This is a genomic window from Halolactibacillus sp. JCM 19043, from assembly GCF_001310395.1.
Classification (GTDB): Bacteria; Bacillota; Bacilli; order Bacillales; family Amphibacillaceae; genus Halolactibacillus; species Halolactibacillus miurensis.
The window spans coordinates 1-43,043 of the sequence record NZ_BAXD01000027.1; the positions used below are offsets into that span (position 1 = coordinate 1).

33 protein-coding genes and 10 pseudogenes are annotated in these 43,043 nt (G+C 38.6%); 28 read left to right on the top strand and 15 right to left on the bottom strand.

All coding sequences use genetic code 11. The features are described from left to right. Nucleotides 1-119 precede the first annotated feature (119 nt). The 9 genes and pseudogenes from JCM19043_RS11915 to dnaA all read right to left on the bottom strand — a co-directional run bounded on the left by JCM19043_RS11915 (nt 120) and on the right by dnaA (nt 10,509). Nucleotides 120-1,193 (bottom strand): HD-GYP domain-containing protein, encoded by a 1,074-nt coding sequence (locus JCM19043_RS11915; RefSeq protein WP_062322778.1) that lies wholly within the window; start codon nt 1,191-1,193, stop codon nt 120-122. 74 nt (nt 1,194-1,267) lie between these two features. Further along, nucleotides 1,268-3,823, bottom strand: coding sequence for a DNA gyrase subunit A (gene gyrA, locus JCM19043_RS11920; RefSeq protein WP_062322780.1), 2,556 nt, complete (start codon nt 3,821-3,823; stop codon nt 1,268-1,270). 70 nt (nt 3,824-3,893) lie between these two features. After that, nucleotides 3,894-4,075: pseudogene (locus JCM19043_RS18960) on the bottom strand (hypothetical protein). A 21-nt stretch (nt 4,076-4,096) separates the two neighbouring features. Then, a pseudogene (gene gyrB / locus JCM19043_RS11925) lies at nt 4,097-5,815 on the bottom strand (DNA topoisomerase (ATP-hydrolyzing) subunit B); the annotation flags it as partial. A 76-nt stretch (nt 5,816-5,891) separates the two neighbouring features. Continuing rightward, the gene (gene remB / locus JCM19043_RS11930) at nt 5,892-6,152 is read right to left on the bottom strand and encodes an extracellular matrix regulator RemB (RefSeq protein ID WP_231631533.1); all 261 of its coding nucleotides are present in this window, start codon (nt 6,150-6,152) and stop codon (nt 5,892-5,894) included. 5 nt (nt 6,153-6,157) lie between these two features. Further along, the gene (recF, locus tag JCM19043_RS11935) at nt 6,158-7,288 is read right to left on the bottom strand and encodes a DNA replication/repair protein RecF (protein ID WP_062322784.1); all 1,131 of its coding nucleotides are present in this window, start codon (nt 7,286-7,288) and stop codon (nt 6,158-6,160) included. A 28-nt stretch (nt 7,289-7,316) separates the two neighbouring features. Further along, nucleotides 7,317-7,544 carry a S4 domain-containing protein YaaA gene (gene yaaA, locus JCM19043_RS11940; protein WP_062322787.1) on the bottom strand — a complete coding sequence of 76 codons (228 nt, stop codon included), beginning with the start codon at nt 7,542-7,544 and terminating at the stop codon, nt 7,317-7,319. Nucleotides 7,545-7,834: 290 nt separating this feature from the next. Further along, the gene (dnaN, locus tag JCM19043_RS11945; protein ID WP_062322789.1) at nt 7,835-8,974 is read right to left on the bottom strand and encodes a DNA polymerase III subunit beta; all 1,140 of its coding nucleotides are present in this window, start codon (nt 8,972-8,974) and stop codon (nt 7,835-7,837) included. Nucleotides 8,975-9,160: 186 nt separating this feature from the next. Beyond that, a pseudogene (dnaA, locus tag JCM19043_RS11950) lies at nt 9,161-10,509 on the bottom strand (chromosomal replication initiator protein DnaA). 962 nt (nt 10,510-11,471) lie between these two features. Here dnaA and rpmH point away from each other — a divergent pair. The 4 genes and pseudogenes from rpmH to jag all read left to right on the top strand — a co-directional run bounded on the left by rpmH (nt 11,472) and on the right by jag (nt 13,760). Beyond that, the gene (gene rpmH / locus JCM19043_RS11955; RefSeq protein ID WP_062322791.1) at nt 11,472-11,606 is read left to right on the top strand and encodes a 50S ribosomal protein L34; all 135 of its coding nucleotides are present in this window, start codon (nt 11,472-11,474) and stop codon (nt 11,604-11,606) included. 213 nt (nt 11,607-11,819) lie between these two features. Further along, nucleotides 11,820-12,187: pseudogene (gene rnpA / locus JCM19043_RS11960) on the top strand (ribonuclease P protein component). 174 nt (nt 12,188-12,361) lie between these two features. Further along, the gene (gene spoIIIJ / locus JCM19043_RS11965; RefSeq protein WP_062322793.1) at nt 12,362-13,138 is read left to right on the top strand and encodes a YidC family membrane integrase SpoIIIJ; all 777 of its coding nucleotides are present in this window, start codon (nt 12,362-12,364) and stop codon (nt 13,136-13,138) included. Continuing rightward, a pseudogene (jag, locus tag JCM19043_RS11970) lies at nt 13,138-13,760 on the top strand (RNA-binding cell elongation regulator Jag/EloR). Before spoIIIJ ends, jag begins: the two are co-directional and overlap by 1 nt. Nucleotides 13,761-13,873: 113 nt before the next feature. On the opposite strand, the gene JCM19043_RS11975 reads toward jag, so the two are convergent. The 3 genes from JCM19043_RS11975 to JCM19043_RS11985 all read right to left on the bottom strand — a co-directional run bounded on the left by JCM19043_RS11975 (nt 13,874) and on the right by JCM19043_RS11985 (nt 16,270). Next, on the bottom strand, nt 13,874-14,542 hold the full coding sequence (locus JCM19043_RS11975; protein ID WP_062322795.1) for a DUF3159 domain-containing protein: 669 nt from the start codon (nt 14,540-14,542) through the stop codon (nt 13,874-13,876). Next, nucleotides 14,539-14,874 (bottom strand): DUF1475 family protein, encoded by a 336-nt coding sequence (locus JCM19043_RS11980; RefSeq protein ID WP_062322797.1) that lies wholly within the window; start codon nt 14,872-14,874, stop codon nt 14,539-14,541. Before JCM19043_RS11980 ends, JCM19043_RS11975 begins: the two co-directional genes overlap by 4 nt. A gap of 115 nt (nt 14,875-14,989) precedes the next feature. Further along, a complete protein-coding gene (locus JCM19043_RS11985; protein WP_062322799.1) occupies nt 14,990-16,270 on the bottom strand; it encodes a methyl-accepting chemotaxis protein in 1,281 nt (426 codons plus the stop codon). A gap of 288 nt (nt 16,271-16,558) precedes the next feature. Between JCM19043_RS11985 and JCM19043_RS11990 the strand changes: the two genes are divergently transcribed. The 14 genes and pseudogenes from JCM19043_RS11990 to rpsR all read left to right on the top strand — a co-directional run bounded on the left by JCM19043_RS11990 (nt 16,559) and on the right by rpsR (nt 30,310). Next, the gene (locus JCM19043_RS11990) at nt 16,559-16,939 is read left to right on the top strand and encodes a hypothetical protein (protein WP_062322802.1); all 381 of its coding nucleotides are present in this window, start codon (nt 16,559-16,561) and stop codon (nt 16,937-16,939) included. 179 nt (nt 16,940-17,118) lie between these two features. Further along, nucleotides 17,119-18,987, top strand: a complete 1,869-nt coding sequence (locus JCM19043_RS11995) for a diguanylate cyclase domain-containing protein (protein ID WP_062322804.1) — start codon at nt 17,119-17,121, stop codon at nt 18,985-18,987. A 219-nt stretch (nt 18,988-19,206) separates the two neighbouring features. Further along, nucleotides 19,207-20,582: pseudogene (mnmE, locus tag JCM19043_RS12000) on the top strand (tRNA uridine-5-carboxymethylaminomethyl(34) synthesis GTPase MnmE). A gap of 25 nt (nt 20,583-20,607) precedes the next feature. Next, nucleotides 20,608-22,499 (top strand): annotated as a pseudogene (mnmG, locus tag JCM19043_RS12005) (tRNA uridine-5-carboxymethylaminomethyl(34) synthesis enzyme MnmG). A 41-nt stretch (nt 22,500-22,540) separates the two neighbouring features. Further along, a pseudogene (rsmG, locus tag JCM19043_RS12010) lies at nt 22,541-23,256 on the top strand (16S rRNA (guanine(527)-N(7))-methyltransferase RsmG). Between the two features lie 198 nt (nt 23,257-23,454). Then, entirely contained in the window at nt 23,455-24,339 is an 885-nt protein-coding gene (noc, locus tag JCM19043_RS12015; protein ID WP_062322806.1) for a nucleoid occlusion protein, read from the top strand. 677 nt (nt 24,340-25,016) lie between these two features. After that, nucleotides 25,017-25,778 carry a ParA family protein gene (locus tag JCM19043_RS12020; RefSeq protein WP_062322809.1) on the top strand — a complete coding sequence of 254 codons (762 nt, stop codon included), beginning with the start codon at nt 25,017-25,019 and terminating at the stop codon, nt 25,776-25,778. Then, nucleotides 25,771-26,619 (top strand): ParB/RepB/Spo0J family partition protein, encoded by an 849-nt coding sequence (locus JCM19043_RS12025; protein WP_062322810.1) that lies wholly within the window; start codon nt 25,771-25,773, stop codon nt 26,617-26,619. The genes JCM19043_RS12020 and JCM19043_RS12025 overlap by 8 nt, the downstream gene beginning before the upstream one ends. A gap of 146 nt (nt 26,620-26,765) precedes the next feature. Continuing rightward, complete coding sequence (locus tag JCM19043_RS12030; RefSeq protein ID WP_062322812.1) at nt 26,766-27,473, top strand: DUF554 domain-containing protein; 708 nt, start codon at nt 26,766-26,768, stop codon at nt 27,471-27,473. Between the two features lie 71 nt (nt 27,474-27,544). Next, the gene (locus tag JCM19043_RS12035; RefSeq protein ID WP_062322814.1) at nt 27,545-27,757 is read left to right on the top strand and encodes a DUF951 domain-containing protein; all 213 of its coding nucleotides are present in this window, start codon (nt 27,545-27,547) and stop codon (nt 27,755-27,757) included. Between the two features lie 256 nt (nt 27,758-28,013). Continuing rightward, nucleotides 28,014-29,114: a redox-regulated ATPase YchF gene (gene ychF, locus JCM19043_RS12040; RefSeq protein ID WP_062322816.1), complete on the top strand. Its 1,101-nt coding sequence runs from the start codon at nt 28,014-28,016 to the stop codon at nt 29,112-29,114. 146 nt (nt 29,115-29,260) lie between these two features. Next, nucleotides 29,261-29,548, top strand: coding sequence for a 30S ribosomal protein S6 (gene rpsF, locus JCM19043_RS12045; RefSeq protein WP_062322818.1), 288 nt, complete (start codon nt 29,261-29,263; stop codon nt 29,546-29,548). Nucleotides 29,549-29,563: 15 nt separating this feature from the next. Beyond that, nucleotides 29,564-30,055 carry a single-stranded DNA-binding protein gene (gene ssb, locus JCM19043_RS12050; protein WP_062322821.1) on the top strand — a complete coding sequence of 164 codons (492 nt, stop codon included), beginning with the start codon at nt 29,564-29,566 and terminating at the stop codon, nt 30,053-30,055. Nucleotides 30,056-30,076: 21 nt separating this feature from the next. Continuing rightward, nucleotides 30,077-30,310 (top strand): 30S ribosomal protein S18, encoded by a 234-nt coding sequence (gene rpsR / locus JCM19043_RS12055; RefSeq protein WP_062322823.1) that lies wholly within the window; start codon nt 30,077-30,079, stop codon nt 30,308-30,310. A 647-nt stretch (nt 30,311-30,957) separates the two neighbouring features. On the opposite strand, the gene JCM19043_RS18965 is transcribed toward rpsR, so the two are convergent. The 3 genes from JCM19043_RS18965 to JCM19043_RS12065 form a co-directional block, all read right to left on the bottom strand. Continuing rightward, nucleotides 30,958-31,767: an MATE family efflux transporter gene (locus JCM19043_RS18965; RefSeq protein ID WP_369813860.1), complete on the bottom strand. Its 810-nt coding sequence runs from the start codon at nt 31,765-31,767 to the stop codon at nt 30,958-30,960. Continuing rightward, complete coding sequence (locus tag JCM19043_RS18970) at nt 31,716-32,321, bottom strand: MATE family efflux transporter (protein ID WP_369813859.1); 606 nt, start codon at nt 32,319-32,321, stop codon at nt 31,716-31,718. Before JCM19043_RS18970 ends, JCM19043_RS18965 begins: the two co-directional genes overlap by 52 nt. 166 nt (nt 32,322-32,487) lie before the next feature. After that, on the bottom strand, nt 32,488-33,261 hold the full coding sequence (locus JCM19043_RS12065; RefSeq protein WP_062322825.1) for an HAD family hydrolase: 774 nt from the start codon (nt 33,259-33,261) through the stop codon (nt 32,488-32,490). 305 nt (nt 33,262-33,566) lie between these two features. Between JCM19043_RS12065 and JCM19043_RS12070 the strand changes: the two genes are divergently transcribed. The 10 genes and pseudogenes from JCM19043_RS12070 to JCM19043_RS12105 form a co-directional block, all read left to right on the top strand. After that, on the top strand, nt 33,567-34,514 hold the full coding sequence (locus JCM19043_RS12070) for a YybS family protein (protein ID WP_062322827.1): 948 nt from the start codon (nt 33,567-33,569) through the stop codon (nt 34,512-34,514). A 35-nt stretch (nt 34,515-34,549) separates the two neighbouring features. Then, nucleotides 34,550-36,523, top strand: a complete 1,974-nt coding sequence (locus JCM19043_RS12075; RefSeq protein WP_062322829.1) for a DHH family phosphoesterase — start codon at nt 34,550-34,552, stop codon at nt 36,521-36,523. Continuing rightward, nucleotides 36,520-36,966, top strand: coding sequence for a 50S ribosomal protein L9 (gene rplI / locus JCM19043_RS12080; protein WP_062322831.1), 447 nt, complete (start codon nt 36,520-36,522; stop codon nt 36,964-36,966). Before JCM19043_RS12075 ends, rplI begins: the two co-directional genes overlap by 4 nt. An 87-nt stretch (nt 36,967-37,053) precedes the next feature. Continuing rightward, nucleotides 37,054-38,421 carry a replicative DNA helicase gene (gene dnaB, locus JCM19043_RS12085; RefSeq protein ID WP_062322833.1) on the top strand — a complete coding sequence of 456 codons (1,368 nt, stop codon included), beginning with the start codon at nt 37,054-37,056 and terminating at the stop codon, nt 38,419-38,421. Between the two features lie 418 nt (nt 38,422-38,839). Next, nucleotides 38,840-40,127 (top strand): annotated as a pseudogene (locus tag JCM19043_RS12090) (adenylosuccinate synthase). Between the two features lie 323 nt (nt 40,128-40,450). Beyond that, nucleotides 40,451-41,704 (top strand): G5 domain-containing protein, encoded by a 1,254-nt coding sequence (locus JCM19043_RS12095; RefSeq protein ID WP_156321408.1) that lies wholly within the window; start codon nt 40,451-40,453, stop codon nt 41,702-41,704. Beyond that, nucleotides 41,638-41,898, top strand: a complete 261-nt coding sequence (locus JCM19043_RS16920) for a M23 family metallopeptidase (RefSeq protein ID WP_231631534.1) — start codon at nt 41,638-41,640, stop codon at nt 41,896-41,898. The genes JCM19043_RS12095 and JCM19043_RS16920 overlap by 67 nt, the downstream gene beginning before the upstream one ends. Nucleotides 41,899-42,132: 234 nt before the next feature. Beyond that, nucleotides 42,133-42,348: a type II toxin-antitoxin system RelB family antitoxin gene (gene relB, locus JCM19043_RS12100; RefSeq protein ID WP_062322835.1), complete on the top strand. Its 216-nt coding sequence runs from the start codon at nt 42,133-42,135 to the stop codon at nt 42,346-42,348. Between the two features lie 94 nt (nt 42,349-42,442). Beyond that, nucleotides 42,443-42,643: a type II toxin-antitoxin system RelE/ParE family toxin gene (locus tag JCM19043_RS18975; RefSeq protein WP_369676079.1), complete on the top strand. Its 201-nt coding sequence runs from the start codon at nt 42,443-42,445 to the stop codon at nt 42,641-42,643. 118 nt (nt 42,644-42,761) lie between these two features. After that, nucleotides 42,762-43,043: pseudogene (locus JCM19043_RS12105) on the top strand (hypothetical protein); the annotation flags it as partial.

The window sequence follows — 43,043 nt, forward strand, 5'->3', positions numbered from 1 at the left end:
CAACCTTTAAAAATAGGGTCATTCAATTTTTCATACAGGCCATTTTTACTTTTCTCATAAAAACGCTCACCACTAGTCGTCTATGATGACTGACAGTGATGAGCGTTATGTGCTTATAATTAAATAAAGGCGGTTATTGTTGGTGAGGCATCCTGTGTAAGGGTATAAATATTGTTGGTACCATACACCCTCACAATAGCTTCTGGATCCTTATTTAAGTGTAATTCAATAATCTCTGCTTTTTCACCTGTTGATAGGGTCACTTGTTGATTTTTTAATGTTTCTTCCAACAGATAAAAGAATTGGTATAAGTATTGATCATCAAATTGATGATTGATCCGTTGACGCATCTCAATGATTGTGTCAAATAACGGTTTCTCTTTTTGATAATATCGTTCAGACATCATCGCATGGTAACTATCACTGATTCCAATCATTTTCGCGTACGAATGAATTTTAGCACGCTTCACGCCCATTGGATAACCAGAACCATCAAGCTTTTCATGGTGCTGAATAATCCCAAGTTTAGCTTGTCTTGATAACGAGGCACACTTTTCCACAAAGCGATAAGAATAGATCGGGTGTTTTTTTATTTGATCATATTCCGGTGGAACAAGTGGTTGTGGTTTCCTTAAAAGACGTTGGCTAATCTTGGACATCCCACTATCTGCTAAAAATCCAGCCAAACAGACTTGAATCCAGTCCGTATCATGACCTGACTGTTTCGCAAGCAGAGACGCAATCAGAGCCATTGCCACACTATGATGCGCTAAGTAGCGATCTTTTGTCACTTCTTTAAATAACAGTAAGACGTCGCGTTTATGTTCATCAATACGCTTGGCTAGTGGTATAATCGTTTCTCTAACTTTATGGATATCTAAGGGTACACCACTTTGCCAAAGTTGATACAGATTTTCGTATTGTTCAACAACGGTATGATAATGTTCCATAAATGGCGTAGATAATACCTTTTCATGTGTATCTTCCTCCGCTTCAAACGGTAGGGGAAAGTACGTCATGCCGTCTTCTAAATAGTCATCTACGTCAACTTCTTGAATCATAAACCGGTCTAGTACTTCTTGAATCAGCGGAGTTACCACTGTATTTTTTGGAATAATAGGCTGCAGGCCTTTACTATAGATGTCCTCAGTAATCACACAGTTTGTCACCAATTGTTTTGGATGGACACGCATATCGTCACCCCTTTTGTATAGAATAAGCGAAAGACCTTAGTCTTTCGCTTATTCATCATTGATTGATTGTTAGATTATTGTTCGTCATCTGATGCTTGTTCAGTTGATTCATCTGTTGAAGTGTCTTCAGAATCTGTTACTTCAGGATCTGTTGGGTCATTTTGAACACCAGTCATTTCTTCTAAAGCTTCATCTTCTTCTGTTTTTTCTACAACCGCAACGGTCGCAACGGTCTCATCATCACCTAAACGAATCAGTTTGACCCCTTGGGTGTTACGTCCCGTTTGTGAAATAGACTCAACCGGCATCCGGATTAAAATACCACTTTCAGTAATGATCATTAAGTCTTCATCGCCACGAACAGCTTTCACAGCGACGACATTACCTGTTTTATCCGTAATATTACAAGTAGACACACCTTTACCCCCACGGTTAATCATGCGGTATTCTGATTGTGGTGTTTGTTTACCGTAACCATTTTCCGTGACGTTTAAGACGTATTGGTCTTCGTCTAAAATCTCCATTGAAACGACATAATCCCCTTTGCGTAAGCTAATACCTTTTACGCCAGCTGCCGTACGTCCCATCGAACGAACCGCATCTTCTTTAAAGTGAATCAATGACCCGTTACGTGTCGCAATCACAATATTCTTTTCACCATCGGTTAAGCGAACAGAAATAAGCTCGTCTTCCTCACGTAAGTTTAAAGCAATCAGTCCACTGCGTCGAATATTCGCAAATTGCGATAACTCAGTACGTTTTGAAATCCCTTGTTTTGTCGTAAAGAATAAGTAATGGTCATCTGCGAATGCTTTGACTGAAATCACCGCATTGATCCACTCACCTGTTTCAATTTCTAATAGGTTAATGATTGGTAACCCTTTAGCCGTCCGACCGAACTCAGGAATTTCATACCCTTTCAGACGATAGACTTTCCCTTTATTACTGAAGAAGAGAATCGTATCATGCGTCGAGGTTGAAATTAAGTGTTCAACAAAGTCATCTTCGCTTGTCTCCATCCCTTGTACCCCGCGACCACCACGACGCTGAGTCCGGTAAGTTGAAGCAGGCAGGCGTTTAATATAACCTTTATGTGTCAAGGTAATTACGACGTCTTCCTCAGGGATTAAATCTTCATCTTCAAAGAAGTCAAATCCGCCAGAAGCAATCTCTGTCATACGTGTATCGTTATATTTAGCTTTAATTTCAAGTAGCTCTTCACGGATAATCTCCATCAATTTTGATTCATCGCTTAAAATAGCTTTCAGTTCTTTAATCAATGTTTGAAGTTCTTCGTATTCGCCTTCAATCTTGTCACGCTCTAATCCAGTTAAACGCTGGAGACGCATATCAAGAATCGCTTGCGCTTGTTTTTCAGACAGACTGAATTTTTCAATGAGGTTAGTACGTGCCTCGTCTGCTGTTTTCGACCCACGAATCAGCGCAATAATTTCATCAATGTGGTCAAGTGCAATCCGTAACCCTTCTAAGATGTGCGCTCTTGCTTCTGCTTTTTCTAATTCATATTCTGTCCGGCGACGAATAATAACTTTTTGGTGCTCTAAATAATATTCAAGCGCTTGTTTTAGTGTCAGCACTTTTGGTTGTCCGTCTACGAGTGCCAACATATTGATACCAAACGACGTCTGTAAGGATGTTTGTTTATATAAATTATTGAGCAACACGTTTGGGTTCGCATCGCGACGAAGTTCAATCACAACCCGCATACCGTTACGGTCAGACTCATCACGTAAATCGGTGATTCCTTCAATTTTTTTATCACGTGCCAGTTCAGCAATTTTCTCAACGAGTTTCGCTTTATTCACTTGATAAGGAAGCTCTGACACGAGTATTCGTGACTTGCCATTTGCTTGTTCCTCAATTTCAGCTTTAGCGCGAATCGTAATCGAGCCTTTTCCTGTTTCGTACGCTTTACGAATACCCGAGCGACCGAGAATCGTCGCACCGGTAGGAAAATCTGGTCCGTGAATGTAATCTTCCATCAACTCTTCAATCGAAATATCTGGATTATCGCTGACCGCTAAAATCGCATCAATCGTTTCACCTAACTGGTGCGGAGGAATATTTGTTGCCATCCCGACCGCAATACCAGAGGCACCATTGACAAGTAAGTTTGGAAAACGTGACGGTAACACAACTGGTTCACGTTCTGAACCGTCATAGTTATCGGCATAATCAATCGTATTTTTATTAATATCTCGCAGTAATTCCATTGAGATTTTTGACATCTTTGCTTCGGTATAACGCATCGCTGCCGCTGGGTCACCATCGACAGAACCGAAGTTACCATGACCATCTACAAGTGGGTAACGGTAGCTAAAATCTTGCGCCATTCTGACCATGGCTTCGTATACAGCTGAATCACCGTGTGGGTGATACTTACCGATGACATCACCGACAATACGCGCGGATTTTTTATAGGCTTTATCTGCGTGCATACCTAAATCATTCATCGCATAGAGAATACGGCGGTGTACCGGTTTTAATCCATCACGTACATCGGGTAAGGCACGTGAGACAATGACACTCATCGCGTAGTCTAAAAATGACGTACGCATTTCTTTACCAATATTTATTTCTTGAACCTGGGGACGCTTTTGATCCACCATTTAATTACCTCCTATCCAACTGAGGACACATTTTTATTGCTTTTTTTCGTCAAACTTTTTAAAACAAGTCTTATACGTCTAGGTTTTTCACGTAGACCGCATTTTCTTGAATAAAGTTACGACGCGGTTCGACTTTATCACCCATCAACATATCAAAGATTTGATCTGCCTCGATCGCATCATCAAGATTGACTTGAAGTAACGTACGATTATCAGGTCCATCGTTGTCTCCCACAGTTGTGTTGCATTCATTTCACCAAGACCTTTGTAGCGTTGTAAACCTGGACGTGGCGCTTTAGGGATTTCTGCTAAAATGCGGTCAAGTTCTTTTTCGTTATACGCATAGTAGACCGCTTTTCCTTGTTGTATTTTATATAATGGTGGCTGAGCGATATAAATATAGCCATAGTCAATCAGTGGACGCATGTAGCGGTAGAAGAACGTCAGTAATAACGTTCTAATATGAGCCCCATCGACATCGGCATCGGTCATAATGACCACTTTATGGTACCGAGCTTTTGAAATATCAAAGTCTTCACCAATACCTGTCCCCATAGCTGTCACCATTGAACGAATTTCATTGTTTGATAGAATCCGGTCAAGACGTGCTTTTTCAACGTTTAGAATCTTCCCGCGAAGCGGTAAAATCGCTTGGAAGTGACGATCACGCCCTTGTTTAGCTGAACCACCGGCAGAGTCACCCTCTACGATGTACAGTTCACTTTTAGACGCATCACGACTTGAACAGTCCGCTAACTTACCAGGTAAGTTAGAGATTTCTAACGCGCCTTTACGACGGGTTAGTTCTCGGGCTTTTTTCGCAGCCATCCGGGCACGAGAAGCCATCAGTCCTTTATCAACAATGATTCTAGCTGTATTAGGATTTTCAAATAAGAAGCTTGAGAATAAGTCACTAAAAGTTGCGTCCGTGATGGTTCTCACTTCACTGTTACCTAATTTCGTTTTTGTTTGGCCTTCAAATTGTGGATCAGGGTGCTTAATCGATACAATCGCCGTTAACCCTTCACGCACATCATCCCCCGTTAAGTTCGGGTCACTATCTTTAAACATATTATTTTTCCGGGCATAATCATTGATGACCCGTGTCAAACCGGTTTTAAAGCCTGACTCATGCATCCCGCCTTCATATGTGTGGATGTTGTTGGCGAAGGAATAGATATTACTGGCGAAGCCATCGTTATACTGAATCGCGACTTCAACCGCAATACCTTGTTCTTCTTTTTCTGCATAGAATGGTTCGTGTAACACTTCTTTTGAACCATTTAAATATTCAACGTAGGATTTAATCCCACCTTCATAGTAAAATTCTTCATAGACAGACGTATCGCCTTCGACACGTTTATCTTCGATGGAGATCTTAAGTCCTTTATTTAAGAAGGCTAATTCCCGGAGACGTGTTTGTAGCGTTTCATAGCTATAAATCGTTGTTTCTTCAAATACTTCTTTATCGGGCATAAAGTGAATCTTTGTCCCGGTGATCTCGGTTTCACCAATCACTTCAAGTTCAGTCGTTAATTTCCCACGACTAAAGTCAAGGTAATAAATCTTACCATCACGGTGGACGAATACTTCAAGTGACGTTGATAAGGCGTTAACAACCGATGCCCCAACACCATGTAGGCCACCAGACACTTTATAACCGCCGCCACCAAATTTACCCCCAGCATGAAGGACCGTCATAATGACTTCTACCGCTGGACGATTAGATTTTTCGTGAATCCCAACTGGAATACCACGACCGTTATCAATGACGGTAATACTATTATCCTTTTCAATAATGACTTGAATATGATCACAGTGTCCCGCGAGGGCCTCATCGATACTGTTGTCGACAATTTCCCATACGAGGTGATGTAAGCCTTTTTCACCGGTTGAACCGATATACATACCTGGACGTTTTCTTACCGCTTCAAGACCTTCTAAAACCTGTATCTGACTTTCATCATAAGCTTGTTCGAAATTTTCTTCCATTGCCACTACGTTCACCTACATTTCTTTAATTTCATAGCACTTATCTGACGTTGACACGTCGTGTGTATTTCAAGGATTAGTACGATTCTTGTTGCGAGAGAATCGCTTTAATGCTGGTCCGCTTCTTGAGTGTTGGAATGGCGAGCGGACTATAATAGACTCCATCATTGGTAAAGATAATTGTCTTCACGACATCTTCATCATAGTCGAGTTCATCATCTTCTTGTTCAGCATAATCAATCATCTCTTCGTTAATCGAGGAGACTTCAATATCTTGTTGATTAATCATCACGATAATATCACTCGTTTGAATGACTTGATCATTCCCAATATGCATAAACATTACTCATCCCCTCTTTCTTCACGCACAATATCTCCATTCTCCACGTGGAAGATGGTTGCTGACTGCACTGTTTCATGTTCAATATCGTTTACACTGGTTGTCGTCACAAAGGTTTGAACTTTATCTTTAATCGTATTAAGCAAATGACTCTGTCTGTATCGGTCGAGCTCACTTAACACATCATCCAGTAGTAAGACGGGATACTCGCCGACTTCATTTTTAATCAACTCTATTTCTGCTAACTTTAAAGACAAGGCCGTCGTTCGTTGCTGGCCTTGTGAACCGTAAGTTTGTACGTTACGGTCGTTCACATAGAAAATGAGGTCATCACGATGTGGACCGTAGAGTGTCGTCCCTCGGTCAATCTCTTGTTGTCTATGTCGTTTAAAGGTTGCCTCATATTGCACTCTGATTTCATCAAGTGACGCTTGTTTATCGATATCAATCGAGGCATCATAATCAATCGTTAATATCTCTTTCTCTTGAGTGATGCCAGAATGAATCGGGCGTGCCCACGTTAATAATATCTCCAAAAACGACAAGCGCCGGAGTAAGATCTCACTCGCATGTGTGATCAGTTGCTCCGTTAGTACTTCAAGCATGGTTATATCAGTCGTCTTACGACGTTGAAGATCTTTTAATAAATAATTGCGTTGTTTTAATATCTTTTGGTATTGCCCAAGGTGATGCATATAAACGGGCTTAACTTGGCCTATCTCCATATCAATAAACCGACGACGTACTTGTGGACTACCTTTGACTAAATTTAAGTCTTCAGGTGCAAACATCACCACGTTTAAAGCACCGACATAATGACTCAGACGCTTTTGTTCTAGATGATTGAGTTTCGCTTTTTTACCTTTTGCTTGGAACTGCATTTCCATCGGAACATGATAATTCCGTTTAAAAACCGTACCCTCTATTTTAGCATAAGATTCATCCCACATCATAAGTTCTTTATCTTTTGATGTTCGATAAGATTTCGTGAACGCTAATACATAAATAGCCTCCATGAGATTCGTTTTACCTTGTGCATTCTGACCGATAATCACATTGACTTTAGGGTCAAAGCTCAATGTAAGGCTGGGATAGTTGCGATAATTGGTAAGTGTTATATTTTCAATATACATCCGAATTCCTAACTTTCATCATGTCATTTTACACGTTCTTTTTTATTACGGTATATGTACCGACCTCTGGTATCGAGATTGAATCTCCTGGGTAGAGTTTTTTTCCGCGACGTTGATCTTGTGTCTCATTCACAAAAACGGGGGACTCACTTAAAAAGAGTTTGACCATACCTCCTGATTCAACCACATTAGCCAATTTTAAAAACTGACCGAGTGTAATATAGTCTGTTCGAATTTCGATTTCTTCTGACGCCATTAAATGTTACCTCCCTTAACGTATTTAAGCCATAAACCGCTCACTATTTATTCTTCTTTCTATTTTACTAAAAAGTACGCTTGATGCAAATCCGTCTCTATTCGCTTTTATTTTGCTTATTATCTATTTTACCTTAAATCGGACCGAAAAGGGGGAAAAACACTTAAAAACATGAAAAAGAAGCGTGGAATCTTATTGTCACGCTTCTTTTTTGCTGATATTAAAATTATTATCCAATAAAGGATAGGTTATACATCGAATGTATTTTACGTACTGTCTTTATCCACATGTTAATAAGTGCGGACAGGGAGAATAAGTTGTAAAATATCGTGATTGTTTTCAGGATAGAGGACAAATGGACGCATCGCACCAGTAAAGTGCACCATCACATATTCTTCTTCTACAATCCGTAAAGCATCAATCATATATTTCGCACTAAAGGAAATTTTTAAGCTTTCCCCATTAATTTCTTCTGTTACGACTTCTTCTGTTACTTGACCAACTTCAGGTGTATTTGAGCTGATCTGCAAGAAGTTATCTTTTGTTTCTAATTTTACGACATTGTTTCTGTTTTCTTTCGCGAGTAACGATGCACGGTCAATCGCTTGTAGTAAAGTCTTAGTCTTTACTTTAACTGATGTTTTACTTTCTGCTGGAATTAACCGATTCGTTTCAGGATATTTACCATCGAGTAAGCGTGATAGGAAGTAAAGGTTTTTTGTCTGGAATAAAATTTGATTATCAGCCACGCTAATTGTGACGGCGTCGTCTGTATCATCAATGATTTTATTTAACTCCGCTAAACTCTTACCTGGAATAACAATATTATCAAATTGAATATGAACAAAGTCTGAATCGAGTTTGATTGAGCGAGAAGCGAGTCGGTGTGAGTCTGTCGCAACAAACGCCATCTCACCGTTATCAATCTTCATGTTGACGCCTGTTAAAATCGGACGTGTTTCTACAGTTGAGACCGCAAAGACGGTTTGTTTAATCATTTCTTTAAAAATATCATGTTTAACCTCAAAACTATTATCCGTATGTAGGACCGGGAGCTGAGGGTATTCCATCGCATCTTGACCGTTTAAGTGAAACTCAGATCCACCTGAGACAATCGTCATTTGATATTGATCATCAGTTGAAATTTCAACGGTTTTTAGTGGTAATTTACGAATGATTTCAGGAAAATATTTAGCTTGAACAACGATGCTGCCTGTTTCAATGTTTTCGACATGGACTAAACCATCTTCTTCTTTAGGTATAAATGATTCAATGGAAATATCTGAATCACTACCTGTTAATTTAATGCCTGTTGGTAGAGCTTCGATTTTAATCCCAGTTAAAATCGGGACAGCGACACGCGGTGAAACAGCTTTCATGACATGTTGTAAACTCTCTAATAGTAAGTCACGTTGTATAACGAATTTCATAACGAAAAATTCCTCCTAGTGGAAGTCTATATATTAATTATTATTATAAAAAAATAGTAGTAATAGTAATAGGGACTGTAGATATGTGGATAACTCAGTTAAACCCCTATTCTATTATAGTTATCCACGTGTGGACAGTTTGTTTATAACTTTGTTTTGTTATACACACTGTTCACAACGCTTTTCTTAAAAACTCTTTAACTTTTCTTTTAAGTCTTCAATATCTCGTTGAAGTAATTGATCAGCATCAATCATCTTAGAAATTTTCTCATGAGCATGAATGACGGTTGTGTGGTCACGACCACCAAATTCTTCACCGATTTTAGGTAATGAGAAATCAGTCAACTCTCGTGATAAATACATCGCAATTTGACGAGGAAAAGCAATCGATTTTGTTCGCTTTTTAGCAGCGAATTCAGCTAATTTTATTTGATAACGTTCACCAACAAGTTCTTTAATCTGTTGAATGGTGACGACTTTTGGTCGTGTATTTGGAATAATATCTTTAAGTGCTTCAGCTGCGAGTGACGGGTCAATGTCTTGATTCGTCAGTGATGAATAAGCGACCACACGGATTAAAGCCCCTTCAAGTTCACGAATGTTTGTATCGATTTGATTGGCAATATAAAGCATCACATCGTTAGAAATTTCTAAGCCTTCTGCTTTGGCTTTTTTACGCAAAATCGCAATGCGCGTTTCCAAGTCAGGTGGGGTGATATCAGTAATGAGTCCCCATTCAAAGCGTGAACGTAACCGATCTTCAAGTGTTGGAATTTCTTTTGGTGGTCGGTCACTTGAGATAATGATTTGTTTACTTTCTTCATGTAGCGTATTAAATGTATGGAAAAATTCCTCTTGCGTCTGTTCTTTACCTGCTAAAAATTGAATATCATCAATCAGTAATACGTCGACATTTCGGTACTTACTTCTAAAGTTTTCGGCTTTGTTGTCACGAATAGAATTAATAAATTCATTCGTGAACTTTTCAGATGAAAGATAAACGACTTTGGCATCTGGATTATGATCGAGGACGTAATGTCCAATCGCATGCATTAAGTGGGTTTTACCAAGACCAACCCCTCCGTAAATAAATAATGGGTTGTAAGCTTTTGCTGGTGCTTCAGCGACGGCAAGGGAGGCCGCATGCGCAAATCGGTTACCAGAACCAATAACGAATGTATCAAATGTATATTTATCATTCAACATCGTTTTTGGATGCTCCTGATTATCAGACGCGGTTTTTGGCTTTTTAATAGGTGCTTCATTTGCTCCTCAATAGCTGCCTCATGTTCTGGAATCACAAACTTTGTGTTTAGTTTAGCGCCTGTTACTTCAAAAATAGCTTCTGATACAAGACTTGTATAACGGTTTTCAAGCCAGTCTCGTGCAAATTCATTAGGAGCTGACACAATTAATGTATCATCTGTTAGTTGATCAGCTTTTGTGTTTTTTAGCCACGTATCATAACTGGGCTTGCTGACTTTTTCTTTAATCGCCTCTAAGGTGTTATCCCAGAGCTCTTCAATATTCTCCATTTAAACGCTCCTTTCTTTCAGTAGTTTCCGCCAACCCTTATAAGTTAGCGGTTTTTAAGATTTAAAAATGTGGCTTTCAGTATAAAAAACCTCTCGCCATCTCATAAAAAGATCGAAAGGTTTTAGAAACAGGCCTGTGGATAATGAAAGACTTGTATCATGGTATATCAGACCAGTTGTTCGTTTTATACACATTTTTGTTGATAAGTTTATACAGGTGATGTGAATAAATGTCCACAGGTTATCCACTGACTGTGGATAATTATTTAGATAGTGATATATTTTTTTCAGTTAAACACAGTTATAATATCAAAAAACGAGCGATTTTGCAAGGTATTTCGATGGTTATCCACATAACGACAGACATGTGGGGATTTTTCATCCACAAGGTGTGAAAGTGTGCTTAACCTGTCGATAATTGTTGTGGATAATAAAAAAAGGAAAAAGCATGCTGGGGAAAGCATGTGGATAATGTTGAAAATAAGAGAAAGGAGTCCTTGTGGATAAATATGTGTCAATGACGTCTAGTAAGTAGAAAACGATAAGACAGTAGGTAATGAAAGCGTGCTAATAGAAGGTAATCAGTATCATGTTTGAGTGGATCAAAAACATTGGGGGGAAATATCATCATTGAAAATGTGGCCTACTGATCAAAGTAATTATCGAGTTTCAGTAAAGATTGACAGTGATGAAATGAAAAATATTATCCTTAGTATGGGACAAAAAAACCTCAATGCATCATATTATTTTGGATTTTTACTATGTTAGAGTCGCCTCTTAATTAAGAGGATTTTTTATTTTTTTTTAAAAATACGTGACAACCAGAAAAATTTAAGCTATTATAGTACATTGTAGAGTAAACACTAGGAATAATAATTGACAGGCATGTCTCGTATTATTTATAATATATAAGGCTGTCTAATAGATGAAAGTTAGAAATTCCTCAGGGAGGTGTAGTATAAATGAAACGCACATTTCAACCAAACAATCGTAAGCGTAAAAAAGTTCACGGCTTCCGTAAGCGTATGAGCACGAAAAATGGACGTCTTGTACTTAAGCGTCGTCGTAGCAAAGGTAGAAAAGTATTATCAGCATAGGCCACTGACTAACGACAGTGGTCTTTTTTTCACGTTAAGTGGAGAAAAGATATTGGGATGAGCGCTCTCGTGACTCTGTTAAACAGAAACATGAGTGAATCATCCCATTTTTAATAGATAGAAAATAAAGCGGTTAAATTCGATTTTTAGAATAAAGCACGTGCGTATGACTTAATAGATACACAAATGGTAAGTAGGTAGGGGGAGAAACAGATGAAGAAAGCATATCGACTGAAATCAAATGATGATTTTCAACAAGTATTTAAACGAGGGACGTCGTTTGCCAATCGTCAGCTCGTTCTCTATTACTTACCGAAACAAAATCAAACCCATTTCCGTATTGGGTTATCTGTCTCAAAAAAAGTCGGCAATGCGTTGTGAGAAATCGCATCAAACGTTATCTAAGACAAGCGTTTCATGAGCTTGATCCTGAGATAAAACAAGCTTATGATTTTGTGATTATTGCGCGAGTGCCAACGAAAGATTTAGATTTTCATGAGATAAAGAAAAGTCTGACGCATGTGTTGTTTAAATCAAAACTTTTAAAACAAGGACAGAAAAATAAAGTTCAAGACTCATGATGGTTGATGAATTAAAATCAATAAAGATGATTAATGCCATAAGTAGATACTTTTCTATGTTTATGAGGAAGTTTGTTAAAAGGTAAGGCTTTTTCTAGTATTCCCGTAAAGATAATGATAAAATAACTTATGAGTTTCACATATATGGATAAATATATGTTAAGGAGGAAGATCATGCGTAAAAAGGTCTTATTGTTAGCGGCCTTAATTGGTTTAGTTTTATTATTGTCAGGGTGTGGAGATATTAACGCACCAATTACCGCAGAAAGTAATGGCATTTGGGATGAATACTTTGTGTATCCATTATCTTGGCTCATCACGTCAGCGGCAGATTTATTTGGAGGTAGTTTTGGTTGGGCCATCGTTGTTGTGACCCTTGTGATTCGTTCGGTTCTTGTTCCACTTAACGTGAAACAATTAAAGAGTTCAAAAGCGATGCAAGAGGTACAACCTGAGTTAAATAAAATAAAAGAAAAATACAGCTCAAAAGATGCACAGACACAACAAAAATTACAAGAAGAAACAATGAAGTTATTCAAAGAATACAATGTGAATCCAATGGCAGGGTGTTTACCGATGATTGTTCAAATGCCAATTTTAATTGGGTTATATCACGCAATTATGCGGACACCAGGATTACAAGATGGTAATTTCTTATGGTTTGAGTTATCAAACCCTGATCCATTTTATATTTTGCCGATTGTTGCAGCCGGTGCCACGTTCTTACAACAGAAGTTAACAATGGCCGGCACAAACATGACACAAAATGCAGGGAATCCACAAATGACGATGATGCTTTATATGATGCCGATCATGATTGGTGTCATGTCGATGTTCTTCCCAGCTGCCCTTGCGTTATACTGGGTTGTAGGTAACGTCTTTATGGTACTGCAAACGATCTTTATTCGTAAGCCATTCAAATTCCAGCAAACTTCGGGAGGAAATAACTAGTGAAACAGGTAACTGCTTCTGGACAAACAGTCAAAGATGCGGTCCAATCAGCGTTAGTGCAACTTAACACCACAGAGGACCACGTTGATATTGAAGTTATTGAAGAAGGTAAAAAAGGGATGTTAGGCTTGTTTGGATCAAAACGGGCGATTGTTAAAGTCACCGTTAAAGAAGATCCAGTTGAACAAGCGGCGATGTATTTAAAAGTGATGGCAGAAGCTTTCTCTAGTGATGTTGTCGTTTCAACGAAAGTCGATAATCATTCTGTCACATTTGAGTTATCAGGCGAGAAAATTGCGATGATTATTGGTAAACGCGGTCAAACGTTAAATGCTTTGCAGCATATTGTGCAAGTTATGTTAAATCGTCAATCAGAGACACGCTTCCGTGTGGTTGTTGATGCGGAAGATTATCGCTCACGACGTGCGGCAACCCTTGAACAATTAGCCCATCGTTTAGCTGATAAAGCATTAAAAACGAAAAAGCTCGTGACATTAGAACCGATGCATCATATGAACGTAAAGTCATTCATAGTGCACTGCAACACCAATCAGGTGTTGAAACATTCTCAGATGGACAAGAACCTAACCGTCACGTTGTGATTAAACCATTGAAAAAGTAAGCGAAATAAAGTTAGAGATATAAAGATATAAAAAAGAAGCCGAAGTGGCTTCTTTTTTTGTTATTTTTGATTGATAGGCCTTTGACTTCTTGCATAGCTTTTGTATTATTGACCTAAAAACCGTGTTGTTGTCCCTTAAAAGGCGGCGCGTCTCCACGATTAAACTCGTCGACACTCGGTCCTTCTAATTTTTTTAATGTCTTTACTCCAACGACATAACTACCAATCAACATCACAATCGTCATTGGTAGGCCGAGTAATGTATTAAAGAAGAAGTAGTTTGAAAATTGATCCATAAAGTAGAAATAGCTTTGAACGACAAGCCGAAATAAGAAATAACTTCCCCAGATGATGGTTGCATAACGATAAGCTGGGGTGACATCTGAACGTTTATACCAATCAAGTGGCCAACCGCGGGTTAAATGACTGAGTAGTGCGGCAATCGGTCGATGAATCAACAGTGACCCGAAACAGATCAGCACAATCCCGCCGGTTGTAATTAAGTCAGGTAAATAAAAATTAATCGCTTCTCCTGATAATAAGCTAAGGCCAATAGATAGTATGACGCCAACAACGCCAACATACGCATACTTGCCTGGGTCTTGTTTCACTTTCCGGTAGATAATTAAACCAATTAAATAAATAAAGGTGACGAGACTAGCGATTTCTAATGATAACCATTGGTTAACAAGGAAGAATAAGACCGGTGGAATAAGAGCATCACTTGTTTTCTTTTCAAATACAAGCTGGAGTTGTTCCTGCCATTCTTTTAGCCGTATCATACGATTTTATCCTTGTGGCCGTGAAAGACTATATCCCAGTCCCCATTAGACTCATAAAGTGCCTTTAAGATATAAATACAGCCGGTGAAAAAGCCGAGAATCATCATCGCAACAACCCACAGGACGATGCTAATTTTTGATGATTCACGGTATACGATCCATAACGAAAAGAGTACAAATCCCACATATAAATCAATGAGTGACATGACCCCCCACGGGTTTTCAAATAAAGCTCCTCCATCAACAAAAAAGTCACCATGAATAAAGCCATTCAATAAACCAGCCGTCATGGCTAGTAGGCTTAACCACGTAATTATTTTTGCATAGCGCATATCAGAATCCTCCTCTAGTCAAATCTATACCTTCTGTATACCCCAAAAGCATATGACTTGCACGTCATTTTAAAAAAAAGTCTCTCAACCATAGTAATAGTTGAGAGATAGTTGCTTACTTTGCGATTTCTTTTAGTGTGTCGGTCTGAAAGAGAGCTTTTAATTCAACGATATCTTCTCGTAAACCTTTCAGTGAAGCTATCTCTTGATCAAGAGATGTTTTCGTTGAGACTATATGAGTCGTTGCTTCTTCTGACTTATACGTCGCGTCATTCATTGCAGAGGTAATCTCTTCACTGGATGCTTGTACATTTGTTGCTTTATCAGCCACATTATTTATCGTTGTGACGGTTTTTTTAATGTGGTCGGTAAAGAAAGCAAAGTCTTCATTGATGCGTAATATCTTTTCAGACTCATCATCAATGGTACTCGCTTGTTGATCGGTTTGTTCAGTGAAGGCGGTCACGTTCGTTAAGATTTGTTGAACGGTATCATTGACACTTGATGTTGCGTCAACTGAACGTTCAGCCAGCTTTCTCACTTCATCTGCTACAATCGTAAAGCCTTTTCCATGTTCACCAGCACGTGCTGCTTCAATCGATGCGTTTAAGGCAAGTAAATTCGTTTGTTCGGCAATATCATTAATTAAGGTGACGATATCTTGAATACGTTCAATCTCTGTCGTTAAGCTATGAACGAGTGTCTTTGTTTCACTGGCTTCTGTCGCAATCTTTCGCATCGCTTTTGAAGAAGCCGTTACTTGTTTGGTCCCTGTTGTTGTTTTTGCTTCCATCGCATTAAAATCAGCCGTTAATTCAAGCAAAGTTTGAGTAATCTCGTTAAAATGTTGTTTCATTTCATCTGTTAAGGCGGTTGTTTCTTCAAATGTTGACAGTTGGTCTGTCGTTGTCTCAGATACTTGATCAAATGATTGTCCGAGTAATTCAATATCGGCTGTTAATGTATCAAGTTTACTGGCTAAATGTGTTGTCTTTGTTTCAATTTGTTCGATTTCCGTTTGTTTATTTTGTTCATTTTGATCGATTTCATGAAATAAATGATTTAAACGATCAGCTAGGCGACCAATCTCATTAAAGTTTTTCGAACGAATCCGAATATCACGTTCACCCTGTTCAAATTGATAAATTTTCTTCTCCATATGACGAATGGGGCGGATGATGTAATAGTTTAAAAAAACCGCAATAAGAATAGTGGCTAGAATGATGTTCATAAAGTTGGTTAAGAACGTTCCGACAATCCCTAAATTGATGCCAGTCATTTCAATTAAATAAAGCACGAAGCTCGATAGCGTCGCATTAATTAGTAAGACGGTAATGAGTATCAGTACCGCATGTGTTTTCACGCTTTTCCATAAGGCTATTTTTTTGTAAGACATAAGTGGTTCCTCCGGTATGTATAATTTTTGTACAAGCTTAATCCTGCCCGATTATAACACAAAAATCAAGTTATATAGCCTAAGGCATATAAAATCATTGATTGTTTAATCGTATAGTCATCGTAGAGGAAAGAATGAACTTTCTTTTAGCACTCTTTTTGATTTTTCACATCGAAATGTTGTGAACGTTACGATATAAGTCCCCTTAATCAAGTCAAGGTTTAGTATGATTAACATAAATGACTGTTACATTTTGTTTGGGCTGGGGTGAATGAAAGGAGTGAGTGGATGAAACATGCGCAGCAATTAACACATTTTTTTGTTTCTATTGGTGGTTTTCATGAAGGTTTTTTCGAATTAACGCTAGATTTTAATACAAGGGAATTATCATATAGTCATCAGCGAAAGATGGAAGAACCTTGTCTCAGTATACTAGAAGAAACGACAATCACAAAGCTGTTAGAGGACTTAGAACATCTTCGGATTAAGCTGTGGGACACTAACTATAATGCACCGAATGTATTAGATGGGACGAGTTGGGAAGTTATCTTAACGTTTGAGACATATAAACGTAAAAAAAATGGCCATCAAGAATTTCCTGAAGAGTGGACTGATTTTACTAAGTGCCTCATTGAATTAATCAATGATGACAGAATAACAACACTATAAAGATGCATCATTAGTCACCCGGCTAGTCGTATGTATCGGCAACCATTTAGCAAGATCAAGTGCATAATTTGGATGCGTGATGTATAATAATTCCGTAGTTAAATTTTCATTATATTTTGTGTTTTTCAGGTTATTAAGTGTCATAGGTCATAAATGATTTGTTAAATGGGGACTTTAGTATGATGCGTTTAAAAAACAAACATAACTATCTGTGGATAAGTATAGTGCTGACAGCACTGTATTTAGTGTGGAATCTGATGTTTAGTAATAGTGATAACATGAGAACGACTGGAGGAAATATTTTATCGCTTGTTAGTATGATGCTAGCGTTTATCTGGCTATGGCCGGCTGTTAAACTTCGCAGTGACGATCGAGGCTTATGGTGTTGGTTATTATTTGGAACCGGTAGCATATTACTTGCCGAAGTAATTTGGTTTACTTATGAAACAATCTTAGGACAAGCAGTGCCGTACCCCGGTTTACCAGATGTCTTTTACTTACTGCAACTGTTTGGGTATTTAATGGCAGTAGGCTATAAAGTCGTTCATCCGGAACGGAAGTATAGTTTTGTGAAGTTTATGTTGGATTTGTTAATTATTATGGTTGTGACCATCAGTCTTTCGTGGTATTACATCATTGAACCGCTCGTGATTGACGGGGACATGCGACTATTTGAAATTGTTGTCTCTGTCATCTATCCCGTTGGAGATTTGTTGCTTCTTTTTGGTTTAGTAATGATTTTTTATATGTCAGCTTATGTTTACGCCAATAAGGCGCTTCGTTTAATGTTGTTTGGTGTCGTGATTCAAATTATCGCTGACATCAGTTATCTAGTCATGACCATCCATTTTGACTATCAGTCTAACAATTGGATTGATCCTTTCTTTAGCTTGGCGGTGATGCTGATTGCGGCAAGTTTCTATTTTAGAGATGAGGAGGAAATGACGCGTGCTCATCATCCAGTTAAAAGACGCGCGCGTCACTATATCTTACCTTATGTTAATGTGTTTTTGCTTATTGTGTTGTTAGTGGTTGATGAACGACAAGATACCGTGTTATTAATTGGTGCGATCGTCACATTTATTCTTGTGATTGTTCGTCAAGTCTTTGTTATTTTAGAAAATCATTATCTCGTACAAGCATACGAGAAGAAAGCGTTGGACTTAGCTATTAGCGAACAACGGTATAAGTCTTTATTTGATTATCATCCTGATGCGGTATTCTCTATTGATTCAGACGGCTATTTTACGAGTGTTAATGACGTCACGTGCGAATGGTTTCAGCAACCTAAAGCCCGTTTAGTTGGACGATATAGTCTTGATGTTTTGTTGACGTCTGATCGGGAGCAGTTAATCACTGATCGCGATGCCTTTTATCAAGGTGAAACAAAGCAGTATCAAGTGACACTGGATGTAAGCGACAAACAAAGGGTGCTTCATCTAACCGTTATTCCTATTTTAGTTGAAGGTATTTTTACAGGGATGTTTGGTATTGGTAAAGACATTACCGCGGACGTATTAAAACAAAATCAAGTAAGGAAGCTCGCTTACTACGACAGCTTAACAGGTTTAAAAAATCGAACAGCTTTCCGTTATGATTTAACTAAACGAATCAAGGAAGACACGTATCCGTGTTATATTGGGTTTCTTGATTTAGATAATTTTAAAGCTATCAATGATTCACTCGGTCATCAGGTTGGTGATGCATTATTAATAGAAATTGCCACGCGTATAAAGACAACCATTAGAGCATGTGATAGTGACGCAGTCATTGCCAGACTTGGTGGCGATGAGTTTACCTTTATCATATCAGGACAGTCAGATCAGCTGATCGAGCACTTGCTTAAACAGATTGTGGCGCTTGTTGAAACGCCAGTCACATTTGGAGATACGACGATTTTCACATCACCTTCTATCGGTGTCAGTCATTATCCAAGTGATGCCACTTCACTTGAATTATTGATGAAACAGGCGGACGAAGCGATGTATCTAGTAAAAACAAACGGCAAATGTGGTTATCGGTTTTTCAATGATAAGCGTTGTGGATAACATCTCTAATATTTTTAAACTATCCCCTTGTGCACAACTTTAAAAGATACTTAATTCATATAGCCATATACTTATCCACAGTGGATAATATATGGCTATTCTTTTTTGTTTATTTATGATATTCTAATTAGTTAGTAATACGTGTTGACTAAGACATAATATAAGAGGTTTAAATAGATATAAGGGTAAGATAAAGAAAAAGTGAGGTGTTGTGAAATGATGGAATTAGATACAATTGCGGCGATTTCGACGCCACTCGGTGAGGGAGCGATTGCGATTGTGCGCTTAAGTGGGGATGAAGCTCTTACGATTGCGAATAAAATGTACCGCGGAAAAGATTTAACAACAGTCGATTCCCATACGATTCACTATGGCCGGATCGTCGAACCAGATACCGAGGAAATGATTGAAGAGGTTATGGTGAGTGTCATGCGAGAGCCAAAAACGTTCACCAGAGAAGATGTGGTTGAAATCAACTGTCACGGTGGCTTAGCCTCAGTGAACCGGTTATTAGAATTAGCGCTCTACCACGGAGCCAGACTCGCAGAGCCGGGTGAATTCACCAAGCGTGCCTTTCTTAATGGTCGGATTGATTTATCACAAGCAGAAGCGGTGATGGATTTAATTCGTGCCAAAACAGATAAAGCGATGCATGTGGCCGTTAGACAGCTTGATGGTAAGTTATCAAAATTAATTACCCGATTGCGCCAACAATTAATTGAAACAGTTGCCCATGTGGAAGTTAATATTGATTACCCAGAGTATGATGATGTAGAAGAAATGACGTTAAATTTATTAAAAGAACGAATTGCGCTCGTTTCTGACGAGATTATAAAATTGTTGGCAATGGCCAAACAAGGAAAGATTTTACGAGAAGGTATTTCCACGGCGATTATCGGTCGTCCAAACGTCGGAAAATCATCGCTAATGAATGCACTCGTGCAAGAAAATAAAGCCATTGTCACCGATATTCCGGGGACAACACGTGACATTATTGAAGAGTACGTCAATGTGCGCGGGGTACCACTTAAATTAGTTGATACGGCTGGTATTCGTGAAACAGAAGATTTAGTTGAAAAAATTGGTGTAGAGCGTTCACGCCAAGTATTAAATGAAGCGGATCTTATTTTGCTCGTTTTAAACAATAATGATGTCTTAACCGATGAGGACCGACAGTTATTAGAAATCGTGCGGGATATGGAAGTGATCGTTCTCATTAATAAAACCGATTTAGAGGCAACGCTTGACCATGATGAAGTGAAACGCCTTATTGATGGGAAACCAGTGGTGACGACATCACTTATTGAAGAAGCCGGTATTGATCAGTTAGAACAAGCGATTGCAGATACGTTCTTTACGGGTGGCATTGAATCAAGTGATTTGAGTTATGTGTCAAATGCTCGTCATATTCAGTTGTTGAATCAGGCAAAACAGAGTTTAAGCGAAGCCGATATGGCAATTGATAGCGAGATGCCACTTGATTTAATCCAAATTGATGTCACACGCGCATGGGAATTACTTGGTGAGATTATTGGGGATACGTTCAAGATAGTTTAATTGATCAGTTGTTCTCACAATTCTGTTTAGGAAAGTAACAAAACAAAGGAGATAAAGATAAACATGTATAATGCAGGTCATTATGACGTTATTGTAGTTGGTGCTGGGCATGCGGGGGTTGAGGCCGCTCATGCGGCTGTTAAGCGCGGAGCCAAAACATTAATGTTGTCACTTAATTTAGATATGATTGCTTTTATGCCATGTAACCCATCGATTGGAGGACCCGCCAAAGGGGTGGTTGTCCGGGAAATTGATGCGTTAGGTGGGTTAATGGGAAAAGTGATTGATAAAACATATATTCAAATGCGCATGTTAAATACAGGTAAAGGACCTGCGGTGCGTGCGCTAAGAGCACAGGCGGATAAACCGCTATATATTCAAGAGATGAAATACCAATTAGAACAGTTAGATAATTTAACGATGCGACAAGCTATGGTAGAAGAATTGATTGTCGAAGACGGTGAAGTAAAAGGTGTTTTAACTGAGACAAAAGCAGCATATTACGCAAAATCGGTGATTATTACGACCGGTACGTTTATGCGCGGGAGAGTCATCATTGGAGATGTGTCGTATGAATCAGGTCCTAATAACCAACGTGCCTCAATCAAGCTGGCGGAAAACTTAGAATCACTCGGTTTTGATATTGTGCGGTTTAAAACTGGTACGCCACCGCGGGTTAATTCACGCTCGATTGATTATAGTAAAACAGAAATTCAACCGGGGGACGACAATCCACGTCATTTCTCTTATGAGACGACAGAAATGATTGTTGATCAAATACCTTGTTGGCTGACGTACACAACGGAAGAAACCCATGAAATTATCAACGAGAACTTGGGCTTATCAGCGATGTATTCTGGTATGATTAAAGGAACAGGACCACGCTACTGTCCATCGATTGAAGATAAAGTTGTTAGATTCCATGATAAACCACGTCATCAGATTTTCTTAGAGCCTGAAGGTCGTGACACAGAAGAAGTTTACGTCCAAGGATTCTCAACATCACTACCAGAATTTGTGCAACATAAAATGTTGCGTTCAATACCGGGCTTAGAAGAAGCAGAAATTATGCGTTCGGGTTATGCGATTGAGTATGATGCGGTTGTCCCAACCCAACTATGGCCAACTTTAGAAGTAAAAAGCATTTCTGGATTATATACGGCGGGTCAAATTAACGGGACATCAGGTTATGAAGAAGCGGCAGGTCAAGGATTAATGGCGGGTATTAACGCAGCGGCTCATGCTCTATCATTAGAGACGTTGATTTTAGACCGCTCACAAGCCTATATTGGCGTCTTAATTGATGACTTAGTCACTAAAGGGACAAATGAACCTTACCGGTTACTCACGTCACGTGCAGAATATCGTCTACTGTTGCGTCACGACAATGCTGATTTACGTTTGACTAAATTAGGTCATGACTTAGGCTTAATAAGCAACGAACGTTACGAATCATTTGAACAAAAACTTGCGGCAATTGAAGACGAGCAAAAACGCCTTAGTAAAATTGTCATCAAACCGAACGACGAGCTTAATGCTATTCTTCAAGAAATTGGTGAAACAGACTTAAAAGAACCGTTAAAAGCACTCGAATTAATGAAACGTCCAAAAGTTACCTATGATGTCATCGAGAGAATCTTGAGGAAGACAGTTCTCTGGATATTGACGTGAAAGAACAAGTTGAAATTCAAGTGAAATATGAAGGCTATATTACAAAATCACGTCAACAGGTGGATCGGATGAAGAAGATGGAGAACAAAGTGATTCCTGAAGATATTGACTACAGCGCCATTAGTGGTTTAGCGACGGAAGCACGACAAAAACTTGAAAAAGTTCGTCCGTTGTCCGTTGGACAAGCGTCACGTATCTCAGGAGTTAATCCAGCCGATGTTTCGATTTTACTTGTCTATATCGAACAAGGTCAGATCAAACGTCTCTCTGAAGACGAGCGTTAAGTGAAATAACTGTCACATAAACAGGAAGAAAGGAACGTTTTATGACTATTACAGAGTTTGTTGAGCGATTAAAACAAGAAGGTATCAACTTGTCTGAACGTCAAATTGAACAATTTGATATATATTTTAAGACGCTCGTTGAATGGAACGAGAAAATTAATTTAACGGCAATTACAGAAGAAACAGAAGTGTATTTAAAGCATTTCTATGATTCAATTACGGCTAGTTTTATGTTGATTTCACACAAGAATTAAATATTTGTGATGTGGGTGCGGGCGCAGGTTTCCCTAGTATTCCGTTAAAAATTTGTTTCCCACAGTTAAAAATAACGATTGTGGACTCACTTAAAAAGCGGATCACTTTCCTTAATCACTTAGCCGCAGCTTTAGAGCTAACAGAAGTGGCGTTTTATCATGATCGGGCAGAATTATTCGGTCGAAATAAACAATTTAGACATCAGTTTGATTTAGTGCTCGCAAGAGCCGTAGCAAAAACATCTGTTTTAAGTGAACTGTGCTTACCACTTGTAAAAACAGGGGGGCAGTTTATTGCGATGAAAGGCCCAAATGCTGAAGTAGAACTTAAAGAAGCTAAAAATGCGATTGAGTTACTCGGCGGGGAACTGGACAGTATTTTCACCTTTGATTTACCAGAAGATCAAGGTGAACGTAATATTGTGAGAATCGTTAAACGTCGTCAAACACCGAAGCAATATCCAAGAAAACCAGGAACACCAAACAAATCCCCATTAGCTTAATGGGGATTTTGTCATGACACGATAAGATATTCGATATTTTTTCAATGATTATCGCATATTTTTATCTGATTATATGATAGAATAGTAGAAGTATGGATAGCCTTAAGGATCCGAATAAAAGAAACAGAGAATGTTTCACGTGAAACATTCATTAAAAATAGTAGAATCGGTAAGACGGAAGAAAAGGTGGTGTATAGTATGTTACCTCCATTTGGTCGCATATTTGGTATGGGTGAAAAAGAGCAAACGAGGGAAGAAGAGGTCGACGCAATTGAAGAAACTATTGAGGAGACAATTAATCCGGATGAAGTGATGCAACTTCCACTAGCAGAAATTACTCCGAACCGTTATCAACCGCGCTCAATATTCAACGAAGAGAAAATTGCTGAATTGGCTCAAACCATTCATACTCATGGTATGATTCAGCCGATTGTCGTAAGACAAATCGATGATCATGAAAAACAATACGAAATTATTGCAGGTGAGCGCCGTTTTAGAGCGGTCAGTTCTTTAGAATGGGAAACAATCCCTGCGATCATTCGTGAGATGAATGACAAAGAAACCGCCTCTGTCGCTCTAATTGAAAACTTACAGCGAGAAGAGTTAACGGTCATTGAAGAAGCACAAGCCTATCAGCGCTTACTAGACTTACATCAGCTCACGCAAGAAGCACTTGCCCAGCGATTAGGTAAGAGTCAGTCGACGATTGCGAACAAGTTAAGGTTACTGAAGTTACCGGAAGCTGTTCATCAAGCGATTACGGATAAATTAATCACCGAACGACACGCTAGAGCATTGATCCGTTTAAAAGATGATGATCAAAAAGTGAAGTTACTGGCAGACATCATTGAAAAAGGTCTCAATGTTAAACAGACTGAAGAACGGATTAAAAATCAGCTTGAACCAAAAGAAAAACCTAAAAAGCCGCGATTTAAAGGGGTTAGTAAAGATGTGCGTATTGCGATGAATACGATTCGTCAATCACTGACCATGGTCTCGGATACAGGTGTTAATCTGGAAACAGATGAACAAGATTTAGATGACTATTATCAAATCACGATAAAAATACCAAAAAAACATTAATACCAGTGTTTCATTCACCTAGAAAACAGCAATCATGACTTCATGGTTGCTGTTTTTATCCTAAATTAGATTCTTAGACCATTTTAAGAAGAAAGGGAGGATAGAGCATGGCAACGTGTCAAAAGTGTCATACCCGTTGGAAATGTAGACATGTCTTTATTCGGACGTTTAAACTTACACCACATATAAAATGCCCATATTGTAAACATGAGCAGTGCTGGCATGAACGGACGTAAAAAAGAAATCGCAAGCTCTTATTATTAAGTTATTCACCAGCTCTACTAGGTGTCTTTGGTTTTATATCAGCAGAACAGGTATTGTTTTCGGTTATGATCCTAGGGATTATTACTATCTTAGTAAGTCCCTTATATTATGAAACATCATGTACACCGACCCGTGATATGAAGCTATGGATGAACAAAAAATCATAATTTTAGTATAAGCGGACCTCCTGACATAATAGGCGGTCTTTTTGCATGAATTAAAAGTTCAAATCACCTTTGGCAAGTGTTCATATTTACAAAAATCAAGAGATAATATTAATAAACACCGCTTCTAATGACAATTTTTATAAAAATTTTAGCTAAATATGTTTGAATCTGTTTTTTGGCGCTGTATAATTTTTAAAATAGTGATAGAATAGAAAAGAAGTTCTAAAATTAGAGGTGAGTGTTACCATGGGAAAAGTAATCGCCGTAGCCAATCAAAAAGGCGGCGTAGGGAAAACTACATCATCAGTGAATCTAAGCGCATGCTTAGCTTATTATGGCCACAAGACGCTCCTTGTCGATATTGACCCACAAGGTAACGCTACAAGTGGGCTAGGCGTTAATAAAGCCGACGTCGACCAGTGTATTTATGATGTGCTTGTCGAAGACTTAGAAGCAAAAGATGTTGTGATACCTACAAATGTAGAAAACTTAGATATTGTACCAGCTACGATTCAACTGGCGGGTGCTGAAATTGAGCTTGTACCAACAATTTCACGAGAACAAAGACTTAAAAAAGCGTTAGCTTCAGCTGTTCCAAACTATGACTATATTATTATTGATTGCCCACCATCACTTGGCTTGTTGACACTCAATGCGTTGACAGCATCAGATAGTGTGATTATCCCTGTACAGTGTGAATATTATGCACTTGAAGGACTGAGTCAATTACTAAATACTGTACGATTAGTTCAAAAGCATTTAAATAAATCGCTTCAAATTGAAGGTGTCCTATTAACAATGCTTGATGCACGAACGAATTTAGGTTTACAAGTCATTGAGGAAGTGAAAAAGTATTTCCAGGATAAAGTTTATCAAACAATCATTCCTCGGAATGTTCGTTTAGGAGAAGCACCAAGTCACGGACAGCCGATTATTACATATGATCCGAAGTCACGTGGTGCGGAAGTGTATCTTGAATTAGCGAAGGAAGTGATGTCAAATGGCTAGAGGACTAGGTAAAGGCATTAATGCGTTCTTTCCGGAATTAAATGAAAATGAAGATGTGCGAGAGGGACAAGTCGTTGAGGTAGAACTGACAAAGTGTCGCCCCAATCCATATCAACCACGTAAGACGTTTCAAGTTGAAGCTATTGAGGAACTTAAGCAATCGATTTTAACTTATGGTATTATTCAGCCATTGTTAGTGAGAGAATCTGTTAAAGGATTTGAAATTATTGCTGGTGAACGTCGTTACCGGGCGGCAAAAGAGGCAGGACTAGAGACGGTACCTGTTATTATTAAAGATATGGATGACCAACGAATGATGGAGCTTGCTTTGTTAGAGAATTTACAACGCGAGAACTTAACACCAATTGAAGAAGCACAGGCTTATGTGAACTTAATGAAGTCACATAATTTAACTCAAGAAGATTTAGCCCAAAAGTTAGGCAAGAGTCGTCCACACATTGCTAACTTGGTGAGGTTGTTACAACTTCCAGCGCAAGTAACGGCGATGATTAATAACGGTGAATTGTCTATGGGGCATGGTCGGGCGTTACTTGGATTAAAAGATAAAGACACGCTGGATAAAGTTATTAAAAAGATAACTTCGGAGAAGTTAAATGTCCGTCAGGTTGAGCAGTTAATTCAATCACTTAATGAAGTTAAAGAGACGAAGAAGAAGATCAAACCTAAAAAAGATATCTTTGTAGCAGAGCAAGAAAGATTATTACGTCAACGATTTGGAACAAGTGTTAAGATTAATCAAGGTAAGAAAAAAGGTAAGATTGAGATAGAATACTATAACAATAAGGATTTAGAGCGGATCATTGAGTTATTGAATGATTAAATGAGAATGTCTGGCTTACCAATGAGGTAAGCGAGGCATTTTCTTTACGATTGTTTCACGTGAAACAATCGTAAAGAAAATGAATGAAAAATAAAATAGCCGCCAATGTTTCACGTGAAACATTGGCATAGGAAGGTAGGTGGCTCATGGCTTTAACAGGTACACTTATTAATGGATTGACGATTATTGTAGGTACCGTTATTGGTTTGTTTCTACAGAATATTGAAGAAAAATATAAAGAAACAGCACTTAATGCGGTTGGTTTAGCGGTCATTTTAATTGGCTTTCAAATGGCTTTCGAGGTCAATCAGTTAATTATTGTGATTATAAGTTTAATGTTTGGAGGTATTTTAGGCGAAGTCTTTAAGTTAGAAGACCGCCTCAATCAATTCGGTGATCGTGTCGGACAACTTATCAGTAAAAAGTCTGTTGATCAGCGCATATCTCAAGGATTTATTACCGCAAGTTTGATCTTTGTGATTGGTGCTATGGGTATTGTCGGCGCACTCGACAGTGGCTTACGCTATGATCATAGTATTTTGTACACGAAATCAATTCTGGATGGTTTTACATCGATGATTTTAACGACAACATTAGGGATTGGCGTAGGGTTATCGGTATTCCCTGTGATCATTTATCAAGGCGCGATTGCGTTACTTGCCGTTGTTATTTATCGTTATGTACCAGAAACTTTCTTAGATTTATGGATTGTAGATGTGACAGCGACAGGTGGGCTGATGATTGCTGCGATCGGGTTTAATATGTTAGGGATGACAAAGATTCGTATTGCGAACTTGATACCTGCACTTCTTATTGTCACCGTCTTACTCATTGGCTATCAATTCATCAGTTAATCAATTAATATAGCTAGCCTAAACAACCAGTCTAATGGTAGAATGATAAAGGTGAAAAGGAGGCGTTGTTAGTGGCAAAACCAATCTATCATTTACATGACATTGTCGAAATGAAAAAACCACATCCTTGCGGAGAGAACCGCTGGGAAATCATTCGTTTGGGTATGGATATTCGAATTAAATGTACGGGTTGTGATCACAGCGTCATGATTCCACGGAAAAAGTTCGAATCAAAATTAAAAAAAGTATTAGTTTCTCACGCCCCAGAAGAAACGACACACTAAATGTTCACGTGAAACATTTAGTGTGCATGGATCAAGCGTCGACTCTTATCATGATATTAACGAAGTTTATAACTGTTTTTAAAAAATAGACAAAATAGTCACTACATTTAATCTAAAAAACGAATCAAAACGCCTATATAGCTTTAAAACGCAAGTTTTATTCAGTTATCTAACTTGCGTTTTAAACATGCCCTCACTATAATGAGGACAGTAACGTTACTTGTAGTGGCAAACCCTTAAGGAGTGGAAAAGAAATATGGCATTAACAGCAGGTATTGTTGGGTTACCTAACGTGGGTAAATCAACATTATTTAACGCAATTACACAAGCAGGTGCAGAATCAGCAAACTATCCATTCTGTACAATCGATCCAAACGTTGGGATTGTAGAAGTACCCGACGAACGTTTAAACAAATTAACAGAGCTCGTGAAACCGAAAAAAACAGTTCCAACAGCCTTTGAATTCACAGATATCGCCGGGATTGTAAAAGGTGCGAGTAAAGGGGAAGGTCTAGGTAACCAATTCCTTTCACATATTCGTCAAGTCGATGCGATTTGTCACGTTGTGCGTTGTTTTGAAGATGAAAATATCACACACGTATCAGGTACTGTTGATCCTATCTCAGATATTGAGACAATTAACCTCGAATTAATCCTTGCGGATTTAGAAACGGTAACAAAACGTTTCCAACGCGTGGAAAAATTAGCGCGTCAAAAAGATAAGGATGCTTTAGTAGAATTTGATATCCTTACAAAGCTAAAAGACGCATTTGAAAACGAAAAACCTGCGCGGTCAGTAGAGTTTACTGATGAGCAACTAAAGACTGTTAAAGGACTCCATTTACTTACTCAAAAGCCTATCCTCTATGTGGCAAACGTAGGTGAAGATGAATTACTTGATGCGGATGAAAATCCGTATGTCAAACAAGTAAAAGCATTCGCGGCAACAGATGCTGCCGAAGTAATTATCATTAGTGCTAAAGTAGAATCAGAAATCGCCGAATTAGATGGCGAGGAAAAAGACATGTTCCTTGAAGAATTAGGTATTCCAGAGTCTGGTTTAGATCAATTGATTAAAGCGACTTATTCATTGCTTGGTCTGGCAACTTATTTCACTGCTGGTGAACAAGAAGTGCGTGCGTGGACGTTTGTGAAAGGTATTAAAGCGCCACAAGCGGCCGGTATTATCCATACGGACTTTGAACGTGGATTCATTCGTGCGGAAACAGTCTCTTACGATGATCTCGTTGATGCTGGTTCAATGGCTGTAGCGAAAGAACGCGGAAAAGTACGTTTGGAAGGTAAAGAATATATCGTAAAAGATGGCGACGTTATTCACTTCCGTTTTAACGTATAATTAAATAATTTAAGAGAAGTTTCGATAATCTCTTGAAAATACAATGGTTATTTGGTATAATACTTGATTGTGAGTAATGAAAAATTATTACTCCTTGCTCTTTAGCAAACTAAGGAGCCGTTAAGACCAAAAGGAGGTGTATACGGATGAGAAAGTATGAAATCATGTACATCATCCGCCCAAACATTGAGGACGAAGCTAAAAAAGCTGTAGTTGAGCGTTTCAACACAATCCTTGCTGACAACGGAGCGGAAGATGTGAAAGCTGAAGAAATGGGCAAGAAACGTCTTGCTTATGAAATCAACGATTTCCGTGATGGCTACTACGTACTTGTAAATTATACAGGTGAAGAAGCAGCTACAAAAGAATTTGATCGTCTAGCTAAGTTCTCTGACGATATTATTCGTCACATGGCTATTCGCTTAGAAGACTAATAAGGAGGGGTTCTCATGTTAAATCGTGTCGTACTTGTCGGCAGATTAACGAAGGATCCAGACTTACGCTATACTGCAAGTGGAGTAGCAGTTGCTAATTTCACTATTGCTGTAAATAGACCTTTTTCTAATCAACAAGGCGAGCGTGAAGCAGATTTTATTAACTGTGTTATTTGGAGAAAACCAGCTGAGAATTTAGCAAACTACATGGGTAAGGGTTCTCTTGTCGGTGTAGACGGTCGTATCCAAACGCGTTCATATGACAACCAAGAAGGAAAACGTGTGTATATTACAGAAGTTGTGGCTGATTCTGTACAGTTTTTAGAATCTAGAAATTCTAAAGGCGGTCAACCACAAGGTGGCGGACAAGGGTCTGGAGGTTATCAAGACAATCAGTACCAGAACCAACAGCAAGCGCCAAACAATAATCAATACAGTCAACCAACAGGTTCTCCTAACGACAATATGGAACCTATTGATATATCAGACGATGATTTACCATTCTAAATAAGTAAAGGGGGATTTCACATGGCACCTCGTCGCGGTGGACGTTCAAAACGTCGTAAGGTTTGTTATTTCACAGCAAACGGAATTACACACATCGATTACAAAGATGTTGAATTACTAAAGCGTTTTGTATCAGAGCGTGGTAAGATTCTTCCACGTCGTGTTACAGGCACTTCAGCTAAATACCAACGTAAATTGACAGCAGCTATCAAGCGCGCACGTCAAATGGCTTTATTACCATACGTTGCAGAATAATTGCTAACAATAAAACCTATGTTTTCTGTTCTCACTTATATAAGTGAGTAAGAAAACATAGGTTTTTTAATATTTATTTTGAAAAAGGGTAGGATAACTTGTAAAATAAGGATAAAATCTGACGTTGAAAAGCATATAGCTGATATGACTTAATCAAAGAGAGGGAAGAGAATATTGCAAAGACAATCAATACAGTCAAAAGTTTTGGTCGTCCACGGTGGACATTATTTGATTTAACTAGGAATTCAACGGAACTCTTAAAAGACTAAAGCATGGTGAAATCCCATCCGTAAGCGATTATTTTAATAGATGGAATGGGATATAAAATTGAGAAAAGACTTTGGCACCAAAGAAACGAAGATATTATTAAGGATGAAGTCATCGTTATGATGTCATATAATCAAGCGTTACCCTCTCGTAGTTATCGGGTAAATTTTTAGTTAACTATTTAAATGAAGCTCTTTTTATATGTTTGTTATACACAAATGATCTAGGTATTTAGATATTCAAAAGCTGTGTTAGATCTAGTAAATAGATATGCTAATAAATAAAAAAATCTATGAATGAAGTTATGAATGTTTGAAGATAGTAAAAAACCGGACACCCTCTTATGTGTGCCGGTTTTTTGTATTCATGTCTGTATGTCATTAATGATTTGTAACGACTTCTTTTTGTTTGCGATATATAATCCTTAACCGTGTTAAGAAACCAATGGCAGCACCTGTTAAACCAATTGAAATACCAACCCATAAACCAAATGGTCCTAAATCGGTAAAGCGAGCTAGTGAATAGCCAATAGGGATTCCTAATATCCAGTAAGAAACAAAAGCAATGAAAAATGGAACTTTCACATCTTTATATCCACGTAAAACACCTTGTAATCCTGCTTGAGCTCCATCAGATATCTGATATAGAATCGCCATTAAAAACAGGCTACTAGCAAAACTAATGACCTCAGGATCGGTAGAGTACCAACTGGCAATCCACTCACGATTGAAGAACATAAAAATAGCTGCTAATATGAGCACACCTAGACCACTTAAAACACCAATAAAACTATAGTGTTTGGCATTATCTAATCGGTTACCACCAACTGAGAAACCAACAACAATGGTTAACGCCATCGATAAACTGAGTGGAATCATAAAAATAAGCGATGTGAAACTAATGACAACTTGGTTTGCGGCAATAATTGTTGTTGAGAACATCGTGCCAATTAATAAAGTAACGACAGAAAAGATGCTGGCTTCAAAGAAGATAGATAAGCCAATCGGAATGCCAATAGCTAGTTGCTCCTTAAAAGATGTTAGGGAAGGTCTAACCCAAATAACAAAAATTTTAAAACGCCTAATGACTTCGATTTTAAACAGCATGAACGTACTAACGATAAGAATGATCCAGAAAGTTAACCCTGTGGCATATCCGGCTCCAATACCGCCGAGGCAGGTAAGCCGAATTTACCGAAGATGAGACTGTAGTTAAAGAAAACGTTAAAAGGAACAGCAAGAATGGTGATAAACATCGTAATCCGGGTTAATCCTTGCCCGTCATAAAAGTTTCTTAGAACATTAGAGACAAATAACGGTATAATACCAAAAGCTAAACCACCTAAATAATTTTTAGCAATATGCTGCACGCTAGGATCTAAATCCATAATGTCTAGAATGGGTGATACTAAAAATAATCCCGCAACAATAATAACGACAGCAATCATAAAAGCAAGATAAATCCCTTGCATGACGGTATTATGAATCTTATGTTCTTCTTTACGACCTAAATGGTGAGCGATAATGGGCGTAACGGCTAACGTTATCCCGTTCATACCAGTAAAAATAGGCGCCCACACGCTTGCACCAATCGCCACACCAGCTAAGTCACTGGTGCCAACACGACCAGCCATGACCGTATCAACTAAATTCATCATCGATAAACTGATCTGTGTCACCATAATTGGCCACATAATTCTTAAAAACAAGTGAAACTTTTCTTTAAATGATTCTGCATGATACATAAAAATCCCCCTCAAAAAAACACAACGTCTATTTATCTCCGTTGGCTTTATTGATGATATGGGTTAACGAGAGTTAACCCATAAGAAAATCCCTCACAGGCGTGAGGGATTTGTCTGTCCGTTTAGATTATCCTATCAAAGAACGCGTAAAAAGACAATCTTTTCGTTACAAGCTTTTAATAATAGATAATACGTCATTCAAATGTTTTACTTCATATGTTGGTTGAATATCAGTTGCGGTCTGATTATGGTGATTGATCCAAATGTTTTTTATTCCTAACCGATTTGAACCTAAAATATCGGTGTTTAAATTGTCACCAATCATAATCGCGTCTTCTTTATTTGTGTCTGCTAGGGTGAGTGCGTGTTCAAAAATAGAGGGATCAGGTTTACCACGACCAAATTCACCAGAGATAACAATATGATCAAATCGTTCAGCAATCTCAGGTGTGATCTCTAATTTTAAACGTTGTAAGGAAGGGGCACCATTTGTCAGTAATAACAAGGTATAGTCTTCTCTTAAGGTATCAAGTACCTCGTAAGTTTCTTCATAAGTAAAGGGGTGTTTTTTACGCTCTGAAATAAATCGGTCACGTAATGTTTCGGCTAGTATCTTATCATCGATCCCAAGTGCGAGTAAACCTTCTCTCCAGGCGTCTAATTGATAACCTGGTATCGTTTGTTTCATACTTTGAAAAGCTTCACCAGGGTCATCAAAGGTCCCCCATAGACCTTCAAATGGATTAATCCCAATCATTTGGGTATGTTCATATGTTGGGTAAGTTTGATAGAGGCGCTTGGCAGCGTCTCTTACAGCTTCCTCTAAGGCTTTACTGTCAACACCTTTTACTGATTCACACGTCTGATCAAAGGCTGTTTGAATACTTTTCTTATCCCATAGTAGGGTGTCATCTAAATCAAAACAAATCGTCTTTAACATAATATTTCCCCCGTTTCCAGTCACTATTATCTTTGGTTTCTATTATAACAAGGAACAATCAAAACGACAGAGTTTTTCGAAAATTTTGATAATAAGATCTATATTCCTTTGATTTGTGCTTTCAACGCTGAGTCGTTATAATTATTTAAGCATGAAACGAGTCGTTCTATCCATGGAATCACTTAGGAAACTGTTTTAAGCGGCGGTTATTTGGTATACTTAGAGAGGTGCTTTTAATTAAAAATGACTGAACAGTAACTTTAAAAAGAACAGTCGTAAATCTATGAATATATTGAGGTGTATGTATGAAAGAACAAAACAACCAATGGATTAAGGATTTGGTGGTCTATGGGGCGCTATTTATCATATTACTTGTCGTCGCATCGATCTTACCAGCAGCTACCTTATTCATTGTCGCATTAATGCCAGTACCGTTAACTATTTTCACTTACAAGTATGGATATAAACGTGGATTATTAATGAGTGGCATCGTTTTAGTGAGCACATTGTTGTTTGCTTTTACGTTATTTTTAATTTCTTTACCATTAGCTGGTCTCTCGATTGTTGTGGGGATATTAGTAGGGGAAGCGATGCGCAAACAGAAACATCCATATGAAACGTTAGCACAAGGAACGCTAGGGTATATGGTCGGCTTTATTTTACTTGTCTTTGTGATTGAGAATGTGATGGGAATCAGTCTAATGACGGAATATCGTTTGATCATTCAAGAGTCGCTCATGCAGTCAGAACAATTGATGCAAGGGACAGGTATTGAAGTGACTGAGGAGATGCTACAATCAATCGAACAACAAATGTTGGTTATTTTAGATCTTTTACCGGCTATTCTACTCATTGGTTCCTTTGTTTTTGCATTAATCTTGCAGTGGATCAGTTATAAACTTGTGAACAAAATTAATCAAGAAACCTTCCGGTTTCCACCGTTTTATCGTTTGCAACTACCAAAAGCAACTATTTGGCTCTTTTTACTCGTGATAGTGATTGACTTTATTGATTTTGGTTCAGACGCTTTTATTACGATTGTGTTAATGAATATGTTAGTTGTCTTTGGTCTGTTATTCTCTCTTCAAGGACTATCATTTATGTTCTACTACTTACAGTATAAGAAGCAGTCAAAAGCATTAGGGATTGTTCTTTTAGTCATTGGCTTAGTGATTTTACCGGTAGGTCTGTACGTGACCCGAATCTTAGGTATAATTGATATAGGCTTTATGTTACGGAAACGCTTAAAATAATGACACAATCCTCAGATTAGTAGGAGTTGAAGACGATGCAAAAATGGTGGAGGAAACCAGAACTAAAAAGACACATTGTGATTAATTATGTGCTGTCCTTTTTACTTTTAGGGTTTACATGGTTTATCGCATGGCCACTTGGTTTACTTATGACCATTCTTTTAGGTCTTGCGTTGTACTATACCATTAAGCAAGAACATCAAATTACAGAAGAACAAGAAGAATATATCTCCACCCTCTCACACCGGGTGAAGAAGGTCGGAGAAGAAGCTTTGCTTGAGATGCCGATTGGTATTGTTCTCTATAGTGAGAACTACCAGATTGAATGGGCCAATCGCTTTATGAATGGTTTTAGTGATTCTGATACGCTTGTCGGTGAATCACTCGACGTGTTTGATCAGAAGTTACTACAAGCCATTAAAGAAGAAAAAGATCAAGTGACTATTGATGTCGAAGACAAAAGCTTTCAAGTAACGATTAGAAAAGAAGAACGGTTGCTTTATTTCTCTGACCGTACAAAACAAATCGATATTCAAACCCGCTATTCTAAAGAGAAAACAGTGTTGGGGATTATCTTTTTAGATAACTATGAAGAAATCACTTCGGGGATGGACGACACAGCAAAAAGTCATGTGAACTCTGATGTGACGTCATTGTTAAATGAGTGGTCGAATCGTTATGGTATTTATTTAAAGCGCATCTCACAGGAACGCTTCTTAGCCATCCTAAACAAAGAAATTCTTCAAGAGTTAGAACAGACGAAATTCGATGTCTTAGATGAAGTACGTGAACTCATTTCTGATAATAAAAATGTTCCGCTCACGTTAAGTTTTGGTGTAGGTTATGGTGACTTGTCTTTGCCACAGCTTGGTGAGTTAGCACAGTCTAGTTTAGACCTTGCCTTAGGGCGCGGTGGTGACCAAGTTGTATTAAAAGACCATGAAGGAAAGGTCCGTTTCTTTGGCGGAAAAACAAACCCGATGGAGAAACGGACGCGTGTAAGAGCCCGGGTGATCTCACATGCCTTACAAGACTTAGTGATCCAAAGTGAACAAGTGATGATTATGGGACATAAGAATCCGGATATGGATGCCATCGGTTCAGCGATTGGCGTCTTGAAAATGGCGATAAGTAATGATGTTGAAGCTTACGTGGTCCTTGATGAAGAAGAGTTCGATACAGGTGTCGATCGTTTGATGAGCGAGGTACAAGAAACGTCTCTAGCGGAACACTTTATTTCTCGCGAAGAAGCGTTAGAAATGGTCACAAAACAAACCTTACTTGTCGTTGTTGATACCCATAAACCAGCGCTTGTTCAAGAGGAAAAGCTGCTCAATAAGACTGAACATGTGGTCGTCATTGATCACCATCGCCGCGGCGAAGACTTTATCGATCAACCTATTTTAGTCTACATGGAGCCTTACGCCTCTTCAACGGCTGAATTGATTACAGAATTACTCGAGTATCAGCCAAAACGATTAAAACTGACAAGTCTAGAATCAACTGCTCTACTTGCGGGGATTATTGTCGATACGAAGAGCTTTACGTTAAGAACAGGCTCAAGAACTTTCGATGCGGCTTCTTACTTGCGTTCTAAAGGGGCAGATACCATTTTAGTGCAACGTTTCTTAGAGGAAGATTTAGATGTTTATATTAAGCGGGCGCACTTAATTGAACAAGCGATCATCCATCATGGACGCGTAGCTATTGCCCGGGCACAAAAAGGCGAGAGTTTTGGCCCCGTGGTGATTGCTCAAGCAGCGGATACGTTGCTGACGATGAGCGGTATTGAAGCTGCTTTTGTGATCTCAGAGCGGAGTGATGGACGGGTTGGTATAAGTGCCCGGTCATTAGGCGATGTGAACGTGCAACGCGTGATGGAACAAATGGAAGGTGGCGGACATTTAACGAATGCAGCCACCCAACTATCAGATACGTCGATTGAAGAAGCATATGGTCAGCTTCTTGAAATATTAGATGAATTATTCGAAGGAGGAAATGACGAATGAAAGTCATATTTACACAAGACGTGAAAGGTAAAGGCAAAAAAGGTGAAGTGAAAAATGTATCAGAGGGTTACGCACGTAACTATTTACTGAAAAATAACTTAGCGGTTGAAGCAACGGCTGGTAACTTAAAAGGTTTAGAAGCACAAAAGAATAAAGAAAAGCAAAAAGAACAAGAAGAAGTAAAAGAAGCCGAAAAATTAAGAGACGAGTTAAAGAAACTAGAAGTAACATTAAAAACAAAGGCGGGTGAAGGTGGGCGCTTATTTGGCTCCATCACAAGTAAACAAATTGCCGAAGAACTACACAAATCACATAAGATTAAAATTGATAAGCGTAAAATTGAGCTGGATCAACCGATTCGTTCCCTTGGCTACACCAATGTCCCCGTGAAACTGCATAACGATGTGACAGGTGAAATTAAAGTACACGTACTAGAACAATAAGGACTTAAAAAAGAGAGGAGTCATTCCTCTCTTTGTTTTTACCTAGTCATCCGAGTGGTGAAAACATACGTTAAGGGAGTGAATATGATGAGTGAAGAATATCTAGATACAAGAACCCCACCACATAGTACAGAAGCAGAACAAGCTGTTATCGGTGCCGTTTTTCTGGAACCAGAGGCGATGTCGACAGCATCAGAATTCCTTATTCCACAAGATTTCTATCGTCCAAGCCACCAGCGCATTTTCCAAGTAATGATGCAGCTGAATGACCGTGGTGAGCCGATTGATTTACTTACGGTGACGAATGCATTAAACAGCAGTAAACTGTTAGAAGAAGTAGGAGGCGTTAGCTATTTAACTGAACTTGCCGATGCTGTTCCAACAGCTGCGAATATTGGTTACTATACGAAAATTGTTGAAGAGAAGTCTGTCTTACGCCGGTTAATTAGAACCGCCACCGATATTGTGACCGAAAGCTTTAATCGTGAAGATGAATTAGAAGATGTCTTAAGTGAAGCTGAGAAGAACATTCTTGATGTGAGTAATCGTCAGAATGCGAATGCATTTAAAAACATTAAAGATGTCCTAATCGATGTCTATGATAACATTGAACAACTCCACGAAAAAAGTGGTGATGTTACCGGTATTCCAACAGGATTTAAAGACTTAGATCACATTACTTCAGGTTTCCAGCGGAACGATTTAATTATTGTGGCCGCCCGTCCTTCCGTTGGTAAGACGGCTTTTGCCTTAAATGTAGCACAAAATGTTGCCATAAAAACCGATGAAAATGTCGCTATTTTTAGTTTAGAGATGGGGGCGGATCAGCTCGTTAGTCGTATGTTATGTGCGGAAGGTAATATCGATGCTCAGCGCCTTAGAACAGGTAACTTAGAAGCAGAAGACTGGACGAAACTAACAATGGCCATGGGGAGCTTATCTAATGCCGGTATTTTCATTGATGACTCACCTGGTATACGTGTGAATGAAATTCGTTCAAAGTGTCGCCGTCTTAAACAAGAACATGGTCTTGGTATGATTTTGATTGACTACTTGCAGCTCATTCAAGGGAGCGGCGCAAGCGCAAAAGAAAATCGGCAACAAGAAGTATCAGAAATCTCTCGTTCCTTAAAAGGGTTAGCTCGTGAACTAGAAGTACCCGTTATTGCTTTATCTCAGTTATCACGTGGGGTTGAACAACGACAAGATAAACGGCCGATGATGTCCGATTTACGTGAATCAGGTTCCATTGAGCAGGATGCGGATATTGTTGGTTTCTTATACCGTGATGATTATTATGATAAGGAATCAGAAAAACAAAACATTATTGAAATCATTATCGCTAAGCAGCGTAACGGCCCGGTAGGGACCGTTGAACTTGCCTTTGTGAAGGAGTACAACAAGTTTGTTGACTTAGACCATAAATACTCGGCACAGGATATTCCCTCTGCCTAAAACAAGCCCGGCGCTTTCTTGATAGAAAGTGCCGGGCTTTTTTAGTTCATCCATAAACGACGATCACGCTTCTTAAGCTTGTTATGGTCACAGTAGAGTTATTATTTTTAGTCTTCTAATTAAATGTTGTCTTTTACGCACGATAGGTAAAGAGAGTCGTCATGATAACAATGAGTGAGCGTAAAGAAAAGACTCATGCTTGTTTAGACAAAAACAAGAACGGACAAGCTAGTCAATAGATGTTTATCTAAAATAAAGATAGTTTTAATCGAAAGACTATATCAATTATTTCTAATTTTATTCGTATTTTCATTGTTAAAAAGACATTTAATTGATAAAATGAACCTATATTAATTCAAAAAACGAACGTTATTAAAAGTGAATATAAAAAACAAACGGAAAGTATGAGGTGCGGTAAATGACATCAGTTGTAGTTGTAGGAACGCAGTGGGGCGATGAAGGTAAGGGGAAGATTACCGACTTTCTATCACAAGATGCCGAAGTAGTCGCGCGTTATCAAGGGGGAAATAACGCTGGGCACACGATTAAGTTTGATGACACGACGTATAAATTACACTTAATCCCTTCCGGGATTTCTTTAAAGAAAAAATAAGTGTGTTAGGTAACGGAATGGTTATTGACCCTAAAGCTCTTGTTGAAGAATTGAGCTACCTACATGAACGTGATGTGGCGACGGACCAATTACGGATCAGTAACCGCGCCCATGTCATCTTACCCTATCACATTACGCAAGATATTTTAGAAGAAGAACAAAAAGGTGCGTTAAAGATTGGTACAACGAAAAAAGGGATCGGCCCATGTTATATGGACAAAGCTGCTCGGATTGGTATCCGGATGGCGGATTTATTAGATAAAGAAGTGTTTAAAGAAAAACTCACCCAAAACTTAGAAGCCAAAAATAGACTGTTCACTAAAATGTTTGATGCAGAGCCACTTAACTTTGATGATATTTTTGAAGCGTATTATAACTATGGGCAACAAGTGAAACAATATGTCGTCGATACGTCGGTTGTTTTAAATGATGCCATTGATCATGGTCGTCGGGTACTATTTGAAGGCGCACAAGGCGTCATGCTTGATATTGACCAAGGAACGTATCCCTTTGTGACATCATCTAATCCTGTTGCGGGCGGCGTCACAATTGGTTCTGGCGTCGGTCCGTCTAAAATTAATCGCGTGGTTGGCGTATCTAAAGCTATACGACACGGGTAGGTGACGGTCCTTTCCCGACAGAACTCGATAACGAGATTGGCGAGAAGATTCGTGAAGTTGGAAAAGAGTACGGCACAACAACAGGTCGTCCGCGTCGTGTCGGCTGGTTTGACAGTGTTGTCGTGAGACATGCTCGCCGTGTGAGTGGCATTACTGATCTTTCACTTAACTCACTCGATGTGTTAACAGGCATTGAAGAACTTAAGATTTGTGTTGCTTACCGTTATCAAGGTGAACTTATTAAAGAGTTTCCAGCCAGCTTAAAGGCTCTTGCCGAATGTGAGCCTGTTTATGAAACACTTCCAGGGTGGACAGAAGATATTACCGGTGTACGATCACTTGATGATTTACCGGCGAATGCCCGTCATTACTTAGAGCGTATTGCACAGTTATCCGAGATTTCCTTATCAATTTTTTCAGTCGGACCAGACCGTACCCAAACGAATATCGTTCAAAACGTTTACCGTTTATAATCATTGGACGCAGATGACATACATTTGTCATAAAATCGTAAAATAACAATGAAGCCCATCTACCATTTGAGTAGATGGGCCTTTCAATATCTCGTCTCAGTATCAAGATAAAGCCGATTACTTATGCCTAGTCACTTCTTCTTACCAAAAAAACCGATGCTTAAACGTCGATTGGATAGAAGGAATAGTGGTGATTTCCGTTAAATGGCAGGTATGATACAGTTATGTTACATTATGATTAAAAGGGTTTCATTCTTAAATCTACCTATGGTAAGCTACAAGAGTCGAAAAAATTAGCCATTCCTTAATAGGAGGATTTAACTATGCTACCCGAATTAACAAAACATATAACAAAAAAGAATATATTGATTGCGCTCTTCACTACTTTTCTTATTACCCTGGTTGTTGGAGCTTTAAACATCCAACAAAACGTTGCTTACGCAAGTGGGGATGTTAAACTGAACACGATCTATCATGTGTACCTTGATGACGTACATATCGGTCCTGTGAACGATAAAGAAGCAGTGGAAACAGCGATTGAAACAGCGATCGAACAAGAAACAAAACAGCGTGAGGATGCCTATACGTTAGGTGTGAAACAAGACGTGACTTTTGTGAAAGAAACAGCGTTTCAATTGACTGACCAAACAGAATCAACCATTGAACAAGTCGAAGACGCTCTAGAGATTGATGTCGAGGCAACCGCTCTTCAATTTGATGGAGAAACAGTGGGTTACTTTAAAGACCAAGAAGCGATTGATACTTTACTATTTAACTATCAAAAACAATATGTCAGTGAAGATGTATTAAATGAATTATCAGCTGATGAGTCTGATGAAAAGCAAGTGGTACGTGATAACGTCGTGATTAAAGATGTTACGTTCTCTCGTCCTGTTGAAACGTCTACAAGTGTTGTTAGTGAAGACGACCTATTATCAGTAGATGAAGGCTTAAGATTGTTAGAAAAAGGCACACTAACAGATAAGATTCACACTGTACAAACAGGTGATACGCTGTTTAGTATCGTCAAGCAATACGATTTAACTCTTGATCAATTGCTTGATATTAATTCAGATTTAACAGAATCATCCGTTCTTCAATTAGATCAAGAAATCAACGTCACAGCCTATGCACCATTTGTTGATGTGGTTGTTAAACAAGAGAAACAAGTTGAAGAAGTGATTAAATTTGAAACAATCGTAGAAGAAACAGATGCGTTATATAAAGGTGAAACACGTACAATCACAGAAGGTAGCGATGGCGCTAAAGATGTGACATACGATATGGAGCTTGTAAACGGCAAAGTGACAACAAAAGAAGTCATTGAATCAACCGTAACAAAAGAAGTCGTCAATAAGACAATTGAAAAAGGAACTAAAGTCATTCCATCACGCGGTACGGGTGATTTTAGCTGGCCAGCTGTTGGTGGCTACTTATCAAGTTCTTACGGACCACGTTGGGTTCATTCCATAAAGGGATTGACATTGCTCGCCCATCAAACCGCAACATCATCGCCAGTGATAATGGCGTCGTTGAGAAAATCAGTTATGATGCAGGTGGTTATGGTCATTACTTAGTGGTTAACCACAATAATGGTTATAAAACGCTCTATGCACACCTTTCAAACATTAGTGTGAACGTTGGTCAAACCGTACCAAAAGGTGCTGTCCTAGGTACAATGGGATCAACAGGTCGTTCGACCGGCATTCACTTACACTTTGAAGTATTAAAGAATGGGTCAAACATTAACCCAGCAACAGTACTTTACTAAATAATACACAAGGATGAAACCTCCATTACTTCGAGAAACAGTAATGGAGGTTTTTTATCGTCTTAGAGCAAGAATACACCTTTCACAAACATTCGTTAGAATATTGGTTGTATAATATTTAGTGGAAAGTTCAATGGTTAAATTAATGTAGAAGCAGACATCATAAGGAAATGAGAAAATCGACTTCTGCATTACAATGTAATACAATTAATATACAGCTAAGGGGTGAATATGATGCGCGTTATTAAAATAAGATTGAACGAACAAGAAGAGACATTCTTTCAAAGTTATGCAGAACTAATTCGTCAACCCTTGTCAACATTAATGAAACAAGCTCTAACAGAAAAAATTGAAGATTATTTAGATTTGGAAGCAGGATCGGAAGCTCTTAAAAATTTATCCGGTCAATCTGTCTCTCTTCAAGACATGATGAAGGCTGAAGATTTGTGAAGTATCATGTTGAGTTTGATAAACGTGCACAAAAAGAGTTTTATAGTTAGACAAGCCCATTCGAAAACAAATACTACTTTGATTAAATAAAAATATCGAGGGGTGTGAGAACCCACGTTGGACCGGGAAAGGCTTAACAGCTGATAAAAGCGGATTGTGGCGTTATCGAATAGGAAAGTATAGATTGATATGTGATATTCATGATGATCATGCCTTAGTTCTTGTGATCAAAGCAGGGAAACGAGAGTCAATTTATCGTTTTAGGGCGAGAAGACACCTTCCTCAAGTGCGTTAGCACTAGGTGGGTGATGAATCGCTGATTCGGAATATTTTTGAAGTGACAAACATATATTCTTCATGGTATAATTAAAGCGTTAACAATGATCGACACAAACAAAGAGAGGGTGGGCATCATGGGCCTGAAGGCTATTTTTTCAAATTGCTTATATAAGTATAAGATCGACCCTGATTTTGTTACGTCCATGGATCACACCCTCCGGGTGTTTAATCAAGCCAAACATTTTCGGTATCAAGCGGAGGTCCGTGAGCTTAGGGGCTCGAAAGAGAAAAGTTCCGTCTCCATCCATCAACGGTTAAAACAACGTTACGGCTTAAATGATTATTATGCGAACAGTGCTGTTCAACAAGGACGGGCGCTTCTATCCGCGCAAAAAGAATTAAAGACAATGTATATG

Excerpts from the sequence above, each read along its gene's own strand:
- JCM19043_RS11915 (WP_062322778.1), bottom strand. The coding sequence starts at position 1,193 with ATGCGTGTCCATCCAAAACAATTGGTGACAAACTGTGTGATTACTGAG.
- gyrA (WP_062322780.1), bottom strand. The coding sequence starts at position 3,823 with ATGGTGGATCAAAAGCGTCCCCAGGTTCAAGAAATAAATATTGGTAAA.
- remB (WP_231631533.1), bottom strand. The coding sequence starts at position 6,152 with ATGCATATTGGGAATGATCAAGTCATTCAAACGAGTGATATTATCGTG.
- recF (WP_062322784.1), bottom strand. The coding sequence starts at position 7,288 with ATGTATATTGAAAATATAACACTTACCAATTATCGCAACTATCCCAGC.
- yaaA (WP_062322787.1), bottom strand. The coding sequence starts at position 7,544 with ATGGCGTCAGAAGAAATCGAAATTCGAACAGACTATATTACACTCGGT.
- dnaN (WP_062322789.1), bottom strand. The coding sequence starts at position 8,974 with ATGAAATTCGTTATACAACGTGACTTACTATTAGAGAGTTTACAACAT.
- rpmH (WP_062322791.1), top strand. The coding sequence starts at position 11,472 with ATGAAACGCACATTTCAACCAAACAATCGTAAGCGTAAAAAAGTTCAC.
- spoIIIJ (WP_062322793.1), top strand. The coding sequence starts at position 12,362 with ATGCGTAAAAAGGTCTTATTGTTAGCGGCCTTAATTGGTTTAGTTTTA.
- JCM19043_RS11975 (WP_062322795.1), bottom strand. The coding sequence starts at position 14,542 with ATGATACGGCTAAAAGAATGGCAGGAACAACTCCAGCTTGTATTTGAA.
- JCM19043_RS11980 (WP_062322797.1), bottom strand. The coding sequence starts at position 14,874 with ATGCGCTATGCAAAAATAATTACGTGGTTAAGCCTACTAGCCATGACG.
- JCM19043_RS11985 (WP_062322799.1), bottom strand. The coding sequence starts at position 16,270 with ATGTCTTACAAAAAAATAGCCTTATGGAAAAGCGTGAAAACACATGCG.
- JCM19043_RS11990 (WP_062322802.1), top strand. The coding sequence starts at position 16,559 with ATGAAACATGCGCAGCAATTAACACATTTTTTTGTTTCTATTGGTGGT.
- JCM19043_RS11995 (WP_062322804.1), top strand. The coding sequence starts at position 17,119 with ATGATGCGTTTAAAAAACAAACATAACTATCTGTGGATAAGTATAGTG.
- noc (WP_062322806.1), top strand. The coding sequence starts at position 23,455 with ATGTTACCTCCATTTGGTCGCATATTTGGTATGGGTGAAAAAGAGCAA.
- JCM19043_RS12020 (WP_062322809.1), top strand. The coding sequence starts at position 25,017 with ATGGGAAAAGTAATCGCCGTAGCCAATCAAAAAGGCGGCGTAGGGAAA.
- JCM19043_RS12025 (WP_062322810.1), top strand. The coding sequence starts at position 25,771 with ATGGCTAGAGGACTAGGTAAAGGCATTAATGCGTTCTTTCCGGAATTA.
- JCM19043_RS12030 (WP_062322812.1), top strand. The coding sequence starts at position 26,766 with ATGGCTTTAACAGGTACACTTATTAATGGATTGACGATTATTGTAGGT.
- ychF (WP_062322816.1), top strand. The coding sequence starts at position 28,014 with ATGGCATTAACAGCAGGTATTGTTGGGTTACCTAACGTGGGTAAATCA.
- rpsF (WP_062322818.1), top strand. The coding sequence starts at position 29,261 with ATGAGAAAGTATGAAATCATGTACATCATCCGCCCAAACATTGAGGAC.
- ssb (WP_062322821.1), top strand. The coding sequence starts at position 29,564 with ATGTTAAATCGTGTCGTACTTGTCGGCAGATTAACGAAGGATCCAGAC.
- rpsR (WP_062322823.1), top strand. The coding sequence starts at position 30,077 with ATGGCACCTCGTCGCGGTGGACGTTCAAAACGTCGTAAGGTTTGTTAT.
- JCM19043_RS18970 (WP_369813859.1), bottom strand. The coding sequence starts at position 32,321 with ATGTATCATGCAGAATCATTTAAAGAAAAGTTTCACTTGTTTTTAAGA.
- JCM19043_RS12065 (WP_062322825.1), bottom strand. The coding sequence starts at position 33,261 with ATGTTAAAGACGATTTGTTTTGATTTAGATGACACCCTACTATGGGAT.
- JCM19043_RS12070 (WP_062322827.1), top strand. The coding sequence starts at position 33,567 with ATGAAAGAACAAAACAACCAATGGATTAAGGATTTGGTGGTCTATGGG.
- JCM19043_RS12075 (WP_062322829.1), top strand. The coding sequence starts at position 34,550 with ATGCAAAAATGGTGGAGGAAACCAGAACTAAAAAGACACATTGTGATT.
- rplI (WP_062322831.1), top strand. The coding sequence starts at position 36,520 with ATGAAAGTCATATTTACACAAGACGTGAAAGGTAAAGGCAAAAAAGGT.
- dnaB (WP_062322833.1), top strand. The coding sequence starts at position 37,054 with ATGAGTGAAGAATATCTAGATACAAGAACCCCACCACATAGTACAGAA.
- JCM19043_RS12095 (WP_156321408.1), top strand. The coding sequence starts at position 40,451 with ATGCTACCCGAATTAACAAAACATATAACAAAAAAGAATATATTGATT.
- relB (WP_062322835.1), top strand. The coding sequence starts at position 42,133 with ATGCGCGTTATTAAAATAAGATTGAACGAACAAGAAGAGACATTCTTT.